The following is a 57,671-nucleotide window of genomic DNA, read 5'->3' as shown; positions in this document are numbered from 1 at the left end:
ATAAATGCGGTGCAAATCAGCTTTTTCGGCGCTGACACGTTAAGCGGTTCCAAGTTTCTTCCTATGAATGCATGGAGAAATCGTACTGATGGTCAAATTTACGAGGACTATGACCGCTTAATTTCATTAATTGAGGAAGAAGGACTATATTTCTATCCTCTCATTGAAACGTCAAGCACAATGCCCTTCTATTTGGATTTTGGCGTAAATAATGAAAACATAGTTAATAGAATTGGTTACTGGGCGGAACGCTGGGGAGATTCCCCGAGCTGGCTTAAGCTGTACAATCAAGATGGCGAGGCGAAACAGGTTGTATCCTTTATTGAATCCATAAAAATAGGGACATATTCGGCCAACTTTTTTAAAGACAATCTTACAAATATAGCGGAAGCTGTTGCAGAGCATTACGACATTGAAATTGGTTTTGCTCTGGATCCGACAAGACTGCCAAAAGAAACGGAGGGCGGATTGCTGCCGGGCGCATATGGACCGAGACCTGCGGATCTAGCTAATAATGAGTACGTTCTGTTAATCCATCCTTGGGAAATAACAGTTGATGGAAGCAGTGACGAAGCAAGAACGCGATGGGCTACAAAATTATTGAAGACATGGAATGATGCGGGGTTTCCGACAGCTTCCTTTGTTATTGCAGGTTACGATTCGACCAATGTATTCCCTGACAGCGATGTATATGGTAAAACACCGCAATGGCTGGAATTGCAGAAAACACTGGCTACATCGGGGCTGGGTTCGGCAGGAATCACCTTTGGTCCGTGGAATGGATGGACAGAATGGTTCCATATTACAACATCCAGAGGGAGTACAGGCGATACCAACCTGAATTGGGCAATGGAAAGTATTCGCATTAATCAGCAGCGCGCGAGCACCAAGCCTGGATTTGTAGAAAATTTAGCGGGAACAGGAGCAAGTTCAAGTCTCAAACTGACTTGGCATGCACCGATTTCTGATGGAGGAAGCGAGATTACCGATTATAAGATTGCTTACAGGGTAAGCGGCAGCGGCACTTGGTATGAATGGGCTGATGGCGTCTCGCCAATAACCGGGGCCACTATTACGGGACTTGCTGCCAACACGCTCTATGAAGTTCAAGTTAAGGCAGTCAATGTTAACGGAGATAGCGAAGGTATTACAGTCGTTCAACTAAGTACATTGTAGATGCAAACCAATTGGGCAGCTAAACACTTTCTCTAGCAGCATGTCATAGGATCGCATGACAGGAAAGCTATAATTAGCTAGTTTTAGTATGTTACTATATAAGAAAAAAATAGAATGGGGATATCCCATTGAGAAAAGCTATCCTTAATATGTCACTCTCCAACAAAATTGTGGCCATGGTATTTACCATGGTCATGATTCCTGTTTTTTTGATAAGCTGGTTTTTTTTCAGAGAAATGCAGCATTCGATTAGGCAGGAAGTAAGCTCGAACTATGTTCATTTTGTAGAACAGTATGCAGTAAATTTGAATTACAAATTGGAGATATACAAAAATTTGTTGCAAACATTATCATCTAATCAAAACTTTCAAACAATTATGCAACAGCAATATCAGTATGATACCAAAGATTTAGTCTATATTAGTAATTTTTTTACATCGGAAATGAAAAATGTTATCTTTTCTGACTATCCGGAGATTTACAATATTATGTTCTACGCCGAGAGTCCGCAATTTCCGAGAGATGGCAGGCATATTGCCAATCTTGAAGCTATGGAGGAGGAGCATTGGTATTCCGATGCTCTATCAACCTTAATGTTGGAATCTCTAGTTTTTGACTATCAAACATTAGGATTGAAGAAGAAAATTGTTTCTTTTACCAGTCCAATGAAAGATTTGAGCGATGGCACTTACAACCGCACGTTGGCTTTGATCAAGATTGATGTTGACGCCGCTCTGATCTTTGAGGAAAGCCTTGTAACGAATTATTCCAGTGATTATCAGTTTGCCATTAGAGATGGCAAAAATAATATTTTATTTGCTTCACATGAGCAATTTACTGCTCAGCTTGACAACGATACTATGCAGAATAGAGACGCGATTGTGCATTTGACATCAGGAGAGGTTCTAATAAGGAAGCCCGTTGAAAAATTGAATGGAGAGGTTCTTTTTCTATTTCCTGATTTTGAAATCGAACAAAAAACGAAAGCCGTTTTTAGTAAGGTTGTCACATATGTCATCGCCATCATTATTTTTACATTTGTGATGAGCTATTTGATGTCTCTCATATTAATGAAGCGCTTGCGACGTTTTATAAGAAAGATGGATAGTGTTAAGGAAGGAAAGCTGGAAATAACCGAATATATTGAAGGCAGAGATGAAATTGCCATTATCGACAGCCAGTTTAATACCATGGTGCGGAGACTGAATGAAGTCATTCAAGAGAATTATATTCAAGGGCTGTACAAGAAAAGAGCAGAATTGTCTGTTTTGCAAAATCAAATTAACCCGCATTTCCTGTTTAATACGCTGGAATCAATTAATTCCATGGCTTCGATTATGGAAGCCCGGGAAATCAGCGCAGTTACGGAGAGTCTGGGAGATATGCTGCGTTATAGCATTAATATAAGCGACAGTCTAGTTCCGTTAAGCAATGAGCTTAATAATATTGTCCACTATGTAAATATTCAAAATGTACGCTTCGATGACCGGTTTTTGCTCTCTATTCAGATTGCGGAGCATCTGCAGAATGTCAAGGTGCTGAAGCTTATTTTGCAGCCCATTGTTGAAAATGCAATACTCCATGCTTTTCGTGGAAGAAGAGGCGTCGGTCGAATTGAAGTGACGGCGGAGCAGCAGGACGGGCAGTTAAGGCTTGTTATTTCTGATAATGGCATAGGCATGTCTTCGGAGGTTTTACAGCATCTGAATAATACGCTTGCTTCCAGTGAACATCACAGCGACAGTATTGGACTGCACAATGTTCATTCCAGGGTTCATCTGACCTTTGGTCAGCAATACGGGGTACAGATTGAGAGTGTGCCAGGCGTCGGAACGAAAGTCGCAATAGTCATGCCATTTGCAAAATAGGAGAGGACAGCTATGTATAAGGTGCTTATTGTAGATGACGAAAAGTGGATTCGCAAGGGGATCGTGCATAAATTGCAGCAAATAAATGTTCCGTATGAATGGGTGAAAGAGGCTGCTGACGGCAGTATGGCGATGGATATCATTCAGGAAGAATGTCCCGATATTATTATTACAGATGTCAAAATGGATGATGTAGACGGTATTTCCTTGATCAGGCTAGTTAGGGAAGCGGGACTGGATGTGCGGTTTATGATCATCAGCGGCCATGCTGAATTTGAATACGCCGAGCAAGCGTTAAATATGGGGGTAATGGGTTATTTATTAAAGCCGATCAAGGAGGAACAATTCCGATCTATATTTGCTAATCTTTGTGAAGATGTGAAGAAAGGCAAGGAGAGGCAGCAGTCAGAAGCTAAGCGGGAGATACAAATGAAGAAGACCAAGCAGCTGATAGAGGAGCAAGTACTCAATCATGCTTTGTCTCAGAACAAGACCAAGAGTGAAGAATATTTTCCTAGCGATCTGCTTGCAGAGTGGGAGCATACAGCTGCTCCGTTACCAGAGTATTTTCAACTTTTCGATCGTCCCAATATGCAATATACGCTTGTCATCGTTCATATTGATCGAACGAATTACAGTGGTGAACGATTTAAATATCAGGATTTGGGTTTGATGAAATTCGCGATTAAAAATATTTCAGAAACCTTGTTAATGGACAGGCAATTTTTGATCGGAAATAATTTGAAGGACCAAAATCAGGTTCACATACTACTGCAATTCGCACAAAAAGATGGGCACACAGCGCAAATTGAGCAATTTATTTTCCGCCTGTTTACAACCGTGACCAAGCTGTTGAAAATAACGGTTACCATCGGAATCAGCTCGACTTTGCCGCAGGTTTCAGAAGAATTGTACAAACAAGCCCGCGCAGCATTGGATTTGAGGTTTATTAAAGGGAATCATAACGTATTTTATGCCAAGGATGTATCTATGTCCTCACGTATAGATATTCCGATAGAGCAGCTCAGCCTGCTCAGCAAAGCAATCGAGCTATCGGATTTCAAAAATGTCGAAGTTATTTTATTAGAGCTGCTATCCAACAAAAAGCTTAAGGACGCTTCATTATTAGATTTTCGTTTGATTTACATGGAGATTATTCGGACTTTGATGCGATTATGCTCTCAGCAGCAATTGGAGCTGCCAGATTCGATTGATTTTGATTTTATGAATATGGATTTGGTGCAGCACTTTGATCGCACGGAAGATCTAGTGCAATATTTACTAACAACCATTGTCACCTTGGTCAAGCCGGAACATCGGCTGCCTATGGACTGCAGCGCAATTGTTCAGAACATTAGAGGCTATATGCAGGCCAATTACGCTGACAATTTAACCGTGAAGGAGCTGTCCAGAAAGTTCGCCATTAACTCTAACTATTTGTCAACCTTGTACAAGGCGGAAGCAGGCATTACTTTTGTCAAGGAACTAACGGGCATTAGGATGGAGAAGGCTCAGCAATTGCTGCAGCTTACTGGAATGTCTATTGCGCAAATTGCCCTAAGTGTGGGATTTGAGGACGTTCATTACTTTCACCGCAAGTTTAAGCAAATGTATGGGATTACACCGCTTGAATATCGGAATCAAGCAGCCAAATAAAGAAATGGAACCCCGGGATTGTCGATTTTAGAATCGATTTGAATCGGGTTCCTTTTTTTTATATCAAATCTGATAGAAAACGTATGAGTTTCGTCCAATACACAGCAAAGATTAATCCATTATGCAACTATCCAGAAAATTTTATGATAGATACATTAACACTTTAGAGAGGGCGATACTGATGTTTAACGGTTTGGAATTACATCCTAATAATTTGTGGAAGTTATCAAATGCAAGATCGAGATCCATTTCTCCTGAGAATCCTACAGGCGAAGTTGCAGGCGGAGCCAAAGCTGAAGCTGACCCGAATGGTCCCGCGAGAGAGCTTGGATTGGGGTGGAAATGCAGGCCTTGCGTATGGGTAAAACCTGGGGAGACGCTGGTTTTAGCGGATATTCAAGATGAGGGTGCCATTCAAAGTATTTGGTTTGCTGGCACAATAGGAAGAGATTTTATTTTACGGATTTATTGGGATGACTGCGAGCAGCCGTCAGTAGAGTGTCCGCTTTCGGATTTTTTTGCAACTCCGTTCGCATTTATGGATCCGGCTGTGCCGACCAAGGGGCCATTCGCCCAAATCAGTTCAATGATGGTGGCGGTTAATCCGAACCGAGGCATGAACTGCTTCTGGGAAATGCCTTTTCGAAAACGCTGCTACATGACACTGGAGAATATTCATCCTTCTCAGGATCAGGTTATTTATTATCAGATCAATTACACGCTTACTGATGTGCCGGATGATGCAGCATACTTCCATGCTCAGTTCCGGCGGCAAAATCCGTTGCCTTATGGAGAAGTGTACACGATTGTGGATGGAATTGAGGGCCAGGGGCAATATGTGGGCACTTCCATGGGCTGGGGAATTAATAACAACGGATGGTGGGGAGAAGGGGAAATCAAATTTTATCTCGATGGCGATGAGCAATTTCCTACCATTTGCGGTACGGGTACCGAAGATTATTTTGGCGGGGCATTCAATTGGGATGTAGATGGGCAATACCGGACTTATACAACGCCTTATATGGGTATGCATCAGGTACTAACTCCGGATGGGTTGTATCAATCCCAACACCGGCACGCTATGTACCGTTGGCATGTTGTCGACCCGATTCGCTTTCAGAATGATTTGAAGGTTACTATACAGGCTTTGGGGTGGCGGGACTCGGGACGTTTTTATCCCGGAACGCATGATATTAGTTCGGTTGCATATTGGTATCAGGCAAAGCCAGCTAAGAAATTCCCTGTCTTTCCAACACGTAATCAGGTAGAGATAGTATGATCTTGAAGAGGATATGGAGGTACAAATATTTATATTTATTTTTATTTCCGGCCTTGATCTATTACTTTATCTTTGCCTACATTCCCATGTATGGTGTCACATTGGGGTTTAAACACTTTCAGTTTAATAAAACCATGTGGGAGCTTCCTTGGGCGGGGTGGAAATACCTGGATCAGTTCGTTAACTACTATAAGTTTTGGGATTTGATCCGTAATACGCTTGTCATTAGCTTTTTGAAGTTAATGTTTGGCTTCCCAGCTGCATTAGGGCTGGCACTGCTGCTGAATGAAATAAGAAACCGATGGTTCAAACGTGTCATTCAAACAGTATCATATCTACCCTTTTTCGTATCCTGGGTTGTGATTATCACCCTGTTCTCGAAAATATTATCTCCGAATGCAGGTCCAATCAATGAACTGAAAGTCAAATTGTTTGGCGGAGATCCCATTTTCTTTATTGGAGATCCATCATGGTTCTATTCGATTGTGGTCATGTCGGACATATGGAAGCATGTAGGGTGGAACACAATTATTTTTTTGGCTGCAATATCCGCGATCAATCCCGATCTATATGAGGCTGCCAGCATGGATGGCGCCAAGCGCTTCCAGCGCATGTGGTACATCACGCTGCCAAGTCTCAAGCCGATTATCGGAATATTGCTCATATTGTCTATGGGAGGGCTAATGAGTGCAGGCTACGAGCAGATTTATTTAATGCGGCAGCCAAGCAACTTATCCGTGTCCGAAATATTGGATACGTACATTATCCATATGGGCCTTAGGCAAGGGTATTACAGTCTGGCTACAGTAGCAGGCTTATTTCAAGGCGTAGTTTCTTTGATCATTATTTTCACGGCTAATACGATCTCTAGGCGTGCGACGGGTGTTTCCTTATGGTAAACATTCAAGGAAGGGAGGTCTTACGCTAATTGTTCTACAAAGAAACGTTAGGTGAAAAATGGTTTACCCTGTGCAATTATGTCTTTCTTATCTTATTTGGATGCAGCACCGTGTATTTGTTTTATTACATCTTCGTGCTTTCTTTTAATGATGGGATTGACGCTTTGAGAGGCGGTATTTATTTCTGGCCGAGAGAATTTACACTGGCCAATTATGCGACTGCTTTTGGCAATCCCAATATAATAAGTGCATTTCAGCTTTCATTGCTTCGCACAGGGACAGGAACCATTTTATCGGTTATGCTGACTTCTATGGCGGCTTATGCGCTTCTTAACAAGGAGCTGCCCGGAAGGAAATACATTATTTTCTATTGCTTTTTTACGACCTTATTTAGCGGCGGAATTATTCCGTTATATATGCTGTATAAACAAATCGGCCTGATCAATTCCATCTGGATTTACATTATTCCGGGCATGTACAGCTTCTTTAATATCATCATTATTCGAACCTATTTTGAGAATATTCCCTACAGCCTGTCGGAGTCTGCCAAAATAGACGGCGCAAGCGATTTGCGTATTTTCTTTCAAATCTATTTGCCGCTGGCCAAGCCTGTTTTGGCGACCATAGCCCTGTTTGTGGCGGTAGCGCATTGGAATGATTGGGTGACGGGAGCCTTTTTTGTGAATGATCCCAATATGATTCCTGCAGCAACGCTGCTGCAAAAAGTGCTTGCGGAAACATCGTTTGAAGCGAATGCAATGCAGCAAAGCATGAATTCCGACTTGATGGCCAGAGCAGTATCCAATACAACACCTGAGGCGTTAAGGATGGCTTTTGTTATCATCGTTACAATTCCGGTTATATGTGTGTATCCATTTTTGCAAAAGTATTTTGTAAATGGTGTTATGATAGGCTCGATTAAAGAGTAATAAAGTACAATTATTTTGAGGGGGCATTGGACGATGAACATTTGGCTTAAGAAAAGTTTCTCGCTTTGTATGATTCTATTGCTTTGTTCAGTTGCTGTAATGGGTTGTGCGGGAACAGATAATGGAGCTTCCCCAACTGTCTCGCCTAAGACGAATGCAGAAAGCGGCGGCAGCAGTGACGATAAACCGGAAGAGGTCACGTTGAAGCTGTTGGTTGCCTGGCAAGGCCTGTCCTTCTTGGCGCCTTCCGATCTTGTAAATAATCCTGTTGCCCAAGTTATTAAAGAAAAGACAGGGGTTACGCTTGACGTCGAGTGGATTACAATTCCTGAAATTGAGCGTTTGAATTTATTGTTTGCTACCGGCAACATGCCGGATATGGTGATGGCTCCTTATTGGGGAGGACAGGATGTGCATACGGTTGCGATCAAAAAGGCGGCCCGAGAAGGGTTGATCATGCCGCTTAACGATCTGATTAATCAGTATGGACCCAATATGAAGGATGCTTTTACTGTCGGTGTGGCTTCTGACTTCAGTGAAAACGATTTGGAGGATGCATCATTTAATGGCGAGCACTATTTCCTTCCTATGCACACTCCTTTGAGTCCTGATGACACGACGCAGTGGGCGTACAATGTATTCGTTAGAAAAGATATACTCGAAGCATTGAATGTTAAACCATCCGATATTCGTCATTCCGAAGATCTGTATCCGTTGCTGCAGAAAATTAAAGAAGGTGATTTCAAAGATACTGCAGGGCGTCCCGTTATTCCGTCGGGTGCATGGCAGAACGGCTGGAATTACTCTTCTATGCTAAATTCATTCTCTGAAAATAATTTTACTGCTTTCACAAAAATTGACGGCGAATACCGTCACGGCATCTTCTCGGAGTTGACTGACAAGCGAGTATTATTTATGAGAAAGCTGGTGTCAGAAGGTCTATTTGATCCAGAAGCATTCCGCCAAAACGATACGGTCGCCAAAGAGAAAATGGCAACAGGGCGAGTAGCTATGGTTAGCGCACACTATCCTCACATGAATACGGTTTTAAGCCAGTCTTTATATGTGGATCATCCGGAAATGGAATATGTACCTGTAGGACCGATTGTGGATGCAAACGGTGAAAATACGATGGTGGAGTCTAAAGTATTGAAAGGACAATCCGGCGTGCCTGGACTATTTATTACAAGTGACAGCAAAAATGCGGAAGCGGCGATGCGCTACTTAAACTTTATCAACAGTGAGGAAGGCAAACTCCTGGCGTATTTAGGAATTGAGGGCGAGCATTGGACGATGGATGCGAACGGACAACCGAAGCACACGGAACAGTTCTTGTCCAACGCCAAAAACGACCCGAGTTATGCAGTTAATCAGGGGATTGGAAGCGTCTATACGTTAGGTGTATATGGTTTGCCGAATCGTATGTTCACAGCAGCCGGCGATACAGCAGATATTGACGGGTTGTATGAGACAGCGAAGAATATATACGGTTTGACAGTAGTGGACGGTTATCGCTTAAGTTATTTCAATGATGAATATCCGGAATTTGATAAGATTCAAATGTTGCTGGATAGCAATACCCAGCGTGACATCATCGAGAGCGCCTTTTTTGCTGGAAATGATGAGAAGGCACTCCAGATTTTGAATGACTACCGCGAACAATTGATCAAGGGCGGCATTCAGGAATATGAGGCGTTTATGAACGAAAAAGCCAAAACCAGAGACGATATTATTCATTAATCTGCCTTTCTATCATGTTATCTCAATTCTCATCTGGTACTCTCAAGGAGAACGTCCATCACGGGCGCTCTCCTTTTACAGTTTAATCCTCCATTACAGTTGTTTATTGCCTGATGTATAACATCTTCTCTTCCCGTAAACGCTGAAAATATTCTATTTAACGAAATGCGGAATTCGGGGGGATAGTACATGCTAATCGGAAGTCACGTATCTATGGGCGGCAAGGAGATGTTGCTTAAAGCCAGCAAAGAGGCTGCTTCTTACGGAGCGAATACATTCCTGATATACACCGGTGCTCCACAAAATACGAAACGAAAACCGATCTCTGATTACAAGATTTCAGAGGGGCATGCGCATATGAAAGAGCATGGAATCAGCAATATTGTTGTTCACGCTCCTTTCCTAGTCAATCTGGCAAACTCCGTGAACAATCAAGTGATTCCAAGAATGAACGCGGCTCCCATAAAGATCGGCACGAGAATATCGGACATGGGTTCATAGGTCTGCATGCCTTGGACTATATTGTTCACCATCCTCAACTTTCTAATCTACCCAAACTGCTTGAAACCCCATCTATAGGACCTATTAAATACAAAAACCCTCCGTATAAACATGAAATTGCTTTACTGAGAAGAGAATTAACAGAACCAATAGAAAAGTAGCAGACTGTTGAAAAATAATTCTAACGAAGCTGACAAGCGTTATTTCAACGAAAATAGCTCATTTTAGATTGTAACGAAGCGTATCAGCTCTATGTGTGAACAAAAATTAGAATAGTATCCAATGCTATTGGTAATTATTATTTAAAGTTGGAAATTTAGGAGGGGCTTTTAATTGAAGAAAAATAATACTGAAGTATCAAAGGAATTGAAACGCGAAACCTTAACAAATAGACAAGGTCATCCGATTACGGATAATCAAAATTTACGGACAATTGGCAACCGTGGTCCAGCTACTTTAGAAAATTATCATTATATCGAAAAAATTTCGCATTTCGATCGTGAAGAAGTACCGGAGCGCGTTGTTCATGCGCGTGGTGCGGGTGCTTTTGGTTATTTTGAGACGTATGGCAAGGTTGGGCAAGAACCTGTTGAAAAATATACCCGTGCCAAAGTGTTTTCAGGTGCAGGTAAGCAAACCCCTGTCCTTGTACGTTTTTCTACAGTAGCAGGCTCAAAGGATTCACCAGAAACTGCCCGTGACCCCCGTGGCTTTGCAATAAAAATGTATACGGAAGATGGAAACTGGGACTTAGTCGGTAATAATTTAAAAATATTCTTTATCCGCGATGCAATGAAATTTCCAGATATGATTCATGCATTTAAAGCAGATCCAGCTTCAAATATTCCAAATCCAGAAAGAATGTTTGATTTTGTGTCACGTACACCGGAAGCAACGCATATGATTACGTTCTTATTTTCGCCATGGGGAATTCCAGCGACTTATCGTCACATGCAAGGCTCTGGCGTTAATACGTATAAATGGGTCAATGATAAAGGCGAGGCTGTCTTGATTAAATATCACTGGGAGCCGAAACAAGGAATTCGAAACTTGACGCAAGAAGAAGCTGATGCAATTCAAGCAAAAAACGTTGGGCATGCAACACAGGATTTATATGAAGCTATTGAGGAAAGTAATTACCCTGAATGGGAGCTTTTCGTGCAAATGATGAGCGATGATGAGCATCCAGAGCTCGATTTTGATCCGCTTGATGATACAAAATTATGGCCAATAGATAAATTTCCTTTCTTGCCGGTTGGTAAAATGGTCTTAAATCGGAACCCGACAGACTATCATGCAGAGATTGAACTTGCTGCATTTGGTACAGGGGTATTAGTGGATGGGCTCGATTTCTCTGATGATAAAATGCTGCAAGGTCGTACCTTCTCTTATTCGGATACACAGCGTTATCGAGTTGGAACAAATTATTTGAAATTACCGGTTAATGCGCCAAAGGTGCAAGTTCGAACCAATCAGCATCGTGGCCAAATGGATGTACCTCGTGCAGAAGAATTCGGTGGAAATCCTCATATTAATTATGAACCGTCGATGATTGGTGGTTTGCAGGAAGCTGAGTCAACAAAACGGCCAAAGCATGAACCTATGTACAATGATAAATTGCAAAGCGCGCCAATTGATCGCCCAAATAACTACGGACAAGCTGGAGAGACGTATCGTAATTTTGAAGAGTGGGAACGAGAAGAGCTTATTAAAAATTTGTCGAATGCATTAGCTATTTGTGATGTGCGTATTCAAGAGGCAATGATTGAACACTTTACACAAGCAGATGAGGATTATGGTCGTCGTGTAAAAGAAGGCATTGCTGCAAAAATGAAAGAAATGCAAGCGTATAAGGCCCAAAAAGGCGAAGGTTCTATTTCTGCGAATGAGGCTGTAGATAAGGCTGAAAATTCGGGAACAAAAGCAGAACCATATTAAGCGGCTAGCGCTTCGGCAGCTGACATTTTTCCAGCGGTATCGGTGAAGGGCGACAATAAAGGCAACTTCAAGCTGCATCAGGCCACACCGTGCGGAGCTGACGCTTTGTTAAGCTGTCTGCTTGGTAAGCTCGGATATATGTAATTGCAAGGAAGCTTTTGCATGGTTCTTACTGTGCAACAGCTTTTTTTGCGTGAAACTGCGGAATTGTATGGCTGCGGCATCTCAGTATTCTTTTTGTAATGGAAGAAACGGCTGCAGCAAAGTGTCGCTGGGCGAGTGAAGTCAACACATCAAATATGACTTTTTTGTTTTTTTACGTTATTGTATAAAGGACATAATTACAATGAAATGGATTGAATCACATGCAAGAATCAGAACAATGGTCGTCGAAGATTGGTTTTATTTTATCAGCAGCAGGATCAGCTATAGGAATAGGTGCAATATGGAAGCTCCCTTATGTCACCGGTATAAGTGGGGGAGGCGCCTTTTTTCTTCTGTTTATTTTATTTTCTTTGTTTATTGGTCTCCCATTGTTATTGGCAGAGTTTGTTATCGGCAGAAGCACGCAAAAGGAAGCAATTAGCGCTTATCGTAGTTTGGCTCCTAATAGCAATTGGCATTGGATTGGAAAAATAGGGGTATTTACTTGCTTTCTCTTATTGTCTTTTTATAGTGTAATTGGTGGTTGGATTGTTATCTATTTTGCAAAAGGTTTATTTGGCGGAATCATTAGCGAGGGAGCAGATTACGGTTCCGTTTTTAATGCGACGATTGAAAATCCGATCTTGGTTATTGCAGCGCAGTTTGTATTTTTAGCGATTACTGTTGCAGTTGTTGCAAAAGGGATTCAAAATGGAATTGAAAAAGCAAGTAAAATTTTGATGCCTGCTTTATTTGTACTTTTTATTCTTCTAATCATTCGCTCACTTACACTTGATAACGCAATGGAAGGTGTGAAGTTCTTTCTAGCACCGGATTTCTCGAATATTACATCTCGAAGTATTTTGTTTGCGATGGGACAGGCTTTTTTCTCCTTAAGTGTCGGAGTATCAGTAATGGTGACGTATAGTTCATATCTTTCAAAAAAGGAAAGCTTGATTCAACCAGCTGTTTCAATCGTTACAATGAATTTATTGATTGCTCTATTAGCAGGCTTAGCAATCTTTCCAGCTGTATTTTCATTGGGATTAGAACCAACTGAAGGACCTGGTTTGCTTTTTGTTGTATTGCCTGCCGTGTTTGATCAAATCGTTTTTGGAGAAGTGTTCTTACTAGCTTTTTTAGCATTATTTTTATTTGCTACATTAACCTCGGCCTTTTCTATGCTAGAAATCATTGTAGCATCTGTAGTTAAAGGGAAAGTAGAGAAAAGAACAAAATATGCATTTATGGTTGGTGCTCTAATTTTTGCAGTAGGAGTTCCCTCTGCCCTATCTTATAGCACTTTTGTTGATATTTTAATTTTCTCAAACAATTTATTTGATTCGGCTGATTATTTAGTTAGTAATATTTTAATGCCGCTTGGAGTATTTTTGATTTCTATTTTCGTTACTAATAAGATTAAGAGAAGCACTTTGCGAGAGGAGCTATTACAGCATTCTCGGTTAGGGGCGTCTGTGTTTCAAATATGGTTTTTTATAATGAGGTTTATTATCCCTTTAGTCATTATCGTCGTATTTCTTAATATTACGGGAATACTTGATAAAATAGTGAAGGCTTTCTAAATGAAGAGCATTACGATAACTTGAACAAAGATAAAGAAATTGCGAAGTTGGATAGGAGAGGACTTATGGGAATAATGGCCTGTTACTTGAGTTTAAATGATGCTCTGGCGGATGAAGTGGCACAACTGGACAATACAGCTATCCCTACCAAGATTGAGCAATTGATGGAAAATCGACTCTGTCCGGTTTACGAGATGGATAAATGTTGGGACGGGCTGCATTTTCTTTTAACTGGTGTATCTGCATCTCAGCCGATTGAAGATGATCCTTTGAGCGAGGCGATTGTAGGTGTCCATGTTCTGGACACAGAAGACTTCATGGCAGTCATTGGCTCGGACGAATTGCCGCGCATTGTCACATCACTGCAAGCCGTCGATAGGATTGAGTTACGAAAACAATTCAAACTCTCGGCATTCAGGGAACAACAGATTTACCCGAACATTTGGGTCGACGAAGAGACAGATGAGCTTTTCGTAGAGTTAACCTTGGAACTGAAAAACTTGATTTCCTTTTATGAGCGCAGTCGTGACCAAGGGCATGATATCTTGATTAGTATTTACTGATTTAAAGTCTTGACCCCTATATAGGCCCAACACGTTAGATCAGCCGATCCAATAAAGGATCGTTTTTGCACATAAAACCGCCCCAGCTCATTCCATGACCAGCCCGCCGGTAACGGGCGTATAGGTTCCCGTCAGAAAGCGCGCGCCGTCGCTGGCGAGAAAAGAAACAACGCCCGCCACATCCTCCGGCTCGGCGATTCGGCCCAGCGGCGTAAAGCTGCCTATCATGCGGCTCTCTTCCTCAGAGACCATAGCAGGCTCATCGCTTCGAATGAAGCCGGGCGCGACGACATTGGCTGTAATCCCGCAGGGGCCGAACTCCTGCGCAATGTAGCGCGCAAACGTATCAAGTCCGCCCTTCGCCGTACCGAATGCGAGATACGAAGGGGTAGGGTCTTTGCCTTCCGTGCTGGACAAATAGATGATCCGGCCGAATTGCTGTGCCGTCATCGCCGGGATGACGGCTTTTGTCGATTCGAACGCCGCCTTCAACTCATCGGTCAACTGCCGTTCGAACGATGCCCAGGACAGCTCGGCAAAGGTCGCGGCTTTAGCGCTACTGCCCGCATTGCATACGAGAACATCGATACGCCCGAAGGTGTGCTGCACGGCATGCGCAAGCCGTTTCATTTGCTCCGCGCTGCGGGCATCCGCTTGAATCGTCAATGCCTCGCCGCCATTCGCAACAATCTCGGACACAACGGCCGCGGCGGCCAGCTCATTTCCAAAGTCGTTGACGACAACCTTCGCTCCTAGTTTAGCAAGCTGAATGCACGTCGCTCGTCCGACTCCGCGAGCGCCTCCGGCAACAATAGCTACTTTTCCATGTAAGGACATCATGAGCAACCCATCCTCTCTGAGCTTATTCCTTATCCAATCCGCCATACTGTTTCGCTATATCCAGAGCTATTTGCTTTACTTTTGCGGCCATATCGGCTGGCTCGAGCAGGGTAACATCGGTCATATAATGAAATACAGTACGAATCAGCCAACGTTCATTTGAATAGGTCGTTCGTACAAGAAGCTGACCGTCGGGCAATTGTTCAATATCTTTTTCATCAAAATGGTCCATGACAGACACGGCAGCCGACGCTTTGAACAGAAGGACAACTGCAAACCTCTCATTTGCCTCATAGATTGTAGGTATTTTCCATCTTTCGTTCAACTGCGCAAGCGACTCCGCACGACGCAAGAACGTTTCGGCCTGCAAGCTCAATTCGCGAATTCGGGTCAGCTTAAATATGCGATAATCGTCGCGCAAGCGACAGTAGCCGTGCAAATACCATGCATAATTTTTAAGTACAAGCGCCATCGGTTCGACTTCACGCTCTTGTTCGCCGCCTGTTCTGCTCGTGTATTTGAAGCGGATGAGCTTTCGCTCATTTACGGCCTGGCGAAGCGAATCGTAACGGCCTTGATCCTCCTCGCTATTTTTCCAAGGGGTAAAGTCGATATGAATACGGTCTCCTTCACCGGCCCGGCCTTGCTCGGCTTGCGCCACCATCGCGCCAACCTTGCCGAGGAGGAGATCCATATTCGAGCGGTCGTAAGCTTTTGTAGACTCTAGACCGCGAAGCGCAGTGGAGAGGGCGGTCAGTTCGTCGAAGGAGAGCAGCTGCCGATCCAGCCGGAAGCTGTCCATAATCTCATAACCGCCCTCCATGCCGGTATAGGAGACGATGGGAATGCCGGCCTGACCAAGCGAATCAAGATCGCGATAAATAGTACGCAGAGATACCTCCAACTGATCCGCCAATTCCTGTGCTTGCACCCGTTTTCGATTGAGCAGCAAAATCGTAATCGTCATTAACCGTTCAAGCTTCATGGTCATCTCTCCTAAGTCGGCACGATGCGGCCTGCCGATATTTGAATTAGTGTGCGGTTGCGTATTCTTCGCTTTCGGCGGCCGGGTCCATCGTATCCCTTGTCATCAGGAATGCCGCAATCAGTGCCAAACCGGCGGGAATGACGCTCCAGGCAAAGGTTGATCCGATGGAGCCGGATAGTCCGGCGGTAATGGCATCCAGAAGCTGAGGATCGACAGACTGGCGCAACGCCGGGTTGAGCAGCGAATGGGGATCGCTTAAGTTCAAGTCGGCCGGAACCGCTATGTCGCCTTTGCCAAGCGATTCGGTGAGTTTGGACAGCAGGCTATGGCTTTGGACAATTCCGAAAATGGTAATGCCAAGCGCCATGCCGAGCGAACGATTGAAATTCAAAGTTGCGCTTGCCGCCCCGCGCTGCGCTGCAGGGAACGAATGAAGCACCGCAGTGCTTAATACCGAGAAGGAAGCGCCAATTCCCAGACCGATCAGAATCATAATTCCTGTAATTGAAAGTCGAGTAGATTCTACCGTAATTTGTGAGAGAAGAGCAAGACCCGTCAAAAGCATGGCCAGCGTCCCGATCATAATGGTCCGGTATTGCAGCTTCGTCATTAGAAAACCGCCAAGCGTCGCGGTGACAACCGAACCGACCATCATGGGCAATAAGGTCAGCCCCGAATTGGAGGCGGAACCGCCAAGCACGCCCTGCACGTAAATCGGAATAAAAATCGCCGCCGTCATATACGCTGCACCGCTGAGCATGGCGACCAAATTGCTTGTTGTGTAGAGTCTGCTGCGGAACAAGCTGAACGAGATGATTGGCTCCTCTGCTTTTTTCTCAATGAGAACAAGCAAGAAAGCGAGAATCGCGAAGCCGGCGAACAGCCCTATAATTTGCAGGGAATCCCACGCATACGTTTTGCCGCCCAGCTCAAGTCCAAATATAAAGCAGACGACAGCTCCTATGAGCAGAACCGAACCCGCCCAATCAATTTTTTGCCGCGAGTGCGCCGCCGACTCCTTGTAGAACGCAGCAATCAACAGCAAGGCAATGAAGCCCAACGGCAAATTAATGTAGAAGATCCACGACCAGTTGAGATGATCGGTGATGTACCCGCCGAGCAGCGGACCAACTACACTCGACAGACCGAACACGGCTCCGAATGCGCCCATCATTTTTCCGCGATCCTTGGGGGGCATGACATCGAACAATATGGTGAATGTAATGGACACCATCGCTCCGGCGCCGACCCCTTGTACAGCGCGATAGAAGCTTAGCTCGACGATGGATTGCGCCATGCCGCATAATGCTGAACCGATCATAAACACGATAATCCCGAAAATGAAAAAACGTTTGCGTCCATACATATCGGACAGCTTGCCGAAGATCGGCATGCAGGCCATTTCGGCAACCATATACGCTGTGGTGACCCATACAAACTTGTCGAGTCCTCCCATCTCTCCGACGATCGTGCCGATTGATGTTGATACAATCGTGTTGTCCATGGACGCCATCAGAAGGGCAAGCAACAATCCTCCAACGATTGCTGTCAATTTGTTTTTCATACACTTCCATTCCTCTCTTATTCCTGAATTGATTGGTGAACAATCATCTGAACCCATCATAAACAATCCTTGTTGACATCTGTCTGTCAGGGAAGAAAGGTTTGCTTGGGATTTTTTTTAACGGCTGTATAAACAAGTCACTGGCCAAGAGCGCCGAAGGCTAATAACTAAAAAAACTATTTCCTATACAGGATATTAATGCTACTATGGAACTAATTTAATATTGGGCATGCCTTGGCCGCTTCTGGCGGCAGGGGGAATGGGGTGTAAAGCCCCGCGAGTCGGTCACTGTGAAGCCTCTTTTGGAGGATAAGTCAGAATACCTTAAGGCTGTCCGTGTTTCTGCCGGAACCGGAAACTGCTTTTTTCGAACACGCAATCTGTGTTCTGGTTGTTTTATTTACATCTGTTTGCCGGTTCTGGCAGGCAGATTTTTTTATTTTTGGAGGAGAGAAAATGAAACAACGATTACTATCTCTATTTCTGACGTTGGTCTTGGCGGTGAATTTGATCCCGGCGACTGTTTTTGCGGCGGGCGCCTGGGACGGTTCTGCCCAAAGCCAACCAGCTGCCGATGGCGACGGCGTATACCAAATCGGTACGGCAGCTGAACTGGCGTGGTTTAGGGATCATGTTAATGTAGAAAAAGACTATACCGCAAATGCCGTTCTAACGGCCGATATTGACTTGAACAATCAAAGCTGGACCCCGATTGGCGGCGGCAACGGTTACGCCACAACCTACTTCGGAGGCAGATTTGACGGTCAGGGGCATGTGATTAAAAACTTTAATATAAACGCCAACTATAATTTTGCGGGCTTTTTCGGATATGTAAAAGGAACAATCACAAATCTGCAAATTAAAGATGCAGACATTTCTTCCAGCAGCAACAATGTTGGCGGCATTGCCGGAACTATTATTGATGGAGAAATCTCGAATTCTTCTTTTTCTGGAACGGTTACGAATACGAAGAGCAGTTCTGGATATGCGGGTGGTATTGCCGGATATGTGGGAAATACAAACGCCACTTCTCCCTTGATTCAAAGCAGTGCAAACTATGGCACGATTACTGGCCCTTATGCGGGCGGTATTACTGCTTATGCAAAATTTTCATTAGGCATTAAAAATAGTTACAATGCGGGAACGATTATAGGACCAGACAAAGCATCTGGCCGTGTGGGCGGTATCGCAGGGCAAGTTATGAACAACACTCCGATCGAGAATAGTTACAATATCGGAATTGTCAGCGGAACCGTTAATATCCCCGGCGGAATCGCTGGGTTTAGCGGTACTTCTATTACCAATAGCTATTGGCTAAATCCGGAAGTTGGGATCGGAGGCGGTACGGGAACAACAAGCTCCGTCGTCAGAATCACCTCCCCGGAAGGCTTGCTTGAAAAACTGGGCAGCGCTTTTGTAGCTGACACGAGTAACGTCAACGGAGGCTATCCGATACTTGCGTGGCAGTCGGGCAGCGTTACGGCGCCAGATACAACTCCGTCAATTAGCCTGAAGGGCGATACGACGCTGTATGTTCAGCAGGGAGCGGGCAGCAACTACACGACGCTGACTGCCGTTAAGACCAATATGGATGATTTTGACGCAGGTGATGTGATTTGGAGTATCGAGAAAAAGGGCGGTGGCGATGCCGCTAAGATCGCAGTGCTCGAGGGAATTGAAAATACAAACGACAGCGTCATCGTCAGGGCGGTAGGCGGCGGCGTTGTCACTGTCACCGCAACGGTCGTTGCGGATGAAGTGGAATATACGGATTCGCGTGACATTACGATCATTCCGCAGATTACAACGGCGTCAATTGCGAACATTAATACGCCTGGTGCGGTAGCTGTTGGACAGACTGTTAAGGCGACGGTTTATGTAAATGGCGGCGAAGAGTACGATTACGATAACTATCCGTCGTTAACGTATCAATGGAAATATCGTGCAGCGAGCGGAAGTATGACTGACATTCCGGGCGCAACCGGACAGACCTTCACTATACCTGCGGCATATAACGAGTGGGATTTCCTGCATGTAGAGGTGAGGAGCGGCGGTACATTGGTTGTAGACGGAGCCAATGTCTATGTCAGCATTCGCTCTAAGGATTACGGTGAACTCTATCCAGTAGCTTATGATCCAGCCTTTACTCTCCCCGCTGATAAAAAGGACGACACTGCGATCGATTTGCCTGTTACCCATAAGATCAATGGTGTGACGTCGAGCATCGTATGGACTTCCAGCAATACTGATGTAATTGACGTTGACGGCACTGTGATGCCGCCTGAGAGCGGCAAGGAAGCAGTAACGCTGACAGCGAGGTTTGAATATGGCGAAAGTTATGCAAACCGCACGTTTATTATAACAGTTTGGTCGGAATCGGCCGTGGCTGAGGATACAGATAGTAACAGAACATACCTGCAACAAGCCGCAGCCGCTCTTGGCAATTGGTACAGCTTGGTTCCTGTTTATGGAGCTGACACCAATGTCGCGGCTATGCTGACCACCGATTTAGCTGCCAAGGGTTATGGGGATATTTCAGTGGCTGTTAAAGCTGCGACCGAGGTTTATGGCAATAGCAGCATTGCCTCGAACGGCGATATTACTTATTTCTATGCCGATCCGAACAGTATGCGGGGGTTGTGGTTCGGACGCTATAACGTGTCATTGGTATTGACAAAGGGCGATGAAAGCCTGGACCTTAACGATGTGCCCGTTACGATTCACTGGGATGTTAACGAAGTCAAGGCTGCTATGAGCAGCCAAATCCTGAGCGGAGTGGATGAGACCGCCATCCTTGGGACGAATACTGACAAAAATAATGTCATATCAAATCTGATTTTGCCTAAAGTGGTAAACGACAAGAAATGGGCGTTGATCTCCTGGACGTCCTCTGATGCGGGCGCTATTGCCATCAGCAATGAAAATCAAGGCACTGCCGACACATTATTTTCCCCATACATTGGACAGGTGATTCGAGGCGCGAAGGACAAGGATGTTACTTTGACTGCTGCCTTTACCTTCCAACGGACGAGCGCTGAGCCGTCTATTGTGATGTATAAAACCTTTACCGTCACGGTTAAGGCGCTGAGCGGGGCTGAGGCGGATGCTTTACGAGCTGAGCTTTTGCAAAAGCTGGATGCAGGCTTTTCGTCTGCCGGCTTGAAGGATTACGTTACGGGGCAACAACTGAATGCTGTAGAAGATGTTTATAGCGCCATGAACGATATCCAGCTGCCAACGACCCGAGATTTCGGTGTCGACGGGAAATACTACCCTGTGACGATTACGAGCAGCGACGAGGATACGATAGCCGCACCGGATGTGGCGAATGCCGCCCGAGTGATGGTCTATCGACCTCTTGTGGGGGAACCTGCCAAAACCGTTACATTGACGGTTACATTATCGGATAAGCAAAAGGGCGTAGCGGCATCAAAGGAATTCCAAATAAATGTGCAGCCGCTGACGCAGGCGGAAATTGACGATGCGCTTGTGCTGATGGATATGGCAATTTCCGGATATTTCGACGGCTTGAACAATGGTAAATATGCGGATTCCTACTCAGTTACCGGAAACTTGAGCTCATTCAAGGAAGCGGTATGGAACGACACACATGATGCTATTGCTTGGGTATATTCCGAGCAGAACAGGCTACGAAACGGCATAACTTCTGACGAACTTGAGAATTGGGCGGAGCAGGAGGCTTGGCGGGTGTTCCGTTCAAGCGATCCGTCAATCCTTGCCCATGAGTCGCTTCATCTAGTTGCAAAGCCCGAGCAGGACACCTTTGTACGCGTCAATAGCGTACTTACGCATGAGGTGTTTGGAAAGTATTGGGCAAAGTTTGCCGGCGTTCCTGGCTATGAGGTATTCAAGCTGTTGTATAAACAGCCGGTATCCGAATATATAATGGTGGAAGGGAAAAACCATCAGAAGCAGCCGCAAGATACTTTATTGGCTTTGCGCAGTTTGGCGGTTGCCCGGATTGACACGCCGATAGAGGTCGGATTTACCTTGCAGGGGACTGGCGGCATGTTGATACAGACAACGGTAAGAGGCCTTAAATCGGGGCCAACTGTTTTTGAGGTGTTCCGGACAGCGCTTGCCGAGGCGGGATATACCTATATTTCAAGGGGAAGTTATGTGCAAGCCATTACCGATCCGAACGGAAATACACTATCAGAGAAAGACGGCGGTCCGAACTCAGGTTGGATTTATAAGGTGAACGGCGTTATGCCTACGATATACATGAACGGGTTTTCTTTAAAAGACGGCGACAAGATTGTTGTGTCTTTCACACAGGATTACACAAAAGAAGACTTATTCGAGAATTCAAAACCAGATGGGAACTTGTCGGGAGGCGGTAATACAGAGCAGCCGAATATTACGGTTCCTGCAGGTGATGAAATTTCGCTGAATGCCATAAGGACAGGTAGTACAGTAGCCATCGATATGCCAAGCAGTATAGTAAATGATATGATCGACAACTCCAAAGATGGCACACTTGTCCTCGACTTGTCGAAACTCACTGGTGTCACCGATGCGGTATTGCCGACATCAGCCGTGACACAGCTTGCAGACGCCAAGCTTGATCTAGAAATCAAGCTGCCACAAGGAACGATGACGTTTGCTGCAGGAGCGCTACAATCGATGAAACAGGCAGTCGGCACAACTATAACGTTGTCGTTGAATGCTGTCACACCATCAGAGCTTACGACGATACAGAGAGAGGCGGTCAAGTCTGGAGATTTGGTATTCAACATTTCGGCTTCGTCCGATGCACAAGCTATACACAATTTCGATGGAAAGATTACAGTAAGCGTGCCGTATTCTGGTGCGCTGCCAGTAGCGGTATGGTATTTAAACGATAGCGGAAAATTGGAGAAAATCCCTTGCTCGTATAACGCAGAGGAAAAAACGGTTACGTTCGTGACCTACCATCTTTCATTGTATGTTGTGGGAATGTATCCAAATCCTTTTGCCGATGTGAAAAGCGACGATTGGTTCTATAGCGCAGTAACATATGCATACGGAAACGGTTTGATGAAAGGTACGGAGGCTGACAAGTTCAGCCCGGAAAGCGGGCTGACGCGCGGCATGGTTGTAACAGTGCTTTACCGTTTTGCGGGAGAGCCGAACGCAAGCAGTTTATCCAATCCGTTTAACGACGTAGTCAATGGCAAGTATTACACTGACGCTGTGAAATGGGCGGCGGCAAATGGCATTGTGAGCGGATTAGGCAACGGCAGATTTGCTCCGGACGATTACGTAACGAGGGAACAGATGGCGCTTATGCTCCTGAACTACGAGCTGTACTCTGGGAAAATACCTCACGATATTGTTATGGACCGAGAGTTTGCCGACTGGAATAATATCAGTGATTGGGCCAAAAGCGCAGTAAACAGACTGACGATTCAAGGCATAATCAGCGGCAAACTGAAAAACTTGTTTGATCCAAAAGGTAATGCAAGCCGTGCGGAATTTGCCACTGTATTATATAGATTTGCAGAGGCGGTTTCAGCCGAATAAGTTACGAGTAAAAAGGTCTCGACATCGTCGAGACCTTTTTTACTGAAATTTTAATATTGCTATCCAGCTCCAAGTTAAACAAGACCTTCCCCATTAACCTTAACACCGTCCAGTATCGTATTCCCCCAGGCAGGAAGCAGACTGGTCTCTCCCATAAAACGGCTTCCGGCTAATGAACTATTATGAAAAGAAGCCCCTTCAAAGCTGCACTCCTCAAACCGGCAATACATCAGCATAGCGCCTCGAAAATTAGCTTCGGAAAAATGGCATCGTATGAATGCTGCGTCGTTTGCTATTGCTTTGCTTAAATTACTTCCTGTAAAATCACAATTCTCAAATCGCTTACTTATTCTTGCATTATTCAGATTTGCCCCTCGAAACGAACAGTTGCTGAATTCATGAGTTACATATCTGCTATTCAGCTTGACCCCATCAAAGCAGCAATTTGTTAATTTTGAAGTGTTTAAAGTTGCAGTTTCTACGAAACGAGCGTATGACAAATCGACTTGTTGTACGGTCAGATATTGAATGGTCTCGGTCAAGACGACGCCTCGAAAATCTTCCAGCCCTGCATCTGTTTGTCCAAAGGGCGACGATGGAAAGACTCTTTCTTTTTTATGCAGGTTTTGTTTGCCCGTAACAGCAGCCAATGCCCGATTTGCTTCAGCGATCTGCTCATCATTCCATCTTGCAATTAGTTGCTTCTTGTTCAATATAACAACCTCCGCACCCTTGTTAGCATTTTTAACCATTATAACAAAGCTGGTAATTTACATATAGTTTCCAAGGAAGTCCAGACTAAAACTAAAGGCATTTCTATCAAAAATCGTCGTTTTCTCATATAGAAAACATCTTGAACATTTACTAAAATTGGAATTATGGTTGTACTTTCATTACAAGTGGAATCTGAAGTGAAACGGGGGGGGAAAGTGAAATGAAAACTGGAGGGAAGTCTGATGCTTTAGAGGGTATGGTTGTTGGTCAAAGCCGGGTTCTTACCGATTCTCAAGTGACAACCTTATGGGGCGGAATAAATCCGCAGTTTTCACCAGAGCATGCTGTTGCTGCCGTACAAAGTCTATTGCCGCAAGAGGAATATGAGCAGTTGTTCCCTTATCGAATTGGTTCGACGGAATGGCATAAATTCTTTGCTGATCAACCAAACTACAATGCGGAACAAACGGACTACTATTCTTACAGCAGTTTGATAGCCGCCGTTACAGAAGTGGCTAATATTAAATATAAGCTGGAATACAGGCAGGACGATATGAATAACAGCCGTGTATATCGATTAGATAAAGAGACAAAGAAAGAAACGCTTGTTTACCAAAATGCTAACTTTAACACTCCCACAAATGTAAAGGTTCCGATCCTATCACAAACGGTCGATTTCGGTTCTTTTATTAAGGAAGGGTCTGACTTAAAGCGAAAGCATGAGCTGGCAGCTTTTCTCGCTAATATTTCTCACGAAACGGGAGGAGGTGGGCCAGCATCCACAGGAGGCCCGCTTGCATGGGGATTATTTTGGAATGAGGAAATCGCTTATATTAACACCAGCACTGTCAATTATGTTGAAGCCAATGAAAACTTCCCGCCGGTTGCAGGCAAATCTTATCATGGACGCGGGCCGATGCAGTTGAGCTGGAACTATAATTACGGATTAATTAGTGGAATTATATATGGTACCAAAGATAAGCTGCTGGAGCAGCCTGAGCTTATTGTGAATGATGGCAAGCTAGGCTATATGACGGCTATTCTGTTTTGGATGACGCCGCAGCCTCCAAAGCCTTCCGCCCATGATGTGATGATTGGTAACTGGGCGCCTTCTGAATCGGATATTTTTAAAGGATTATCGCAGCCTGGTTTTGGCATTACGATTATGATTATTAACGGTAATCTTGAGGGTAACTTGGATGAAAGTGATCGCCGTGTCGGCCGTCGTGTTGGGTTTTATCGTAAAATTACAGCACAAATGGGGATTTCAATTGAAGGGGAGAAGATAGATACTTTGGGCATGAAACCTTTTTGAGCCCTAAAGAATGAACACAGTTCCTAATCCATCGAAGAATTGCCGAAAGGCAAGCCATTACGTCAAGCGGTAGGAACGTCCGTTGTTGGGATAATCGTTAAAGACTGCAAATTTCACATATGGAGAAAAGAAATGGCTTATGTACAATTTGAGCTTTCGTTTATTAAACTAGACTAGCATTCGAAAAAGATTGAAATGAGGGAACAAGCTATGCCGTTAAATGCTCAAAACCGTAAACAGATCTACTATAATGCTCTTGCTTCCTATAATGATGTAAGCGCTTTTCGTTTGGAGGGGGAGGCCTCCATATCATTTCCACATGGTGTTATGCGCATGGAAAATAAGCTGGATCCGGATGAAGGGCAAGCATCCAACTTCGTCTTTTGGTGTCCCGAAAATTTCCCTGCAGACATTGCGGTTACGTGGGATTTCCGCCCTGTAAGGGAGCCTGGGCTGTGCATGTTATTTTTTTCAGCAGCCGGCCGCAATGGCGAGGATTTGTTCGATCCGCATTTATCCCGAAGAACGGGACCATATGGGCATTATCATAGTGGAGACATTAATGCGCTGCATGTTTCTTATTTTCGCCGCAGGTATCCAGAGGAGCGGGCGTTTCACACATGCAATTTACGCAAAAGCTATGGAGCACACCTTGTATGCCAAGGGGCAGATCCCATACCTAATGTGGAAGACACATCGGGTTTTTATCGTATGGAATTGATGAAACAGGGAGCGGACATCACTTTCTCAGTCAATGGTTTGCAAGTGTTCCATTGGACAGATGATGGTCATACATATGGCCCTTTGCTAAGCGGAGGTAAGATCGGATTCCGGCAGATGGCGCCGTTGATCGGAGAATACGCTAACCTTACCGTATATTCGCTGGAATAAGAGAATATTATGGCTTTATGTTTTATATGATCAACTGACTATTTTATTTATTATGTAATGCAGACTACTAAAGTTAACATCTTTTTATGGTAAATATTTATTTGTGGCTGTTGATGAATAGTGAGCAACGCCCAAACTTGATTATAGCGAGCAACCGTTTCTACTTGCTTGTTGTATATCTAAAAATGGAGGTTATGCGATGAAGAAAAAAGTGATAATCTATTTGATCGTATCTATGCTAATGCTAATAACTGTACCGCACAGTGCTTCGGCAGCTGTCGATTTTACGGATATTGAAGGATCGTATGCTAGGGATGCGATTAAGGAATTAGCTGAGCGAGGTATTTTAAATGGCACTGGTAATGGAAGTTTTAATCCGACAGGGAATATTGAGAGGCAAGATTTTGCTATTATTATGGCAAAAGCGTTAGGGCTAAATCTATCTGAAGCTCCTGCTTCAGCTACATTCAGTGATGTGCCGAGCAGTCATTATTCCTATGCGGCTGTAGAAGCTGCAGTTAGGGCTGGTCTTATTCAAGGAATGGGTAATGGGGCGTTTGGCACCGATGCGAATTTATCGCGTGAGCAAATGGCGGTAATATTTGTTAGGGCGCTAGGATTAAACGCTGAAGGCAGCGGAGATAATCTGACTTTTTCAGATTCAAGCAGCATATCTTCCTGGGCCAGAGATGCAGTTGGAGCAGCAGCTAACCTTGGTTTAATAACAGGTAATTCGGATGGAAGCTTTAATCCGCGAGGAAATGCAGAAAGGCAAGCCGTTGCAGCTGTTGCAGCAAGATTTTTAATGGCGGCAGAGGAGATATCTACACCTAAACCAACTGCAACGCCGGAACCTACGCCGTCTCCGTCTCCAACGCCAGAACCGACACCGGCTGCAACACCAACGCCGACTACAACACCTGAGTGGACACCTCCGCCTCAACCTAGAGTGGCAACACCGATTGCAAATTTGGTAAGTGGAGATGAAGAGTATATTAGAGTGATCGAGCTTTCAACAACGACTTCAGATGCAGTCATTTATTATACTACGGATGGAAGCAGACCAACATCTGCAAATGGTACAGTGTATAGCCAACCGATTGTTCTTCAAACAGATATAACTGCAACGATAACGTTAAAAGCTGTTGCTGTGAAAGCTGGATATGTTAATAGCAATGTAATGACCGAGAGCTACGAAATTATTGTTCATGAAGAGGAAGGGCCAGTCATTAGCGAAGGGTTTCCTTTAATAGAAATCGTTGGCGAGACCGAGGAAGCAGAACAGCTCATCAACATTCATGTTCATGCTAGCCACGCAACTATGGCTTATTATGTTGTTGTCCCTAATAACACGGAAGCACCTACTGCGGAACTAATAATAAGTGGTTTAGACAGTACGGAAAAACCTGCGATAGCCTACGATTACGCAGATATAGGTCTAAATACTTTGATCTTCGAGACTGTACATCTTTCATTAGATGTTACGGACTATGATGTGTACGTAGTTGTGGTGGATGTAGAAGAGAGAACAAGCGAAGTTCGTAAAGCTACTTTAATGATCCCAGAGTACCCAGTAACATAATCTTCATGAACAATTTCTAAACAACTATAAGTGCGGGTTAGTGTGAAAGGCAATCACCTAAAAGTCACCAATTGTGATTTACGGGTAATTGCCTTTTTAATTTTTATGTCTCGAGAATGGCAGCTGACATTCAATAGAGAAGGATAATTTTGAATTTAATAGGTAATAATATAAATACCCATTAGTATGGCGATTAATTAATATTTAACCTATACTAATGTTGACTAAAGAGCAAAAATATACGATAATTAATGTATGAGAATTATAATTATTATAATCTGATCATTATTACATTACTTAATGTTGATTAGAGAGAAACGGGAGGAACTATCATGGCATTAATCGGCAAAGAGATTCAACCATTCGCAGCAAAGGCTTTCCAAAAAGGTCAGTTTATCGACGTTACTTCTGAGAACTTCAAAGGTCAATGGAGTGTAGTTTGCTTCTATCCAGCGGATTTCACTTTCGTATGCCCTACTGAGCTTGAAGATTTGCAAAACCAATACGCAACACTAAAAGGCCTGGGTGTAGAAGTTTACTCTGTATCTACAGATACTCACTTTACACATAAAGCATGGCATGATCATTCACCTGCTATCGGCAAAATCGAGTACATCATGATTGGCGACCCAAGCCACACTATCTCAAGAGCATTTGATGTATTGAACGAAGAAGACGGTTTGGCTGAACGCGGTACGTTCATTATCGATCCAGATGGCGTTGTACAAGCTGTAGAAATCAACGCTGGCGGTATCGGCCGCGACGCTTCCACAATCATTGGCAAAATTAAAGCCGCTCAATATGTTCGCAACAATCCAGGCGAAGTTTGCCCGGCAAAATGGCAAGAAGGCGCTGAAACATTGAAGCCAAGCCTAGACCTAGTAGGTAAAATCTAATTTAACATAGCAAGAAATAGGCGACAAAAACAATCTTTCCGGTTGATTTTGTCGCTCTATTTTTAATAATGCCCTTTTAATTATAAATTATAGATATACACGTGGAGAAAAGTGAGGTGAAGGTCTGTTACGGCAAGATAGGATGGATCCTAGCTCGCCTAGGTAGCAGCATGATATATGCTATTGGATAATCAGATAAAAATACAATTACAGCAATATTTAACGATGCTTGAAGGCGATCTTGTATTAAAAGTGAGCGCTGGCGATGACAAAGCATCGCAGGATATGTTAGAGCTTGTAACTGAGCTGGATAAAATGTCTCCTCGTATTTCGGTGGAGAGAGTGCAATTAGAGCGTACGCCAAGTTTTAGTATTAATAAAGCGGGTGAAGAATCCGGCGCTATTTTTGCTGGATTGCCATTAGGGCATGAATTTACATCTTTAGTACTGGCGCTTCTTCAAGTAAGCGGCCGTGCGCCAAAGATTGATGACAGTGTGATCAAACGGATTAAAGCGATCAAGGAACCGATGCATTTTGATACATTTGTAAGCTTAACCTGCCATAATTGTCCTGATGTTGTACAAGCTTTAAATATCATGTCTGTTTTGAACCCGAATATTACACATTCCATGGTTGAAGGCGGTACGTTCCAGAACGAAGTTCAAGCAAAAGATATTATGGCTGTGCCTACTGTATTTCTGAACGGTGAAAGCTTTGCAAGCGGGCGCATGGAAATTGAAGATATTCTTAGCAAATTAGGCAGCAAATCAGACGGCTCTGAGCTCGCCAATATTGAACCATTTGATGTATTAGTGGTTGGCGGCGGTCCTGCCGGTGCAAGTGCAGCTATTTATGCTGCTCGTAAAGGTATCCGTACCGGTATTGTTGCAGAACGCTTTGGCGGCCAAGTAAACGATACTCTGTCTATTGAGAATATTGTAGGTACGAAATTTACTGAAGGCCCTCAATTTGTATCCAGCTTGGAAGGACATGTAGCGGAATACGATATTGACGTCATAAAGCCTCAGCGTGCAGCCAATGTTGCTCGTAAAGAGCTTATTGAAGTAACACTTGAGAATGGTGCAGTTCTAAAAAGTAAAACGGTTATCCTTTCTACGGGAACACGTTATCGCCAATTAGGTGTGCCAGGCGAGGAGAAATATAAAAATAAAGGCGTAGCTTACTGTCCGCATTGTGATGGCCCTATTTTTAAAGGGAAAAACGTAGCCGTAATTGGCGGCGGCAATTCCGGTGTCGAAGCTGCAATTGATTTGGCAGGCATTGTGAATCATGTTACGCTGCTTCAGCATCGTGCTGAGCTAAAAGCAGATAAAGTATTGCAAGAACGCCTGTATAGCTTGCCTAATGTAACGGTGCTGCTGAACGCATCAACACAAGAAATTACAGGTACAGATAAAGTAAATGGCCTGACCTATATGGATCGTGCAACCGGGAATACTCAGCATGTAGAGCTAGACGGTGTATTTATCCAAATCGGACTGCTGCCGAATACAGAATTTTTAAAGGGCACAGTCGATCTTAATGATCATAATGAAATCATTATAGACAAGCATGGCGCAACAAGCATGCCGGGCGTATTTGCTGCAGGCGACTGCACGGATACCGTCTACAAGCAAATAGTCATCTCTATGGGTTCGGGCGCTACAGCTGCATTAGGGGCGTTTGATTATATGATTCGTCATACGGCAGCACCAACTCCAGAGCCGGTGGCGTAACTTTAATAAATAAGGAATGCTCAATAACAAAGTAACCTTCGATCGAGGGTTGCTTTTTTTATTTGGAATCATATAAAAAGGCCAGGCATACTGCTGCCGGGCCTTTTTACACACGAACATTACTTATAATGTTATCGTTTTGGGGCCAGTTCTATGGCGGAGCGTATTGCTGCGATCATGCTCTTCTCATCAGCGATATTTTTTCCGGCAATATCAAAAGCTGTGCCATGATCGACTGACGTCCGAATGATGCCGCCCTTCAAGCCGACTGTAATGTTTACTCCTTCTTCAATGCCCATTACTTTAATAGGCGCATGACCTTGGTCGTGGTAGCATGCAACGACGATATCGAACTCGCCTCTTCCTGCTCTGAAGAATAAAGTGTCGGCAGGATGCGGACCCGATACGTCTATGCCTTCACGCTGAGCTTTTTCAATGCCGGGCACCAGCTTTGTTTCTTCTTCTCCGTTGCCGAACAAGCCATTCTCTCCGGCGTGCGGATTAATGCCGCAAACAGCAATTTTCGGGTTCTTAAAGCCTGCATTGATAAGCGTATCATGTGCCAATTTAACAACGGTATAGGTTCTTTCCGGAGTAATGCTCTCTATGGCAGCAATGAGACCCATGTGGGTAGTTAAGTGAATGACTCTCAGGTTAGGAGTCGTCAGCATCATAGAGAAGTCTTTGGTTTCCGTAAGTTCAGCAAGTATTTCGGTATGTCCTGGATAGAGATGTCCTCCCAAATGCAGTGCTTCTTTGTTAAGAGGGGCTGTACATATTGAGTCGATTTGCTTATCCTTGGCCAGTGCAATTGCTTTGGCTAAATATTGAAATGCCGCATCGCCTGCGGAAGCAGAAACGACCCCGAACGGCAAATCAGCAGGCAATAAATTTAAATCGATCACATCGATAACGCCATATTCATACTTGGCCTCAGAAGGATCTTGAATGGCATGGACCGTTAACGCGGAATTGACGATCGGCAGAACTCTTTCCAGTAATTTAGCATCACCTATAACTAATGGCTTGCAGCTCTCGTACATTTCTTGATGACCTAACGCTTTAACGATGATTTCAGGACCGATACCCGCTGCATCCCCCATAGTAATACCGATAATTGGTTTCATTATTTATTTGCTCCTTTCAATTTGTTTATGGCATGCATAAACACGTTCTCTGATCCGAATCCGCCGGCTTTAGTGACTACATAAAGGTTATCCACCCCTAGAAAGGCAGAGATAGGAACTCCAATTTCCAATTCGTCCAAAAGTTCAAATCCCTTTATCCCCCACAAGCTGCAAATTTGTTTTGCCGTATCACCGCCGGTCATAATTACGCCTTTGAAGCTTCTCTTTTCGAGCAGATCTGCACAAATCATCCCCATAGCCTTTACGATCTCATTGCTGATAGCAGTATGATTAAGTCCGTTTGCTTCACCAGCTTGCCATGCCCGTTCAATGTCTGCTTGTTCTGCTGTCGAATAGATGACAACGTCATGACCTTCTTGAGCTTTTGTATAAGCCGCTTGCTTCACTTTTTCTATTTCTTGTTTTCTTTCCGATTCATTCGATACAGCTTTGTAGGATTCAAACGGAATAGGATAAGTAGTTGTCGATTCAAGCAAGGCTTTTAACTGCGCTCTTGAATTTTTATTGACACTTCCAATAACGGTTAAAATAGGACCTTGATTAGCGGGAATGGACAAGTTGTTTTGCTTCCCGGGTATTTCATAGTAAGCAGGCAAATAATTCGCGATACCTGCAGAGCCGACCCATGCAAACTGATAAGGCAGGCTTTTGGTGAAGCTTAAAATTTGCTCAAGCTGATATTCTTCAACAGAGTCAATAATGAGGTAAGGAATATTGCTTTTGAAATACTTTTGCAGCTTGTTTTGAATATGCTGTTCACCTTTTGCAAGATCATCGACTGTAACCGTTCCGAAATCACGCTTCGTCTGTTTTTTTAGTAGATCAGGAAGATAGGATACAGTTACTGGTGTCTTGGGATCTTTGGAAATTTCCGTTTCCCCTAAAGGAATGCCATTTAAAAAATGGGTAGATTGACGAATGACCCGGTTGTTTTTAGGATAACCAGGTGCAATCATCATAAAATCAGGCTGCAGTGCATCGTATACAGCGTCAATTTCCGCACCGATATTTCCCCGCATTGTAGAATCCAGCTTTTTGAATATCGATTTGAATCCTGATTTCAGTAAAAATTGAGCCGCCTGCTTCACTTTGTCGTAAGCTTCCTCGTGATCGATGGAGCGGCTGTCGGTATCAAAGACGACCGCTTCGTAATGCTTCACATTGGCTTCGTCCATGTCGAACAGCACGGTAGTTTTAAGGCCATGACGAGCTAATTGCACACCGCTATCGTTAGCCCCTGTTAAATCATCAGCAATAATCGCTAATTTCATAACAATCTCCTCCAAAATAATATAAAGCGTGGAAAGAGAAGAAGGATGCCCCTCTTCTCTAAGTCCGTTCGTTGTATTTGGCTAATCCGCCATTTTTCTCGACATATTTGGCCAGAAAACCGATAAAGATCGGCAGTAAAATAGCGGTTGTTACTACGCTGGCAGCTACTTGTACAGTAGCAAGTTCGGCAATCGGAGCAAATGTTGCGTTGACGGCCGCAATTGCTGCTGGTGTTCCAACGGCATTTCCGGCTGTGGAGCCTTCCGAAGCGCCAACGACTGGATTCCAGCCAATCCACTTGAAAATAAAAAATCCGATGCCTCCTGTCAGGAGAACGGTAAGTACTCCAAGGAGAATCCCGCTTAACCCACCTTTAATGATTGCGTCAAAGTTAATCCCCATACCTAAAGCGAAAGCAAAAAACGGAACGAGCTTATCGCTGCCTTTATTTAAGAAATCACCCATCTCACGATCGAGGTTACCTATAATGACCCCTATTAAAAGCGGCAGGACTACGGCTACCAAAGTCATAGCGGAGAACATGCCAGTTGCAAAGCCCATCGCTCCAAATATCGATAGGGATACCATCGTTAGAAACGGACCATCGCTCAGCGCTAGAAACGGATAGGCTGCTTTATCGTCTTCCTTGCCGTACTGACCTGCAAGTGCAATATATAGCCCGCCATTTGAGTTGGTCATGGCTGCTATAATCGCCATTGGCGCCAGTCCGAGGAACAGCCCGTTAGAATCGGCAAGCCAGAAACCGAGAAGTCCGATTAGGGAACCGAGCACCCATTTGAAAACTAAAAGTGTAACGCCTTTGCCTACGGACGATCTGGCTGTTTTTAAATTAATTTGTGTTCCTGCAATTAATAAGAACAAGGCAATTAAGGCGCTGGCGCTGTTGACAAACAAGGCTTCTGTAAAACCGCCAATCCTCAACAAATTTGGGAAAAACGTATTGATCGTTGCTGCTAATAAAAGGGGAACAACCATCATGCCCCCAGGGATTCGATCTAAAGTGGCTTTGATCTTCATCATCTTGACTCCTTATTCAGAGAATTGTAAATATTTAAAACGTTTACATCCATCATATTAAAATAATTAGTTTAAAAAAGCAACATATAAAATTTAGAAAAAAGAAAAAGGGTTTAAATTGTTTAAAAATGCAACAGTGAATAGAAAAAAAAACAAACCTAAAATTATTCTTTAAGTTTGCGCCATAAAGTAGCCCGGTTTATTCCCAGTCGTTCTGCTGCTTTTGACTGGTTATTATTCTCTTCCATAAGGACATGTTTTATTATCTCTTTTTCTATTTCCCTTAAAGTACCATTTAACGAAATGGTGCCGGCGATATCCTTTGTTGAATCTGATACTACACTTTGGATCGTGTCTGAATGAATGACAAAATCCTTTTCAATCAGAGCAATTTGCTTAACGATTTGTTTTAAGTCATCAATATTGGCGTTGCGAGTATAATCTTTCAGCAGCTGTAAGGCATCATTGCTGATTTTAACAGGTGCAGTGCCAAGACGCTGATGGAAATCGGCGAGGAAATATTGGACCAAAGGCTGAATATCCTCTTCCCGCTCAGCCAGACTTGGCATAATAAGCTTATTTATGCGCAGCTTTTGAAAAAAGAGGCTTGCTGAAGAATCAGTTGTAATAATAAAAAGGTGAATGTTCTGCTTAAGACAAGTTTGGATGAGCTGTGCCACTTTTTTATGATCCTGAATAGGGTCTATATTTTTTATTTTAATGGTTCGAACATTGGTCAGCGCATCCTTATCGATATTGTCAAGCTGACATTGCTGAAAATCAATCGTAATCAGCATACCGTCCTTCGTATATGTTTGATGAATGTAGCTCGTTATGAAATCTTTGCCCGTTCCTGGATCTCCCTGTAATAGAATGGGCTCATTTCTTTCGTACAGCACCTTTATCCGATCAAGGAGGAAACGGATAGGGGCGGAGATCGCCGCAATAGGTTCATTCAATGTATCGGCGTGCAGAGTTATTCCGTCTTGCTTTAAAATATTATATTTAATTTTTTGCAGCATATAAATTTTGTATAGCTGGCCATTAATGGATTGATAGTAACCGGCGATGTCTATCAGGCAATCATTCCACACGAAATTTCTCGTTATTTTATTTTGTTGAAGGTCAAGATCGGCATGCAAGAGCGAAAGCTGTTCTTCCGTTATAGGGCTGGAGAAAAAGTCTGTTAAATGCTCATAGATCAATTCATTGTTAGCGTCATAAATAAGTAAGTTGCGATTTTGCTGTAACGTAAACTGCTCTAGAATATAATTTATTTTATTGCTATTGTATAGATATCCATAGATCAGTTTTGCATCTTCCAGCGACCTGATGATCGTCTCTTTGCCGGATTGAATTAAAAAACCTTTAAGACCGTAGGCATTAGCCGTTTCAAGAGTAATAACATCGCCGGCGATTTGCTTGAAATTCAAATTTTTGAGCTCCAGCAATAAAGGAGCTACTTCATCCGAGCTATTGATGGTGAATACCTCCAGCGGCAATTCCAGCAAATCAATGATGGCTTGCGCACCCGAAGTAATGCTTGGAAATCCGACGATGGCGGTTTTATCCTCGAAATGACTGGCTAATGAGAGGGAGCGAATCATATCATAACCGGATAATTGCATATCAATAACGGGAATAGAAACGGCTTTTTTAATTAATTTTGCGGTACCGCCTCTGCTTATAATAATATCTGTCCCTTTTTTCTCTTCAGAAAGGGCAATTTCCGCGCCTTTTGCCAAGTCGCCAACCGAATAAGCAATATCCAGCTCCGGAAATAAAGGTATGCATTCTTTAATAATGTATAGCATCGATTCATAAGGTGCGATAATATGTACTTTTATTTTCATGAAATCACCACTTTCTTATCCCGCTTTGCTGCACAATTTTTTTCAGTAGTTTTTCTTATTATAGCGCAACTGTAACGGATTCAACCAGTTGAAACGATTTCGAATAGACTGGCAAGCTCTATCCTGCTCCATAATTCAAGCCTGCTGCGAGAGGTGGATTTTAGCAAATTTTCAAGTCCAATAAAACAAACTAATTTTTTTGCAGATTTTGGTGATAATAATTCTCATTATTGGCTACACTATTTCTGAACAAAAAAACGGACAGCGATCAGGGCTGTCCGTCGTTCATGAAGCTAAACATCATTAAACCTTTGGTTCGAAGGTTTTGCAGTCGGTTTCTTCGGAATTAGATGCTTTCTTACCACGGTTGAAGACGACATAAATGGAAGAAGCTCTGCAATTGTTTCCTGTCGCCCAGTACTTGCAGGTGTTGACCTCACATAAAACGTCTTTTGCCAATGGACTCACCTCCTTTCCTTATCTAGGATGGACGGATGGAGTCCTTTTTTATACCTTGCCGAAAAACGATCTCTCTATATAGCAGTCCCTTCTGAAAAATAGTGGAAATAGCTCGATTAAAACTTGCAACTATCATATAATAGTAATAGCGTATTTTAATCTATATCTAATAGTGATACACTAATATTAAGTTATTATTGATCCAGAAAGATGTGTGACAAAGTCGCGCCCTGCTTCGCTGTGGCGCTTAAACATAGTGCCTGCATCCTTTCTGCAAATCGTAGGGTATAAGGACGGTAAAAATGAGCGACAGACAAACCAAAACAGATGTTATTTTAATTGGCGCCGGGATTATGAGTGCAACTTTAGGGGCACTGCTGAAGGAATTAGTACCGAGCTGGGAAATTAAGGTGTTTGAAAAGTTAGCAAGCGCAGGTGAGGAAAGCTCTAACGAATGGAACAATGCGGGAACAGGGCATGCTGCACTTTGTGAGCTTAACTATACCTCCGAAAAACCAGATGGATCGGTAGATATTAGCAAGGCAATCTCTATTAATGAACAGTTCCAAATTTCAAGACAGTTTTGGTCCTACCTTGTAAGCAGCAATTTGATCCGCAATCCTCAAGATTTCATTATGCCTTTGCCACATATGAGTATGGTGCAAGGCGAGAAGAATGTTAAGTTTCTAAAGAAACGCCATGAAGCCATGTCCAACCATCCTTTGTTCCAGGGGATGGAATTTTCTGATGATCCGAATAAGCTGAAGGAATGGATCCCGCTAATTATGAATGGCCGGACATCCAATGAACCGATCGCAGCAACGAAGATCGACTCTGGTACAGACGTCAATTTTGGCGCATTAACTCGCATACTGTTCGATTACTTGAAGAAGAAAAATGTGCAATTGAATTACAAGCATAGTGTAGATAATATCAAGCGTACTAGCGATGGCTTGTGGGATTTAAAGGTGCGTAACCTGGAAAGCGGTACGGTAGAACGTCATGCTGCGAAATTCGTCTTTATTGGCGGTGGCGGAGGCAGCTTGCATTTGCTGCAAAAATCCGGTATCCCAGAGGGCAAAAGTATTGGCGGTTTCCCGGTAAGCGGTCTGTTTATGGCATGTAAAAACCAGGAAGTTGTAGAGCAGCATCATGCGAAAGTATACGGAAAAGCTCCTGTTGGCGCTCCTCCAATGTCTGTTCCGCATCTGGATACAAGATATATCGATAATAAAAAGTCGTTGCTTTTCGGACCTTTTGCAGGATTCACTCCTAAGTTTTTGAAGAATGGTTCCATGCTCGATTTAATTACATCCGTAAAACCTGATAATCTCGTTACGATGCTAGCAGCAGGTGCCAAAAATATTCCATTGACTAAGTATTTGATCCAGCAGGTGATGCTGTCGAAAGAAAAGCGTATGGAAGATTTAAGAGGGTTTGTTCCTACAGCTAAAAGTGAAGATTGGGAACTGGTAGTTGCAGGTCAGCGTGTACAGGTTATCAAAGATACCGAAGCTGGCGGGAAAGGTACGCTGCAATTCGGTACAGAAGTTATAAGCGCTGCTGACGGTTCAATTGCGGCTTTACTTGGCGCTTCACCGGGTGCTTCTACCGCCGTTCACGTCATGCTGGAAGTAATCAAGAAATGCTTCCCGCAGCAATTGAAGGAATGGGAGCCGAAAATTAAAGAAATGATTCCTTCTTATGGCGTATCGCTGGCTAAAAATCCTGAGTTGATCCGCGAAATTCATGCTTCAACCTCTAAAACGCTTCGCTTGGCCGGAGAACTGCAAGCAGCCTCAAAGTAATCTAGTAAAAATAAATAGCCTTTGTCCTCAAATGGAGGATGAAGGCTTTTTTGTTGTATACACGATGCAGGTTTATCTATTTTCTATATTTATATTTTTTCCAGCACTAAAAAACGCAGTGACAGCAAGCAATTTGAATCTATTATCATTAACCGTGTGAAAAAAGAAGAGCAAGGAAAAAGTAAGATTTACTTTGGTGAAGCGCTTACATAAAATTGATTTTGCAGTGTAAATCACGTTGAAGGGAGAAATAAACAGATGAACAGTCAACGATTAAAGAGGGGGTTGCGAAGGTTTTTATGTGCAGGGCTTTGTATAGTCATTGTGTTTTCAATGTTTGGCTATACTTCACCAGTGCGTGTAAGTGCTGCGCCTTTGAGCTTAACCAATCCAGGATTTGAAGACGGAATGGAGGGATGGACACTTGTAGTAGGATCACAAGATCAGGTCACGATTGACAGCACTATTGTGTCAGAGGGCTTAAAAAGTTTGAAAATAGCGGATACCAGCAAATCTGCCTCTTATATGGTGGAAAGTAATAAAATTGCGGTTAACGAGGGGTACAAATATACGGCAGCCGCAAAGTTTTATCAGAAAGGAAGAACGGCTGGTTACGCCAATATGAGTCTTGTATTTTATAATGCGGATCATGCGCTAATCCCGATTTCTCCTGTAGCAGAAGCAACTGCAACGTATCTCAATAATGCCTGGACAGACTTATCTGTCAGTCGGAATGCTCCTGACGGAGCGGCCTATGTCAGTATCAGGCTTGCCACAACAACGAGTTATGTCAGTGAAGGTGCTTATTTTGATGCAGTCAGTTTGGATGAGGATTCCGATGACTATAACATTGCTGAAAGTGACAGCCAAGCCTTGCAAATCGGTTTCGCACAAGGAGATAATGCGGATACTGTAAGGAATGGAGTAGAACTTCCAACGGCTGGCATGGCTGGATCAACCATAGCCTGGGATTCAAGCCACCCTGAGATTATTACGGCGGATGGAACGGTATTACGCCCATCATCGCTTATCGGAGACCAGCAAGTGACTTTAACAGCGACTGTGCAATTCGGGTCCGCCTCCGTAACAAAGTTGTTTCCTCTGACGGTGTTAAGCTACCCAGTTGTCTTAACAAATGCCGGGTTTGAGACGGGAGATCGTACGGGATGGAGACAAATTGCAGGCAGTGCAGCTGATGCTGTAGTTGTTAACACTCAAAAACATAAGGGAAGCTATAGCATTAAGTTTACAGACAACAGTCCAACAGGAGCCTTGGGAGTAGAAAGTGAACGGCTTGAGGCAGGAGAAGGGTTATATTATACGGCTTCCTCCAAAGCTTTTATTGAACAAGGCAATTTTACGATTTATTTGCGTTTTTATGCGGAAGATGACAGTGTGCTCTATCAAAATGCGATTTCTTCCAAAGTTCTAAACAGCTGGCATACGATGCAGATTTCCGATATTGCACCGGCAGGCGCCAAATTTGTATCCGTCGTGCTGAGTTCGAATACGAGCAATGTCGGAATAAGTTATTTCGATGATATTGAACTTTCCTGTTATAAGGATACAGAAATACTGGAACTCGATAAGGAAGCGATTGAAATTGGATTTGCTGAAGGGGATTCGGCGGCATCTGTTACAGCGGATTTAACGTTACCAACAAGCGGCCGGTATTCAACCATTTCATGGTCATCGGATAATGAACAAGTTATTGCGGCGAGCGGTTCTGTCAGTCGACCTAGTATGGAAGAAGGCGATGCGGAGATTACGCTGACAGCTGCAGTTTCAGCCAACGGTCAAACGGTTACACGTACGTTTACTTTAATGGTCAGAGCAACAGGAATGACGACAACTCGTGTTAATCTGCCGCTTGTAAACGCAGGTTTTGAGGACGGGTTGGCAGGTTGGACGATGATTGCAGGCACGCAATCAACTATCGATGCGGTATCGAATCGTGCATATGCCGGACAGAAAAGTTTGCTCATTGCTGATTCGGGCGCTGCACAGGCTTATACGTTGGAAGGTGTGAAGGAATTGGCTGCGCCCGATATAACCTATTCGGCCTCAGCGCAATTCTATCAATTGGGAAGAGGAAAGAGTTACGCTTATTTTTATCTGTACTTCTATGACAGTGGAAACAATCTGATTGAAACGAAATCGGCTACAGGCCCTTACAGCAACAGTACCGGAAACAATTGGACACCGGTGACCATAACAGCTACCGCTCCTGCTGGAACCCGTTTTGTAAGCTTGGGCGTCGGGACGACCACTATTTATACGGGACAGGTGTGGATAGACGATGTACAACTTGAGGCAAGCACACAAGCGGATAATACAGTAATAAGTGATAACGATGCAGTGGGCGCGGATGCAGGCTCTCTTTCTATTCGTTATATAGGCGGGGACTCGGCTGCAGGTGTATCCGGACCATTGGGGCTGCCGGTAGTGGGCGCCCATGACACTTTGATTGCGTGGAGTTCCAGCCATGAACATATTCTTTCGAGAACTGGCGTTATTAACCGTCCTGAAGCCGATACGGATGTTACCTTGACCGCACGTATCACACGAGGAGGGCGGTCGATGGAACGTGCTTTCTCGTTAAAAGTGATGAAGAAAGCGGTTGTGCAAGTATCCGTCGGAACCAGCTTGCAAAATTCCGGGTTTAGTGACGGAATAAACGGCTGGGAACAACTTACGGGTGATTCTGAACGGGTATCGGTGACGAACCAGGGCTATAATGGCCCAGGACTTGAAGTGAACTCACCAGGCACGGAGGCCATTGTTATTCAAAGCTCTGCTGTGCGTGCTGAGAAAAAGAAAGAGTATACAGCTAGTGCCAAAGCAAAAATAAATGCAGGAAAAGCACATATCGAATTAAGGTTTTATGATGCTGCGGGCAATTTGCTTACAAGTGAAAGTTCCGCCAATAGTACCGCATCAGGCATTTGGCAAGATCTGTGGGTCAGAAGTGTAGCTCCTGTTTTAACCAACTATGTAAGAGTCATTATTTGGGCGGATGCGGGCGAGGCGTCCCATTTCACAATGGATGAGGTTATGCTCTCTGGTGGAGATTTTGCACATGACAACCGCGGGTTTGAAGGGGGGACCGACGGTTGGCTGATTGCTGGTGGAGATGGATCAGTCGCTGCTGATTCCACCAAGGCATTCAAGGGAGAAACTTCGTTAAAACTGCAAGCTGCTTCGGGGGGTATGCCGTCAGTTGAAGGGAACAAGCTGTTTGCGACACCAGGCGAATTGTTTACAGGGTTTTCTAAAGTTTTTATAGATGAGGGAACAGCAGTCCTATCCTTGAATTTTTATGATGAATCGGAGCAATTGCTGCAGGTAGAAACAGCATATGCTGATGCGCCGTTACAAGGATGGACGAGTATGGGGATTAAAGCAGAGGCTCCTGCAAATGCCAACTATGTTTCTTTGACTTTATCTGCACAATCTGACAGCATCGTTTGGTTCGACGAAACTTATGTTTCCAAAGAGTTTACTTATCTGGGCGTCCCCATTTTTTTGGAGTCTATTCAAAGCTCAGCTTACGGAAAATCAGTCGATGGAAGGGATATGGCTTATACAGTTGGAGTCAATGCAATGAAGGACAATACACATTTTGTCGGTGTTGATCTGGAGACTTCAGAAACGGTGGTTGCTATTCCACTAAGTGAATCGCAAGGAGCTTTCAGTGTTATAGCGGCTTCTGATGGAAATATATATGTCGGCAGTTACACAGATGGACGAATTTATAAGTATGTGCCGGGTGCTACCAGTATGGTTGATCTGGGGATTGCGGTGCCGGGACAAAGCACGCCGTTTAGCATGGCTGATGGCGGTGACGGCGTGATCTATGGTGGAACTTATGATCAAGCTTATGTTTTCAAATATACACCGGGTTCAGGATTTTCAACGATCAGTCCGGACGGACCGGGCAAACGTTTTGATCCGAACGAGGACTATGTCAGAGGAATCGCTGTTGATCGGGACAATCATGCACTGTACGCAGGCATAGGAAGCCATGCCAAGCTGGTCCGCTATGATCTGGTTACGGGACAAGCTGACTCCCTGCTGGAAGAAGAGTTGACGGATAAAACTTTTGTGTATCATTTGAAATATACCGGTGGAAAATTGTTTGCTACAACTACACCGGACAGCAGCATTATGGTATTGGATATTAGCACGGATGAATCCGGCAATGTCTCCGTTGAGATTGAAGCCGTTTTAAGAAACAGCTACGTCGTCTCAGATGCGGTAAATGGTAAGGTGTACTATATTACAGCAGATAAAAAGCTGAATTATTACGATATAGCCAGCAAAACGCAAGGTGAGGTTCTTGATTCTCATGCCAAGACAGTAGTGCCGGGAATTACCCCAATGACCTTATCCATTGTTCAAATGACGAATCAAACCGATTATCCCGGTTATTCGGTTGTAGGGATGGGATCAGTCCATATCGGCAAAACCGGTACATTTGTTTATAATTTGCAAACTGGAAAATTAAGAACAGGCCCGGCGGATTTGCCTGCTGCAGGTTTTGGAGCCAGAAGCTTGCTGCTCGGATCGGATGGAGGAGTATATTCCGGCAATCATCTAGGCGGGGGAACTGCAGTTTATTATCCGTTAAGCGGAGAGATTAAACAGCATTATGGTTTGGCACAAATTGAAAACGGTGTCTCCCTTGGGGATAAGATCTATTTTGGTACGTATACTAGTGCGAATTTGATGGAATATGACCCGTCTAAGCCATGGGATATTGATAAGGGCGGCCAAAATCCAAGAAAAGTATTTGAACTGAAGACACAATATCAGCAGGATCGGCCTTTTGGAATGGCAGCAGGCGACGGCCTGGTCTTTATGGGTACTGTACCTGATTACGGTGTGCTTGGAGGAGCTATTGCCATTTATGAACCGGAGACGGATGAGCCGCCTGTCGTGGTTCGCAATATCGTTCAGGATCAAAGTATTGTTGCGCTTGAATATGCTGATGGCATTCTTTATGGCGGCTCTTCGGTATGGGGAGGACTTGGAGTGGATCCTACTGCAACCAGTGCCAAGTTTTTCGCTTATGACCCGTTTACCCATACCAAACTGTTTGAAATGGAAATTCAAGAGGGAAAACGGGTAATCACCTCGCTTGTAAAAGGTCCCGACGGAAATATATGGGGTATGTGCGAGGGGCATGTATTTATTTATAATCCGCAAAGCAATCAGATGATTTATAATCAGAATCTTATTCCTGAAATTAATTACTCAGCTGTCTCTTCGCCCGTATCGGTCGGCGGCCAGCTTATTCCTGGCGATGACGGTTATATGTATGGAAACACGACAGGGAACCTGTTTCGCATTAACCCCGAAACTATGCAGATTGAAATATTGCGCACAGGCGGTTCCATCTTTATCGAAAAAGATGATGTAGGCAATATTTATTTCTCTGATTTTACAGGTCTTGTAAGATACTCCTATATGGATAGCAACGCAATGCTGGATAGCGGGCTTGCTGCTGCCAAGCTTCATGCGGATGCAGAAGCGAATGTAATTGGCTATAGCGGCGGCGATCATGCCGGTCGAGTAACGCAAAATGTTGTTTTTGCGGCAAATGGTGTGAATGGGTCCATTATTAGTTGGGAGTCAGATCATCCCGAGTATATCAGCAATAGTGGAGTAGTCGTTAGACCTGCACCAAATGCCGGTAATGTCACTGTGGATATAAGAGCGACCTTTGAATTAAACGGCCTTGAGCAAAAGAAGCTGTTCCGCTTAACGGTGATCGCAGAAGAAGCGGGTAATGGAAATGGGAACAATGGCGGCAATAACGGAAATAATGGAAACAACGGGAATGAAGGAGGCTCAACCTCACCAGAAAATCCAGTCCAACAAGACAATGACCAGATTAAAGTAAGTTTTAAAGGAACGTATGTCGATATAAAGGCTGATGATTTAATAGAACTGCTGGAAGGGAAGAGCAAGATTTTAGTGGCTTCAAATTCAGAGGCTGCGTTCGAGTTTTCGTTGTCTGAGTCGCAAATAAAGGAATGGCTGAGGCAATGGGATGGAACAACTGCATCGACGATCCGATTTGTAATTGAGCCGGCGTCGGGTGATGCGGCTTCTGCGCTGCAAAAGGCATTGAAGCTGCATGAGGCAAACCAGATTGCCCCTGCCGTTTACTTTAAGGTTCAATTCATTGGAAAGGATGGAATACCGCAGGATATGACATTAAGCCTTGAGGATATCCGTCGTATACTCATGCTTGATAGTCAAGTTGATGAAAAGCAGTCAACGGGTATCTATTTTGACCCTGTTACAGGGCAATTGGGCTTTGTTCCAACTTCTTTTGCGAAACGGAACGGTAAGAAAGCTGCTATTATAAAGTTCTCCGGCAATCAAACACTATATACTGTTGCCGCAAGCAACAAATCTTTCGATGATATTGCTGGTCATTGGGCAGCAAAGGATATTACCCTGTTGGCAAATAAACTGATCGTTAATGGAATCGGAAATAACAAATTTGCGCCTGAGCAAGGAGTAAAACGTGCTGAATTTGCGGCTTTAATCGTACGCGCATTAGGATTGACAGGAACATCAGCTGCTGGTCGTTTTACGGATGTGCAATCTGACGCTTGGTATGCTCAGGCAGTGTCGGCTGCTGTACACGCCAATATTATTCACGGTTATGAGGATGGTTCATTCCGGCCTAATGCACTTATTACTAGAGAAGAAATAGCGGTTATACTGGTCAGGGCAATGTCATACATCGGATTAGACCGTTCTGTCGGCCAAGAGCAACAAATAAAGGTGTTGGCTCCTTTCACTGATACGGAGTCGCTCAGTTGGTCCGCTCCTTATCTGGCTGCTGCCTTGCAAGATCAAATAATACAAGGTAAACCGGGCAATCGGCTTGATCCGAAAGGAGTACTTACAAGAGCAGAGATGGTTGTTATGTTGAAACGCTTTTTAACCAAAGTCTCGTATGTATCAGAGTAAGAGCTTCAAGCCTGGCCAATCGAGCATCTGATGTTTTAGTATTTCTATTGTTATATTATTTCCACCCGCCCCAAACCCTTGATACATCAAGGTTTTGGGGCTTAAATTAGAAAGAGGAGCCGGGATATTGCTGCTCACGAATTCCTCTTATTTACGGAATTAAAGCGCTTACTTAATATATGAAATGTGTCACATAACAAATTTAAAAATGACAATCAAAATGGGAGGAAGCACTTCATGAAAAAGATTTCTTTTATTCTTGTTACAGCCATGATGATCTTATTGACCGCTTGTGGAGGAAATGATCCGAAACCGGCAGCAACAAACACAAATCAATCCGGGGGGAATGAAACCGTATCACCAACAACAGAGGTTGCAGCTGATTACGGTGATACAGGTGGATTGACGCTTCCACTAGTTGATAAACCGACAACGATTACATGGATGCTAGTGAGTGAAAATCCGGTACAAGACAAACTGATTGTAAAGGAGATTGAAAAGCGTACCGGGATTAAAGTAGAGTTTCAAACTTACTCCAAAGCCACATTTCAGGAAAAATTGCGTGTAACGCTTGGATCAGGCAAATTGCCCGATGTTTTTCATGGCTTAACCCTGGCGGAAGTGAAAAAGCTTGGCAAGCAAAATGCAGTAGTTGCCCTTAATGATTATGCTGACCAGCTTCCTAATTTCTCCAAGCTATATCTTGAAGAAAACAGCTGGGTTATTCAATCGTATGGAGATGAGCACGGAAAACTGTATACTTGGCCTATATATAACATGAATCGTGATGTTAACCACGGTTTCTTATACCGCAAAGACATATTTGACAAGCATGGCATTCCGCTATGGACGAATACAGAGGAATTTTATCAAGCGTTAAAGGCTTTAAAGGAGCATTACCCGCAAAGCTATCCGTTAGCTTCCAAGACAGCAGCCAATTTGTTTAAAGATTATGCATATGGCTGGGGAATTGGCGGGGAGAGCTATCCCATGTATTATGACGAGGCTAATAAGGTTTGGAAGTTTGCTCCGATGCAGCAGCAAAACAAAGATATGCTTGATTTCTTAAAGAAATTGCTTAATGAAGGCTTGCTCGATCCGGAGTTTTTGACGGATACATCAGACTCCTGGACATCGAAAATGACAACAGATAAAGCATTTGTCACTTTTGATTGGATCGGAAGGCTCGATTTGTTCTACAACCAAATCAGCAGTAAAAATCCTTCCTATGATTTGCGATACGGCAATCCGGTTGGTCCAACAGGAAATATTCGAACCTTGTTTCCAATTAACAACGAGCTGAATATTGCAGTTGCTAATAACGCTAACAAAGAAGTGGCTTTGAAGCTGCTTGATTATTTGTCCAGCCCATCTGGAGGAACTTTAATGTCAATGGGCATTGAAGGCGAGACTTTTACAATGGTTGATAATAAGCCTGTTTATCCAGAGTTGAAGGATGTACCACTGGTCGATATTAGTGTGCTTGACAACAAATATGGTTTATGGCTGGAAGGAGCCACACTGCGTCCTGACCGCAGAAGTGTCTACTACAATTTTACAGAGAAAGAACAAGAGGCACAGGATATGATGCTCTCTGCCAAATCCTTTGAGCCGCTTGATCCCATATTAAACTTTACAGATGAAGAAACATCAGAAATATTGGAATTGCAGCAGGGCTTGCAAAAAGCAGCTGAAGAGTTCAATTCCAACTATGTGCTAAATCCAGCTTATGGCGAGAAAAATTGGGAGGATTGGCTGCAATACGCCGAGAAGCTCGGTTCTTCCAGCCTGGAAGCGACTTATAATCAAGCGCAACAGCGTTATGATGCAGCTGCGAAATAAATAAAAACTGGCATCAAGTAAAGGCGCCCGATTACGGGTGAATCGGGCGCTGCTTTGCAAAGGAGGAAGGTGCTGTGGCAAGATTGCGCAATGCATTTAAACATGCCGCACGGGATAAGCAGCTGCTGCTTATATTTTTACCCTGTCTGGCATTCTATATTATTTTCCGCTATGGCCCTTTATACGGACTGATTATTGCTTTTAAAGATTACAACGTTTTTGAAGGAATACTTAGAAGCGACTGGGTTGGGCTAAAGCATTTTATTAAGTTTTTTGAAAGCCGGGAGTTTCTGCAATTGTTTCGAAACACGTTACTGCTAGGCGTATCCACATTAGTATTCAGCTTTCCTTTTCCGATTTTGTTAGCTGTATTGCTGAATGAAGTGAGGGTGGCAAAATTTAAGAAAGCGGTGCAAACGGCGAGCTACCTGCCGACATTTTTGTCGGTTGTTATTATAAGCAGTATGATTATTGACTTTCTTTCGCCATCACAAGGCTTGGTAAATAAGATTATTATGCTGTTTGGCTTTGAGAGCAAATATTTTCTTGTTGATTCGAGCTGGTTCCGTCCAATCTATGTGCTGTCTGAAATATGGACGAATACAGGCTATGAGGCGATTATATATTTGGCTGCTATCGCGGGAGTGAACCCTACATTATATGAAGCTGCAAGGATAGACGGAGCAAATCGCTTTCATATGATGCGGCATATTACGATACCTGGCATTTTGCCAGCTATACTCATTATGTTTATATTAAAAACAGGTTCAATGATTCGCATCGGCTATGAAAAAGTGCTTTTGCTCTATAACTCTATGACCTATGATGTTGCAGATGTATTCTCCACCTTTGTATATAGAAAAGGCTTGCTGGAATCCAATTACAGCTATGGAGCTGCAGTCGGCATGTTCGAAGCAGTGATCGCAATGACGATGCTGTTGCTCGCACATTTTGTCAGCAAGAGAATAGGGGGCAGAGGATTGTGGTAGGACAACGCCAAATTAATGTTTTTACAGTGTTCAATACACTGTTGCTGCTTTGTGTAGGGATTGTTACGGTTTATCCGATTGTTTATATTACATCTATATCGATAAGCGATACAGCCAGTGTGATACAGGGAAATATATTTTTATGGCCGGAAGGAATTAATTTTGATGCATATCAGAAAGTTTTGATGGATAATAAAATTCCAAGGGCGTATTTAAACACTATATTCTATACTTCGCTTGGCACGTTTATTAATTTGGCCATGACATCAATTGCCGCGTACCCGCTTTCCAGGCCTGACTTTTTTGGACGAAAGTATTTTATGTTCGCAATTGTCATTACGATGTTCCTGCAGCCCGGTATTATACCGAACTATTTAATTGTTGAAAGATTAGGCTTGCTGGACTCTGTATGGGCGCTTGTTTTGCCGAACGCAATCTGGACATTCGAATTGCTTATTTTAAAAACGTTTTATGAGAATATGTCTGAGCAATTGCGGGAAGCGGCACTCATGGACGGTGCATCGGAGCTTCGTATATTATTTAATATTATGATTCCGTTGTCCAAGCCGGCTATTGCCTCCATCGGTCTGTTTTATTTTATCGGGCATTGGAACAGCTTCTTTCTGCCGATGATCTATTTGCATGACCAGACGCTGTACCCACTGCAGGTCGTGCTGAGAGATATGCTTATTTTTAGAGACGGAAGCGATTCCAATCTGGTTGACGCTTCAGCGCTGGCGCCGCAAGCTATGAAGAATGCAACAATCGTACTATCTATGATCCCTGTGCTGCTGATTTATCCGTTTGCACAAAAATATTTTGCCAAGGGTGTCATGCTCGGCTCCGAGAAGGGATAATTCATTTTTACGCTTAGGGGATACATTCATAATGAGAGGAAGCTGACTGTTGGTGAGACGATTTTTTACAAATCTAGGCATGCTGCAGGTGTTCATCTCGGGGCTGTTGGTTATCGTCATTATGTTTGTATCCACCTTGTTTATTTATCGCAATTTAATATCCGGCATTTATGAAAAGGTGTCAGAAAATAACGGTCTAGTTGTGCAGTCAATCGTACAGTCATTGGACAATAGTTTTCGAACCATAAACAATATTATTTATACCATACATCGATTGCCGCCCTATGACAGCTTGGCGCTCACTGCAGATAACCATGTTCAGATGCTTAAAGTTCAAGAGCTGGTGCAAAATTTGGAGACATTGATTTCTACTGTCGATTATATTGAAGAGGTTGTAGTTTTCTTCGATTCCTCCAATCTGGCAGTAACCTCCAAAGGAACCAGCAGCTTTGATTTGCTGTTTAACACAAAATATAATCATGCCTCCTATAATGCTGATTATTGGAGAGCATATGCTAAAGCGCAGCATCCGTTTAAGCTTTTCTCTGCAGAAGAGTACACGATCTATAGTGAAACTAATCGGCAAACGAGAACGGAAAACTTGATTATGGCTGTGGCTGGCAACAAAATGAGCGCCTCCAGCAAGCAAATTATTATTATGATCAATAGCGATGCTCTTATGAAGCATGTAAACCAGCAGCCTATGATACCGGGTGCGACTTTGACAATGCTTGATCAAGACCGGAATATAGTATACAGCACTGGCAAACAGCTGGATATTGTTGATATATTGAATGAAGCGACGCTTTCAGCTAATGCGGATACGTCTTTGACCAAAGAAAATTTTGAGTATAACTTCTATTATTCGGATTACAACGATTACACCTATATTGAGAAGGTTCCTTATCGATTTCAGAATCTGGGTACCGTCGAGAAAGCCAACTATATGATTATGCTGCTGGCATGTGTCAGTGCTATTGTGGTGGCTGTAAGCACAAGCTTGTACATGCATAGACCTGTCAGGAAAATTATCCGGCAGCTGGGCGGGGGGAACAGCAAGGGGGATGATTTTCGGAAAATTCATAGCGGTATTGTAAAGCTGCAATCAGAAAACGATACTTACCGCAAGCAAATTTCCAGCTATGATGCAGAACAGTTCAGGTATATATTTTTACGAGTGCTGCACGGACAACTACATCATGAAGAGCATGATTTTCAAATGCAGAAATATTATACTCGCTTCTTTAGTGAAAAGTATTTTGTCATGGTTAAATTTGAGCTTGATGTGTCTGACGAAGGAACTGTATCCGTCAAAACAGTTGAGGAGCTTGCGTCTGTATTGCAGGAAGGAATGAGCCAGCTGCAGTTGTCGGGTACGGTAATTTATGATCACACTGCTTATATTGCATTGATTGGAATGAAAGCGCCGGAGGATAAGGATGTATGGCTAAGGAGAGCACGCCAATCGCTTGCAGGTCTTGGCAAGCATGAATTAAATGGTTATAGCTGCAGGGGATGCGTCAGCAAAGTTTATATATCTGAGCTTGAGAATTGCCAGCATGCTTATGCAGAAGTTAATAATGCCAGCTTGCATCGTCAGGTGAATGAAGGCGATATTTTATTGGATGCCGAATCTGTTCGCCTGGTTTGGAACGCATACTTGCCTTTTGAGAGGCTCGAGAAGCTGTCGAATTACATTTTGACAGGAAAAGCGGATGAGGGCATTGCCATTATAAAGCAAACTATGCAAGAAAATATTGCGCGTAATGTCCATTACTATCAGCTTGAGCATATTGCAAAAACAATATTTTTCTATTTAATTAATATAGCTGGCGGACTTGGAAATGCTCCACAGCAACTGTATGAGCTTGAGCATGAGTTCCTGCAGCAATTGGATAGTCGCTCGAACGGTGCTGCGATTGAGAATGCATTAGTAAAGGTAGCACAGCATTTATCGCGTTTAAGCAAAACAGAGCCTAAAAATAAGCTGAACCCGATATATATTGCTCAGTATATCGAGCTGAACTATATGAAGGATTTATACTTGGATCATATTGCTGAAGTCATGGAAACCTCGCCCAAATATTTCTCATACTTTTTTAAGAAAAGCTTTGGCGTCAATTATGTGGAGTATTTAAATAAAGTAAGATTGACGCATGCCAGGGAGCTTTTGAAAGACACGAATGACTCCATTACAGAAATTGCAGAAAAAACCGGATATTCTACACTTTCATCATTTACAATTACGTTTAAAAAATATATGGGCATCTCCCCAACAGATTTTCGCAAGCAAATTGATCTGTAACACCACAAAGGGAGTGCATACTTTTCTGGGTATTTTGCAAAACTATGGTGTGGACGACATCATTCCATCGACAGGGAGGAACAATCACCTTGGCAAAACACTCAGATATAAGTTGGAAGCAGGATCATCCCAGCACCTTGTTAAGCAATTCTGTCCAAAAGGCAAACAATGCAGTGAAGCAAGCGATGTCACACCCGGCGGAGCAGGTGGTGGAGCAAGCTTACGATTCCATTTCCCATGCAGAAAACGCGCTGTATAATGCAGAGCAGCATCAAGAACATATGGACATTGTCGAGCAAAATAAAGAGCAGCTTGAGCGGTTGAAGCAGCAAATGCAAGAAATACAAGAAAGTCCAGATAATCGGTAAAAACATTATAACCTCCTTGCGTTTAACCAAACGTAAGGAGGTTATTTTAAATTATAGGAATGTATAAGTTTTTTTATAAACTTGTTCTTATCATTCATCGGTAAACGCGCCTTTCCAAAGGAAACAATACGAAATAATTGATCTACATTTAATCAACTATCAGTTAGAATGGATAAATAGGACATTCATTAAAAAGGAGGCTGTTGTAATGAAGCAGTGGACAAGCGAAATTGAAATACATAGTCCGATTGAGCATGTATGGTCGTATCTGGATGGCTCATTAGAGCAGATGCAAAAAATTATGCCTCAGGTAGTTGAAAATAAACCAATTAAAATTACGAAAGAAGGCGTTGGCAGCATTTACCGGCAAAAGTATAAGGAAGGCAAGCGCATCGAGGAGTACGATGTCCATACGCTGGATTATTCCAATCAACCGGATAATAAGAAAGTGAAAATTGGATTTACGTTAGCGAACAGCTTTGAGATTACGGCTTTATATGAGCTGCGTAAATTAGAGGACCAAAAGACATTGCTTCGGTATACAGCTGCCACTAAGCCCTTAAAGTGGTTTTTAAAGCTGCTTATGGTATTCGCAACGGAGAAGGTTGTCGTTTCTTTTTTGGAAAGGGTAAAAAAGGTTGCGGAATCCGAAACTAGCTCTTGATCATATAATGGGGGTATAAATGTCTATGCGATTCAACCCATTGTTTCATTTCGAAGATCATCTGATCATAGCTCGGAACCTGGAACGAAAAATCAGTCCGATTGTTTCGTAAGGTTTTATCCAGATTGACGGTGTCAGAAGGAAGGATATTTATGCTGTTTGCTTTAAAATGCTGATTAAAAAGCTGTAACAAATCGTATTTGCTTATGCTTGTATTGTTAACAAGATTATACAATCCCGTTAGTTGTTCCGCAGCGGCTCTTTCCATAGCCTTGGCCAAAGTTAGTGTAGTGACCCCAGTCCAAATAGCATGGGTATATCCATATATTGATTCTTTTTGCTTCATAAACCAGTTAAATAATCCGATTCCATCTTTTTTCATATCCGGACCGATAATAGAATTTCTGAATGTGAGCTGCTGGCCGTTATTTATTTCGCCTAAAGCTTTGGAACGGTCATAAAAGGTTTCGCCGTCATGCAGGCTGTTTTCGTCATAAGGTGCTGATTTCCCGGAGAAAACACAATCGGTGCTCATATGAAATAGTTTAGTTGGGGTGTTTTTTAATAGTTCAACGATTAGATGGGGGAAATAGCTATTCAGGTATACAGCGTTTGAGGGGTTTATGTCACATGCTTCGTTTAATACACCGATACAGTTGATAATAGCATCATAGCGGCCATTGGAGAAAATGGATGTCAGGAAAGTGCGATCCTGTAGGTCTCCATTAATATTGGCGCAAAAAGGGAATGATGCTCTTGAATAGGTCGTGACATCATGACCTCTTTCATGCAAATACAAGGAGATCGTGTGACCTGCCATACCTGTCGCTCCAAGAACTAAAAATTTCAACCGGCTCATCCTTTCCATTTCCGCAGTTCTTCTTGAATATAGGCAAGCTGGATCAGTTTTTTCTTTATTTCTTTGACGGAAAGAATTTTCGTATTATTAGAATTGTATTCATCCGTTAGCGTAATTTTGTGAGATCCGTTCTCCAGGTACTTTCCATAATTCAAATCACGATTGTCAGATGGAACCCGATAGAAATTGCCCATATCAATCGCTTTCGCAGCTTCTTCCTTCGTTAAAAGCACCTCGTACACTTTTTCGCCATGACGTGTTCCAATCACTTCAATTTTATTGCTTGCACCAAACAGTTCTTTTAATGCTTGAGCTAAATCGCCAATATAGGAAGAGGGAGATTTTTGAACCATAATATCTCCATTTTCTGCATGCTGAAAAGCATACAGTACTAATTCGACTGCTTCTTCCAGGCTCATAATAAAACGGGTCATACTCGGATCTGTGATCGTTAATGGTTTACCCGCTTTAATTTGCTCAATAAATAACGGTATGACGGAGCCGCGTGAGGCCATGACATTACCGTACCGTGTTCCACAAATAAGCGTTTTGTCAGGAGAAACGGTTCTAGATTTTGCAATAAAAGTTTTTTCCATCATAGCTTTGGAAATTCCCATGGCGTTGACGGGGTATGCGGCCTTGTCTGTAGAGAGGCAAATGACTTTTTTTACACCTGCCTGAATGGCGGCGGTTAATACGTTGTCTGTACCAAGCACATTCGTTTTTACAGCTTCTAAAGGGAAAAACTCGCAAGAGGGGACTTGTTTAAGAGCGGCGGCATGGAAAACATAATCGACCCCATACATTGCCGTATTTAAGCTGCTGATATCACGCACATCCCCGATGAAAAACTTGATTTTATTATTTTGGTATAAAATACGCATGTCGTCCTGCTTCTTCTCGTCCCTGGAAAATATTCTGATTTCCTTAATATCCGTATGCAAGAACCGCTCTAATACTACATTGCCGAATGATCCCGTACCGCCTGTAATGAGTAGTATTTTATCGTTAAACATAAAAATCTCGACACCTTTCCTTAGCGTGCGACATGATAGCGTTGTGACAAAATAATGCCTTACTTTAGACCTCTTTGATACAAATCATATTCGGAATTTTCACGAGGGTAGTTATACCAATAGGCAAATATACCCGTATAGTAACGAGATGGACTTTTATCCAGCAGGACTCTATTAAAATCGCAGTCTCCAGCCATATCATTTCTAATCGTGAACTTTGCATCGCCAATAAAGCTTCGCCGAATAATTTTAAATTGACCGCACCAGCCGTAACGATTGGATTCGTTGATTACGAATTGCAGACCCAATTTTGTAAGCATATTGTAGTAATAAATGTCATATCGGCCGTCAATCTTTGCCAGCACATCCCGAATAGTAGGCAAATACATATCATCGCTATCAATAATACCTACATAATCGCCGGTTGCCTCTTCGATACAACGGTTATAGGAGTAGCTTGCGCCCTTATTTTGTTCGTTTAACAAGATTTTTAATTGAGGGCAGGTTTTTTGATATTCTCGTAAAATATTTAAGGTTTGATCCGAAGAGCCGTCGTCACAAACGATAATTTCATAGGCATATTCTTTAGGAATGCTATCCAACATCGTTTTGAGCCATTGCTGACTATTATAGACGGGGCTTAAAAAGCTAAATTTCATAGAAATCCTCATTCCTTTATACGGCTAGTAACTAGGTTTCATCACTTCTGTCGAGTTACTATATGCGTAATAAGACGAGATGGTTCCTATAAATAGATTGGTAGGCGGACCAGAATGATGGACATAACAAAGAACCATGCATTTAGCCATGGTTCTTTGTCTTGCTTTCTACTAATAAGCTGCCAATTTAAGTGCTCCAGTATTCACATCCTTGGGATAGCAGCCATTTCTTTATATCGGCAAACTCCTGTTGCGCAGCCTGCTCATACATGATGGCCACTTCTTGCTTGTAGGCGTAATTAAATCTAATATAGCCGCCCAGCCGTTGATAGAACAAACGGCAAGTATATTCATTTTCAACAGTCAGATCAGGCGGAAAAGCCGCTCGGCACCATGCGGCCAGTTCCGGCAGATCAGGCAAACCCTGATTTGGCGGCAACCGCAAGAAGAGATGGCTTTGCGTATTGGAACATGGCTCATAATAAACGGCTTCATCTTGTTCGCATCTATAAACCTGACGATAAATTTCGTCCAGCATGATAGCGTATGTACGCTCGTCCTCTTGGGCCGGAGCCTGCAGAGAAATGGCTTCAATCTGATCTGCATGTCTGGGCAGCCAAAGCAGTTGGTCGGTTTGAGGATGTACGGCAAGAAAATCACCATCTATCGTTGTGCCTATGGCGATACACTGGCTGATCTGCTGCTGGGTAATAGGACTGTTTTCGTCATGCTCCCAAAAATCGTAATCAGCAAAAGGTTTAAGCACCTCTGTATCAGGTGAATAGACATTTATCCAGCCTCTGTAATTGCCTGCGCCGAACTTTTGCAAAAATACTAAATAACCGGGCGGGAAAGAAGCTATGTTTTGCTTCGCAATAATTAGATGCTCATCTTCCGGCAGCAGCTTTGTCTGAGATATAACATACATAGATACTCCTCCTGCAGCACATTATTCTGCTCAGTAGTTTAACACAATTGGCAGTTTGTGTACTGAGTCTTTTGTTTCACAGCGTGTTCTATAATCAATTGGACCTATGGGATTTTCTGGATTGTCACCTGGCATAGGCCCTTGGACTTGTTGTTTTTTACCAGTCCGTTTCCTATACTTTTTATAAGACATTGAGTGGGAGCGGGTAAAGATGATCAGTTTGAAAGATGTTGGGAAGTTCGAGGAGCTGCCTGAGATTGCGATGCATATTTCCAAAGGAAATATACCGGCATTGCAGGCTGCAATTGCAGACGGCTGGGATGTGGAACAGAGCATCGTGCTTAGCAAGCATACTGCAATAAGTCCTTTGGACCTAGCGCTAATATCGCAGAAGCTGAGTGTAATAAAGCTGCTGATCGAGCATGGCGTTAATTTAAATGTCAAACATAATCCGGCCTTTTTGCGGGCGGTTCGTTATTGCAAGGAAGATATCGTTCGATACGTTGCAGCGCAGGGGGCCAGACTGGATCTGCTCAATCAAGTAGGGTCAGGTGCTTATTCCCAGGCCTACTATGGCAATAAAAACAATATTCCGCTTATTCATGAGCTCGGATTGGATATTAAGCAGCATGGCGGAGAAGTGCTGCGTCAAGCGGTATCCGATTATGATTTTAAGACGATTACTTATTTGCTCGATCAAGGAGTAGATATTAATTATAACAAGGCCGATATGGTTTATCCTTATCAGGCGACTCCGCTAACAGTGGCCGCGAGAATAGGCAATTTATCCATGGTAAAATTTCTAGTTGAACGCGGTGCGGACGTTACTTTAGCAGAAAAGGACGGGGAGCGGCCATATACGATTGCGGTCAGCAATAAATATAAAGCGCTGGCTGATTTTTTGAAAGCATTGGAGCCGGCAGAGTTTCATCAACTCGAGAACAAGAAGCATGAGCTTAAAAAATATAAGTTAACGGATGAGCTGGTCTCTTTTCTGAACAGCGACAAGCTACGGCTTGAGCTGGCGAAAAATGAGTATGAACTCGGATATATCGATTTTTTTACATTCATGGATACGATAGAGATGAAGGCAGGCAAGCAAAAGCTGCTGCGCATTTCAGCCAATATCGACAACTACCCCCATCTGCAGCTCGTATGGAATCCGAAGAAAAAAGGTCTCATAGGCTGTTACGATATGGAGCATGAGACGTATGCAGATTTATGCAGCTTTGAAGAGTTTCTCGAAAAGCCCGAACTTTACCTCATTCGGTTCATGGAGGGTGAATGGTAAGCAATAAGGAAGGGACACTTATTGGGTGTCCCTTTATTTATGGGGGCGGCCGAGAACGTATTAATTGTGAGTCATGCAGCACTGATGAAGATTAACAGCTCAACGCATGGGGATTTCCAACATTTATGTTATTATATATATACATATAGAAAGGTCGTCTATTGTAGCAGGACAGCGGGTGAATATTTTACTGGAGGGGTTTACAATGTATGACATAACAATGGACTTAACAGGCGATTGGATCAGAACGGTCAAGGAGATTGTTCAAAGCGCTGGTGAGTCGCTTGAAGGAGAGCATTCGGAAAAAGAGCTGGCACTTCGATATTTTCAGCTGACCATGTCTGCCGAGGAAGCGGAAGCAGCGGCAAACGCAGCACTGCTGCGACTGCAGGAACTGGAAATCATTATTCGCAACAATTTGGAAGCGACGATTTTACCAGACATACGCAAGCGGACCAGCTATGAAGGCAATGCGTTTCACTTTTGCTGGGTTTACAATCAGGGAGAACATATTGTCGAATTGAAGTCAGAGTATAGAATACCGTTAAATGTAGAATAGATGGATTCATTTTGTGCAGCCATTGGCGAGCAACAAAAAAGGACAATGAATCGGATAGTCTCAGTCATACTGGTTAGCAGAATATAATGTGCGAGGGAGATGAAATTTAGTGAAAATTACTTTTTTGGGACATGCCGGCTTATTGGTAGAAGGGGCAGGCAAACGAATCGTGATTGACCCTTTTCTGAGCGGCAATCCAGTAGCTGTAATGAAGCCCGAGGAGCTGAAGGTTGATGCTGTCGTTCTAACCCATGGGCATAGTGATCATTCCGGCGATGCAGCAGCGGTTGCGCTCGCTAACCAATGCCCAATCGTGGCGGTAGTAGAACTAGCGGGGTTTTTAAGCGCAACTGGAGCTGATACGGTTGGGATGAACACAGGAGGCACCTATCGTATCGAAGACGGCATATCCGTAAAATTTACGCAGGCATTTCATA

The 57,671-nt window shown here is 43.4% G+C and carries 40 protein-coding genes and 1 pseudogene (2 of these 41 cut by a window edge); 28 read left to right on the top strand and 13 right to left on the bottom strand.

Going from position 1 to position 57,671, the window contains the following annotated elements:
- The 11 genes and pseudogenes from ACRRU2_RS08865 to ACRRU2_RS08815 form a co-directional block, all read left to right on the top strand.
- Positions 1-1,176, top strand: partial view of a fibronectin type III domain-containing protein gene (locus ACRRU2_RS08865; protein ID WP_432500854.1) — the 3' portion only. 1,311 nt of this gene lie to the left of the window's left edge; the window shows 1,176 of its 2,487 coding nt (coding positions 1,312-2,487); the start codon falls outside the window, past its left edge; the stop codon is at positions 1,174-1,176.
- 128 nt (positions 1,177-1,304) lie between these two features.
- The gene (locus tag ACRRU2_RS08860) at positions 1,305-3,044 is read left to right on the top strand and encodes a sensor histidine kinase (RefSeq protein ID WP_432500852.1); all 1,740 of its coding nucleotides are present in this window, start codon (positions 1,305-1,307) and stop codon (positions 3,042-3,044) included.
- A gap of 12 nt (positions 3,045-3,056) precedes the next feature.
- Positions 3,057-4,700 (top strand): response regulator transcription factor, encoded by a 1,644-nt coding sequence (locus tag ACRRU2_RS08855; protein WP_331697497.1) that lies wholly within the window; start codon positions 3,057-3,059, stop codon positions 4,698-4,700.
- Positions 4,701-4,881: 181 nt separating this feature from the next.
- Positions 4,882-5,979 carry a glycoside hydrolase family 172 protein gene (locus ACRRU2_RS08850; RefSeq protein ID WP_432500849.1) on the top strand — a complete coding sequence of 366 codons (1,098 nt, stop codon included), beginning with the start codon at positions 4,882-4,884 and terminating at the stop codon, positions 5,977-5,979.
- A 2-nt stretch (positions 5,980-5,981) separates the two neighbouring features.
- Entirely contained in the window at positions 5,982-6,878 is an 897-nt protein-coding gene (locus ACRRU2_RS08845; RefSeq protein WP_432500846.1) for an ABC transporter permease, read from the top strand.
- A gap of 29 nt (positions 6,879-6,907) precedes the next feature.
- Complete coding sequence (locus ACRRU2_RS08840) at positions 6,908-7,807, top strand: carbohydrate ABC transporter permease (RefSeq protein ID WP_331697494.1); 900 nt, start codon at positions 6,908-6,910, stop codon at positions 7,805-7,807.
- A 33-nt stretch (positions 7,808-7,840) separates the two neighbouring features.
- Complete coding sequence (locus ACRRU2_RS08835) at positions 7,841-9,547, top strand: extracellular solute-binding protein (protein WP_432500843.1); 1,707 nt, start codon at positions 7,841-7,843, stop codon at positions 9,545-9,547.
- Positions 9,548-9,736: 189 nt separating this feature from the next.
- A pseudogene (locus tag ACRRU2_RS08830) lies at positions 9,737-10,209 on the top strand (hypothetical protein).
- A 172-nt stretch (positions 10,210-10,381) separates the two neighbouring features.
- On the top strand, positions 10,382-11,986 hold the full coding sequence (locus tag ACRRU2_RS08825) for a catalase (RefSeq protein WP_432500842.1): 1,605 nt from the start codon (positions 10,382-10,384) through the stop codon (positions 11,984-11,986).
- A 365-nt stretch (positions 11,987-12,351) separates the two neighbouring features.
- Positions 12,352-13,713, top strand: coding sequence for a sodium-dependent transporter (locus ACRRU2_RS08820; protein WP_432500841.1), 1,362 nt, complete (start codon positions 12,352-12,354; stop codon positions 13,711-13,713).
- Positions 13,714-13,733: 20 nt separating this feature from the next.
- The gene (locus ACRRU2_RS08815) at positions 13,734-14,276 is read left to right on the top strand and encodes a YfbM family protein (RefSeq protein ID WP_432500839.1); all 543 of its coding nucleotides are present in this window, start codon (positions 13,734-13,736) and stop codon (positions 14,274-14,276) included.
- Between the two features lie 87 nt (positions 14,277-14,363).
- On the opposite strand, the gene ACRRU2_RS08810 is transcribed toward ACRRU2_RS08815, so the two are convergent.
- From ACRRU2_RS08810 to ACRRU2_RS08800, 3 genes are read right to left on the bottom strand one after another with little or no spacing between them, the layout of a single operon-like run.
- Positions 14,364-15,116 carry an SDR family NAD(P)-dependent oxidoreductase gene (locus tag ACRRU2_RS08810; RefSeq protein ID WP_432500838.1) on the bottom strand — a complete coding sequence of 251 codons (753 nt, stop codon included), beginning with the start codon at positions 15,114-15,116 and terminating at the stop codon, positions 14,364-14,366.
- Positions 15,117-15,138: 22 nt separating this feature from the next.
- Positions 15,139-16,101: a helix-turn-helix transcriptional regulator gene (locus ACRRU2_RS08805; RefSeq protein ID WP_432500837.1), complete on the bottom strand. Its 963-nt coding sequence runs from the start codon at positions 16,099-16,101 to the stop codon at positions 15,139-15,141.
- A 46-nt stretch (positions 16,102-16,147) separates the two neighbouring features.
- The gene (locus ACRRU2_RS08800) at positions 16,148-17,668 is read right to left on the bottom strand and encodes an MDR family MFS transporter (RefSeq protein WP_432500836.1); all 1,521 of its coding nucleotides are present in this window, start codon (positions 17,666-17,668) and stop codon (positions 16,148-16,150) included.
- A gap of 456 nt (positions 17,669-18,124) precedes the next feature.
- Here ACRRU2_RS08800 and ACRRU2_RS08795 point away from each other — a divergent pair, with 456 nt between their 5' ends.
- On the top strand, positions 18,125-23,194 hold the full coding sequence (locus tag ACRRU2_RS08795) for an S-layer homology domain-containing protein (protein ID WP_432500835.1): 5,070 nt from the start codon (positions 18,125-18,127) through the stop codon (positions 23,192-23,194).
- A gap of 74 nt (positions 23,195-23,268) precedes the next feature.
- On the opposite strand, the gene ACRRU2_RS08790 is transcribed toward ACRRU2_RS08795, so the two are convergent.
- Positions 23,269-23,907 carry a pentapeptide repeat-containing protein gene (locus tag ACRRU2_RS08790; RefSeq protein WP_432500833.1) on the bottom strand — a complete coding sequence of 213 codons (639 nt, stop codon included), beginning with the start codon at positions 23,905-23,907 and terminating at the stop codon, positions 23,269-23,271.
- Between the two features lie 221 nt (positions 23,908-24,128).
- Here ACRRU2_RS08790 and ACRRU2_RS08785 point away from each other — a divergent pair, with 221 nt between their 5' ends.
- From ACRRU2_RS08785 to ahpF, 5 genes are all read left to right on the top strand, one after another.
- Complete coding sequence (locus ACRRU2_RS08785) at positions 24,129-25,223, top strand: chitinase (protein WP_432500832.1); 1,095 nt, start codon at positions 24,129-24,131, stop codon at positions 25,221-25,223.
- 210 nt (positions 25,224-25,433) lie between these two features.
- Entirely contained in the window at positions 25,434-26,114 is a 681-nt protein-coding gene (locus ACRRU2_RS08780) for a DUF1961 family protein (protein WP_432500830.1), read from the top strand.
- 199 nt (positions 26,115-26,313) lie between these two features.
- Positions 26,314-27,696 carry an S-layer homology domain-containing protein gene (locus ACRRU2_RS08775; RefSeq protein ID WP_432500829.1) on the top strand — a complete coding sequence of 461 codons (1,383 nt, stop codon included), beginning with the start codon at positions 26,314-26,316 and terminating at the stop codon, positions 27,694-27,696.
- A gap of 332 nt (positions 27,697-28,028) precedes the next feature.
- Positions 28,029-28,592 carry an alkyl hydroperoxide reductase subunit C gene (gene ahpC, locus ACRRU2_RS08770; protein WP_432500828.1) on the top strand — a complete coding sequence of 188 codons (564 nt, stop codon included), beginning with the start codon at positions 28,029-28,031 and terminating at the stop codon, positions 28,590-28,592.
- A 177-nt stretch (positions 28,593-28,769) separates the two neighbouring features.
- A complete protein-coding gene (gene ahpF, locus ACRRU2_RS08765; protein ID WP_432500826.1) occupies positions 28,770-30,329 on the top strand; it encodes an alkyl hydroperoxide reductase subunit F in 1,560 nt (519 codons plus the stop codon).
- Positions 30,330-30,460: 131 nt separating this feature from the next.
- Here the strand turns inward: ahpF and pdxA are convergent, their stop codons facing one another.
- From pdxA to ACRRU2_RS08740, 5 genes are all read right to left on the bottom strand, one after another.
- Positions 30,461-31,456: a 4-hydroxythreonine-4-phosphate dehydrogenase PdxA gene (pdxA, locus tag ACRRU2_RS08760; protein ID WP_432500824.1), complete on the bottom strand. Its 996-nt coding sequence runs from the start codon at positions 31,454-31,456 to the stop codon at positions 30,461-30,463.
- Entirely contained in the window at positions 31,456-32,748 is a 1,293-nt protein-coding gene (locus ACRRU2_RS08755; protein WP_432500823.1) for a four-carbon acid sugar kinase family protein, read from the bottom strand. The genes pdxA and ACRRU2_RS08755 overlap by 1 nt, the downstream gene beginning before the upstream one ends.
- A 58-nt stretch (positions 32,749-32,806) precedes the next feature.
- Positions 32,807-33,787 (bottom strand): 2-keto-3-deoxygluconate permease, encoded by a 981-nt coding sequence (locus ACRRU2_RS08750; protein ID WP_331697586.1) that lies wholly within the window; start codon positions 33,785-33,787, stop codon positions 32,807-32,809.
- A gap of 164 nt (positions 33,788-33,951) precedes the next feature.
- On the bottom strand, positions 33,952-35,640 hold the full coding sequence (locus tag ACRRU2_RS08745; RefSeq protein ID WP_432500822.1) for a PrpR N-terminal domain-containing protein: 1,689 nt from the start codon (positions 35,638-35,640) through the stop codon (positions 33,952-33,954).
- Positions 35,641-35,943: 303 nt separating this feature from the next.
- The gene (locus tag ACRRU2_RS08740) at positions 35,944-36,099 is read right to left on the bottom strand and encodes a DUF1540 domain-containing protein (RefSeq protein WP_331697476.1); all 156 of its coding nucleotides are present in this window, start codon (positions 36,097-36,099) and stop codon (positions 35,944-35,946) included.
- 302 nt (positions 36,100-36,401) lie between these two features.
- On the opposite strand from ACRRU2_RS08740, the gene ACRRU2_RS08735 reads away from it, so the two are divergent.
- The 8 genes from ACRRU2_RS08735 (at position 36,402) to ACRRU2_RS08700 (ending at position 51,922) form a co-directional block, all read left to right on the top strand.
- Complete coding sequence (locus ACRRU2_RS08735) at positions 36,402-37,907, top strand: malate:quinone oxidoreductase (protein WP_331697475.1); 1,506 nt, start codon at positions 36,402-36,404, stop codon at positions 37,905-37,907.
- Between the two features lie 258 nt (positions 37,908-38,165).
- Entirely contained in the window at positions 38,166-44,897 is a 6,732-nt protein-coding gene (locus ACRRU2_RS08730) for an immunoglobulin-like domain-containing protein (RefSeq protein ID WP_432500820.1), read from the top strand.
- Between the two features lie 237 nt (positions 44,898-45,134).
- On the top strand, positions 45,135-46,739 hold the full coding sequence (locus ACRRU2_RS08725) for an extracellular solute-binding protein (RefSeq protein ID WP_432500819.1): 1,605 nt from the start codon (positions 45,135-45,137) through the stop codon (positions 46,737-46,739).
- 74 nt (positions 46,740-46,813) lie between these two features.
- Positions 46,814-47,728 (top strand): ABC transporter permease, encoded by a 915-nt coding sequence (locus ACRRU2_RS08720; RefSeq protein ID WP_432500818.1) that lies wholly within the window; start codon positions 46,814-46,816, stop codon positions 47,726-47,728.
- Positions 47,722-48,585 (top strand): carbohydrate ABC transporter permease, encoded by an 864-nt coding sequence (locus ACRRU2_RS08715; protein ID WP_331697470.1) that lies wholly within the window; start codon positions 47,722-47,724, stop codon positions 48,583-48,585. The genes ACRRU2_RS08720 and ACRRU2_RS08715 overlap by 7 nt, the downstream gene beginning before the upstream one ends.
- 52 nt (positions 48,586-48,637) lie before the next feature.
- Positions 48,638-50,890: a helix-turn-helix domain-containing protein gene (locus tag ACRRU2_RS08710; RefSeq protein WP_432500816.1), complete on the top strand. Its 2,253-nt coding sequence runs from the start codon at positions 48,638-48,640 to the stop codon at positions 50,888-50,890.
- Between the two features lie 89 nt (positions 50,891-50,979).
- Positions 50,980-51,258 (top strand): hypothetical protein, encoded by a 279-nt coding sequence (locus tag ACRRU2_RS08705; protein ID WP_331697468.1) that lies wholly within the window; start codon positions 50,980-50,982, stop codon positions 51,256-51,258.
- Between the two features lie 208 nt (positions 51,259-51,466).
- Entirely contained in the window at positions 51,467-51,922 is a 456-nt protein-coding gene (locus tag ACRRU2_RS08700; protein ID WP_432500815.1) for an SRPBCC family protein, read from the top strand.
- On the opposite strand, the gene ACRRU2_RS08695 is transcribed toward ACRRU2_RS08700, so the two are convergent.
- From ACRRU2_RS08695 to ACRRU2_RS08680, 4 genes are all read right to left on the bottom strand, one after another.
- Complete coding sequence (locus tag ACRRU2_RS08695; RefSeq protein ID WP_432500814.1) at positions 51,912-52,772, bottom strand: SDR family oxidoreductase; 861 nt, start codon at positions 52,770-52,772, stop codon at positions 51,912-51,914. The two genes, ACRRU2_RS08700 and ACRRU2_RS08695, sit on opposite strands and share 11 nt — an antisense overlap.
- 5 nt (positions 52,773-52,777) lie before the next feature.
- On the bottom strand, positions 52,778-53,797 hold the full coding sequence (locus ACRRU2_RS08690; protein WP_432500813.1) for a polysaccharide biosynthesis protein: 1,020 nt from the start codon (positions 53,795-53,797) through the stop codon (positions 52,778-52,780).
- A gap of 59 nt (positions 53,798-53,856) precedes the next feature.
- The gene (locus ACRRU2_RS08685) at positions 53,857-54,456 is read right to left on the bottom strand and encodes a glycosyltransferase family 2 protein (protein WP_331697464.1); all 600 of its coding nucleotides are present in this window, start codon (positions 54,454-54,456) and stop codon (positions 53,857-53,859) included.
- Positions 54,457-54,643: 187 nt separating this feature from the next.
- Positions 54,644-55,384, bottom strand: a complete 741-nt coding sequence (locus ACRRU2_RS08680) for a hypothetical protein (RefSeq protein ID WP_432500812.1) — start codon at positions 55,382-55,384, stop codon at positions 54,644-54,646.
- Positions 55,385-55,595: 211 nt separating this feature from the next.
- Here ACRRU2_RS08680 and ACRRU2_RS08675 point away from each other — a divergent pair, with 211 nt between their 5' ends.
- From ACRRU2_RS08675 to ACRRU2_RS08665, 3 genes are all read left to right on the top strand, one after another.
- Positions 55,596-56,675, top strand: a complete 1,080-nt coding sequence (locus ACRRU2_RS08675; protein WP_432500811.1) for an ankyrin repeat domain-containing protein — start codon at positions 55,596-55,598, stop codon at positions 56,673-56,675.
- A gap of 205 nt (positions 56,676-56,880) precedes the next feature.
- Positions 56,881-57,234 carry a hypothetical protein gene (locus ACRRU2_RS08670; RefSeq protein WP_331697461.1) on the top strand — a complete coding sequence of 118 codons (354 nt, stop codon included), beginning with the start codon at positions 56,881-56,883 and terminating at the stop codon, positions 57,232-57,234.
- Between the two features lie 109 nt (positions 57,235-57,343).
- Positions 57,344-57,671 carry the start of a metal-dependent hydrolase gene (locus tag ACRRU2_RS08665; RefSeq protein ID WP_331697460.1) on the top strand. 359 nt of this gene lie beyond the right edge of the window, so the window shows 328 of its 687 coding nt (coding positions 1-328); it begins with the start codon at positions 57,344-57,346; its stop codon lies off the right edge, out of view.

Origin of the sequence: Paenibacillus sp. GXUN7292, assembly GCF_050864975.1 — a bacterium.
GTDB lineage: Bacteria > Bacillota > Bacilli > Paenibacillales > Paenibacillaceae > Pristimantibacillus.
Note: the sequence above shows the minus strand (reverse complement) of the source record. Positions and strands in the feature narration are given on the sequence as shown.

Coding starts and splice junctions, on each gene's coding strand:
- ACRRU2_RS08670 (WP_331697461.1), top strand. CDS start 56,881: ATGTATGACATAACAATGGACTTAACAGGCGATTGGATCAGAACGGTC.
- ACRRU2_RS08810 (WP_432500838.1), bottom strand. CDS start 15,116: ATGATGTCCTTACATGGAAAAGTAGCTATTGTTGCCGGAGGCGCTCGC.
- ACRRU2_RS08690 (WP_432500813.1), bottom strand. CDS start 53,797: ATGTTTAACGATAAAATACTACTCATTACAGGCGGTACGGGATCATTC.
- ACRRU2_RS08735 (WP_331697475.1), top strand. CDS start 36,402: ATGAGCGACAGACAAACCAAAACAGATGTTATTTTAATTGGCGCCGGG.
- ACRRU2_RS08855 (WP_331697497.1), top strand. CDS start 3,057: ATGTATAAGGTGCTTATTGTAGATGACGAAAAGTGGATTCGCAAGGGG.
- ACRRU2_RS08745 (WP_432500822.1), bottom strand. CDS start 35,640: ATGAAAATAAAAGTACATATTATCGCACCTTATGAATCGATGCTATAC.
- ACRRU2_RS08755 (WP_432500823.1), bottom strand. CDS start 32,748: ATGAAATTAGCGATTATTGCTGATGATTTAACAGGGGCTAACGATAGC.
- ACRRU2_RS08750 (WP_331697586.1), bottom strand. CDS start 33,787: ATGAAGATCAAAGCCACTTTAGATCGAATCCCTGGGGGCATGATGGTT.
- ACRRU2_RS08805 (WP_432500837.1), bottom strand. CDS start 16,101: ATGAAGCTTGAACGGTTAATGACGATTACGATTTTGCTGCTCAATCGA.
- ACRRU2_RS08700 (WP_432500815.1), top strand. CDS start 51,467: ATGAAGCAGTGGACAAGCGAAATTGAAATACATAGTCCGATTGAGCAT.
- ACRRU2_RS08675 (WP_432500811.1), top strand. CDS start 55,596: ATGATCAGTTTGAAAGATGTTGGGAAGTTCGAGGAGCTGCCTGAGATT.
- ACRRU2_RS08850 (WP_432500849.1), top strand. CDS start 4,882: ATGTTTAACGGTTTGGAATTACATCCTAATAATTTGTGGAAGTTATCA.
- ahpC (WP_432500828.1), top strand. CDS start 28,029: ATGGCATTAATCGGCAAAGAGATTCAACCATTCGCAGCAAAGGCTTTC.
- ACRRU2_RS08800 (WP_432500836.1), bottom strand. CDS start 17,668: ATGAAAAACAAATTGACAGCAATCGTTGGAGGATTGTTGCTTGCCCTT.
- ACRRU2_RS08680 (WP_432500812.1), bottom strand. CDS start 55,384: ATGTATGTTATATCTCAGACAAAGCTGCTGCCGGAAGATGAGCATCTA.
- ACRRU2_RS08835 (WP_432500843.1), top strand. CDS start 7,841: ATGAACATTTGGCTTAAGAAAAGTTTCTCGCTTTGTATGATTCTATTG.
- ACRRU2_RS08780 (WP_432500830.1), top strand. CDS start 25,434: ATGCCGTTAAATGCTCAAAACCGTAAACAGATCTACTATAATGCTCTT.
- ACRRU2_RS08730 (WP_432500820.1), top strand. CDS start 38,166: ATGAACAGTCAACGATTAAAGAGGGGGTTGCGAAGGTTTTTATGTGCA.
- pdxA (WP_432500824.1), bottom strand. CDS start 31,456: ATGAAACCAATTATCGGTATTACTATGGGGGATGCAGCGGGTATCGGT.
- ACRRU2_RS08685 (WP_331697464.1), bottom strand. CDS start 54,456: ATGAAATTTAGCTTTTTAAGCCCCGTCTATAATAGTCAGCAATGGCTC.
- ACRRU2_RS08775 (WP_432500829.1), top strand. CDS start 26,314: ATGAAGAAAAAAGTGATAATCTATTTGATCGTATCTATGCTAATGCTA.
- ACRRU2_RS08785 (WP_432500832.1), top strand. CDS start 24,129: ATGAAAACTGGAGGGAAGTCTGATGCTTTAGAGGGTATGGTTGTTGGT.
- ACRRU2_RS08795 (WP_432500835.1), top strand. CDS start 18,125: ATGAAACAACGATTACTATCTCTATTTCTGACGTTGGTCTTGGCGGTG.
- ACRRU2_RS08725 (WP_432500819.1), top strand. CDS start 45,135: ATGAAAAAGATTTCTTTTATTCTTGTTACAGCCATGATGATCTTATTG.
- ACRRU2_RS08820 (WP_432500841.1), top strand. CDS start 12,352: ATGCAAGAATCAGAACAATGGTCGTCGAAGATTGGTTTTATTTTATCA.
- ahpF (WP_432500826.1), top strand. CDS start 28,770: ATGCTATTGGATAATCAGATAAAAATACAATTACAGCAATATTTAACG.